Source organism: Acidaminobacter hydrogenoformans DSM 2784 (genome assembly GCF_900103005.1).
GTDB classification, from domain to species: Bacteria; Bacillota; Clostridia; order Peptostreptococcales; family Acidaminobacteraceae; genus Acidaminobacter; species Acidaminobacter hydrogenoformans.
Map to the genome: position 1 here is coordinate 1 of NZ_FMWL01000017.1, position 57,671 is coordinate 57,671.

Here is a 57,671-nt window from a genome sequence, read left to right on the forward strand (position 1 = left end):
TAGGAAGTTGACGAGATCAACGGCTGGCTTTCTGCCTTTTTGAGGCTTGGTGCTTGATATTGTGCTTAAATCCATCCTTTCGATAATTTTGCACGCCAGTCTGACCTTGCTATCTTCTGGTATTAATGTGCCCACACTAAAATTCATAGGCAGTTGCCAAAAGTGGACTTTCGGGGTATTATGATTTAGGGTTATTTGGTTCTGCATAAATCAATTATACCCTATCGGGACTGGCTCTTGGAGCCGGTCCTGATTAATTTTTTTGAACTAAAAAAGACAGATGGTCATCAAAAATTGATTTCCATCTGTCCCTTCTATTGGGGACTATTATGCAACAGCCCCTTCGTTTTTCATTTACTTTTAAATTGCTGTTTACCCTTGAAAGACCCGCTCTCTCAGCTGACCAGGTGCAATCAGCGCAATGACTGTGTAGAGCTCGAGACGACCAATCAGCATTAAGAATGACAGCAACAGTTTTGACGGCACGCTGAAGTTAGCGTAGGTCTGGGTTGGCCCAACGAAGTCAAAGCCAGGGCCTATGTTGCCTATAGTCGCGGCAACCGCACTCGCTGAACTGACCAAACCATTGCCTTCGAGGGAGATCAAAATGGTCCCCATGACAAAGGTCATAACGTAAAGCGCGAAAAAGCTCGCTATACTGACGTTAACATCCCCGGACAAAGCTTTCCCGCCAATCCGAATAGGAATCATAGCTCTCGGATGATAAATCTTGGATATCTCACGCCGGATGAGTTTGAACAAAAAAAGGATCCGGATAATTTTTATACCACCGCCTGTAGAACCTGCGCTTCCTCCCACAAACATCAGCATGAATAAAATGCTCTTGCTGAAATCCGGCCAGATATCAAAATTCGCTGTGGCATATCCCGTTGTCGTGATGATGGCATTGACTTGAAAGAAAGCATCTCTCAGAGCCAGCATTGTATTCTCATATATGCTGAATCTCAGATTCAAAGTGATCGCCACAGTGGCCAGCGCTATAATGGACAAATAAAGTCTCAGCTCTTCATTTTTGAAAATCTCGTGCCATTTGCCCTTGAACCCTTTGTAATAAAGGGAAAAGTTGATGCCGCTGAACATCATGAAAAATGCGATTACCAGATGTATATAGGTGCTGTTGAAAGCCCCTATGCTGGCATTCCTGGTGGAGAAACCGCCTGTACCAACGGTTCCAAAGGTGTGCAGCGCAGCCTCATATAAAGACATGCCACCCACTGTCAGCAGTGCCATTTCAATTAAGGTAATCACAATATAAGTCGTGTAAAGAATAATTGCCGTGTCTTTCATGCGGGGCGCAATTTTGTCTGCCGTTGGTCCAGGCGACTCCGCTTTAAATAAATGGAAAGTCCCGGAGCCCAAAGTAGGCATGAAGGCCACTGTGAAGATCAGTATGCCCATACCGCCAATCCAATGGGTTAATGAGCGCCAGAACAAGAGTCCCTTTGGCAGAATTTCAATATCTGTCACAACCGTTGCGCCAGTAGTGGTAAGACCTGATACCACTTCAAAAAACGCGTCGACAAAGCTCAACGTTCCGGACAAGACAAAGGGAAGTGCACCGAAAATGGAAAAGACAACCCAGCCAAGGGTGACAATGGACAAGCCTTCCCTTACCTTCATCTTTTGTTTTTCTACGGGCAGCCGTCCCATGACAAAGCCCGCTGAAGCTGTGATTGCCACCGTAATGACAAACGCGCGAAGGTCGCGCTCGCCAAGTCCGAGCGCGATCAGCAGCGCCGGCATCATCAGCGCCGACTCAAGAAACAGCAGTTTTCCGAGGACCTTTAGTACGATTCCATAGTTCACGGAGAAGACCTCCATCATTTGGTCGAATGAATTGCTGAAGCGCTTCCACAGACGAGTTCAGGCTGAAAATGACAAGCCGGTCTCCGGCATGGATCACCGTATCCCCATTTGGGATGATCACCTGATGATTGTGGAGAATAGCGCCTATAATGATACCTTTTGGCAGCTTCAAATCTTTGATTTTCTCATTAACACAAGCCAGACTTTCGTTGACAATGACTTCAACGACTTCTGCTTGACGTTCCAAGAGCATGGTGACAGAAACAATCAATCCACCACGGACATACTTTAAAATCTCGCTGACTGTGATGTCAATTGGATTGAGGGAAAAGTCTATGTTCAGTTTGTCGATCAGATTCACATAGCTTGATCGTGAAATTTTAGCGATCGTTTTGTCAACGCCCTCCTGCTTAGCCATAATCGCCATCAGAAGGTTCTGTTCATCAAAGCCCGTCGCGCCCACAAACGCGTCCATTTGCGCCAGAGACTCCTCTTCCAGGAGCTGAAGATCCGTACCGTCACCATGAATCACGACTGCCTCCGGCAGCTTATTACTTAAATAGTAACAGCGATCACGGTTTTGTTCGACAATCACCACATTGACGTTTTGACGGATCAAGTCATTGGCAAGGTAAAATCCAATATTTCCGCCGCCAAAAATCATGATATCCTTAACTGGCCTGACATCCAGACAAAGCTTGAAGCGTTTTACAAACTCGTTTAACCGGTGTGTTTTACCCAAAATATAGAGTAAGTCCTCAGCTTTCAAAACTGTTGAACCGTCCGGTATGAGAATGACACCCTCACGCTTGATCGCAGTGATCAGCAGGCCGTCAAAATTTTCGATATTCATTATTTTTTTCCCAATTAAGTCTGGGATTTGTCCAATCTTGATATCCATCATGGTAACCTTGCCTTTTGCGAAGTCACCTGTATGGAAGTGATAACCCTTCATCAAAAATCGCATGATCTCATGGGCTGTGGCGAGGTCCGGATTCACAATATGATCAATCCCCATGTCCTCTGTGAGATAATCCTTTTGACGAATGTATTCAGGATTCCTGATTCTGGCTATTGTGCGCCTGACACCCAGCTTTTTAGCTATTGAACAGATTATGGTATTCGCTTCATCCACACCCGTTACGGCAATCAGCATGTCATAGGTCTCTATACTCAGCTCTTTGAGCGTTGCCATGTCAAGACCGTTTCCCATAACCGCAAGGACATCCAAATGGTCCTGAACACGTTCAATGGTCTTTTGATTTGTATCGACCAAGGTAATGTCAATCTGTTCATTCATCATGGTTTCAGCAAGCCTGTACCCAAGCTTTCCGGCGCCTATGATCATGATTTTCATGAGTGCCCTCACCTTTCCATTGTATGTTCGAAGGCTGCAGAATATACAATTCTGCAGCCTGATTCATACGCTCGTTTTTCTGCTGTCTTCATAATGCTTTTAGTTCCCTTATTCTAACATAAGGCAGCTGCACATGTCCAATATTATAGGTGACTGATCTATAGGGCGAGCTCATAAATCGCTTTGATGTCTGAAACTTCCAATTTTCTATAACCTCCAAGCGCACCAAAGATTGAAGCCTTTTCTGTCATAAGATCAAGCTGATCAGATGGCAGGCCAGCCTCTTTGAAGGATTTTGGCAGTCCCATTTCAGTCAGGAAGGCCTCAAAACGGCGAATGCCTTCGTTAGCAATTTCTGCAGTGCTTCTAAAATCAGCTTCTGAGACGTCAAAGACGCGCTTGGCGAATTGGACAAATTTTTCTGGCTGTTCCTCAGAAACATATTTCATCCATGCAGGAAATATAACTGCCAAGGTCACGCCATGGGTTGTCCCGTAAAGCGCTGTGATTTCGTGCGCTATTCTATGGCTGGCCCAGTCTTCAAGTCTTCCAACCCCAAGTATGCCATTATGGGCTATGGTCCCCGCCAACATAATTTCAGCCCTCGCGTCATAATCATCCGGATTTTGGCGAAGCTTGTACGCGTTTTCAATAGTAGCCTTCATGACGCCTTCACACATATAGTCCGTCACATCCACATGGCCGGTCGTCGTAAAGTATCGCTCAAAGACATGTGAGAGAATGTCCATAACGCCGGCAAAAGTTTGATGCTCTGGTAGTGTCAAGGTAAGCTCAGGACTTAATATAGCAAATACAGGACGGATCAAGTCGGACTTCATCCCGCGTTTCAGGAGACCCTCCTCGTTGGTGACAACTGTATTGGGACTCGTTTCACTGCCAGTTGCCGGCAGTGTCAGGATAACACCCAACGGTACGCAGCTTTGAGGCTGAGCTTTTCCCATGAAAAAATCCCAAACCTCCCCGTCATATTTCACTCCAACGCTGATAGCTTTAGCGGAGTCAATGACACTGCCGCCACCCACCGCAAGGATCAAGTCCACTTGGTTTTCACGGCAAAGGGTTATCCCTTCCTTGACCAGACTAAGCTTAGGGTTTGGTTCAACGCCTCCAAGCTCAATGACTTTGACGCCCTTCTCCTTCAGAATAGAAAAAACCTGAACATAGAGGCCACTCTGCTTAATGCTTCCGCCCCCATAATGAAACATGACGGTTTTAATTTCCGGCGAGAGCTGTGCCCCCAGTCCCGCCGTGGATTCTTTTCCAAAAATTATTGAAGTCGGACTGTAGTATTTGAAATTCAACATAGCTTAAGTCGCTCCTTTTCTGCAGTCATTTGTTGAAATTTTTAAACGCTTATAGTTTAAGCTATCTTAATTTTACCACGAACTCTTTTTTTAGCAACCAGAGGTAATTATTGCTAAAACTCAAAAATCTGGTACTCATGATCAAGCAAATTTAACGTCAGCAGCTTTCCCTCAAGAGGTTCACCCTTCTTCAGTAAAACCTTCAAGGCTTCACTGACTTGAATTGACGCTACCAGCGCCGGTGTAAAGGATGGATTACCCAATTCAGTCTCAATGCCTTTATCCGCCGTTTCAGGATAAAGCTTTGAAAAAACATGGGTACCTGGCATGATTGTCGTCACTTGGCCATACCATCCTGCTATAGCACCGTGAATCAATGGGATGCCTTCAGCTTCACAAGCCCGTTCCAAAATCCTTCTCGACGAAATGTTGTCGAGGGCATCCAACACTACATCATGCCCAGTGATCAGCGCCAGTGCGTTTTCCTCTTTTAAAAAGACGGACTTTGTATGGACCACAACTTCTGAATTCACTTTCTGAATGCGGGCTTTAGCTGCTTCCGCCTTTGATTTTCCTATGAGCCCTTCTTCAGACAGTAGCTGACGGTTTAAATTTGTCTCATCAAAGACATCTCCATCAATAGCAGTGATAATGCCTATACCAAGACGCGCGAGCATTTCTATAATGTAACCTCCAAGACCTCCGCATCCGACGACACAGACACGCTTTTCTCTGATCGCGTGATTTTCATCTGGGGTTAACAAATTCATGTTTCTCTGATAACGATTCTTCATTAAAAGGTCCCCCTGCAATCGATTTCTTGATCTCAATTGTGAGCGTTACCCGCCCGCCAACATATGAATAGCCTGTACTTCGTCACCATCCTCAATAGCTGAAGTGTCATACAGCTGCGGTGGAACGTAAGTCCCATTGATTTTTACGACAATTTTCGCAAAGACATAATTTTTTTCTTTAAGCATGGACGAAACTGTCATACCTTCTGTCCATGCCATAGGCTTACCATTCACCATAATCATCCTTTATCCACCTCTTTACCCTATAAGTGTATCGATCTTTCCATACACCGTCAATCATTGAACTCGCCAGCGTCCAAACCAGACGCCCGCTTTTCCGTAATATAATGAAAAGGGGTGCTTCAAGCACCCCTTTGGTATTGACATAAACTTCGTTGACTGCTCAGATGTGTCTGCCTGAGACAAGAATGCTATCCCTGTAGAGGCGTCACGACACTGATGACCTCCGGCAGATCCATGCCAATTTCACGCAGATAGTCCACTGTAGGCACACCCTCCGCCGTCCAGCCACGGCGCTTGTACACCGCGTCTGTGAGCTTCTCGTACTGATCCAGTCTGTAGGCTCTCATGAGGGCAATCTTTTCCTCCACGGTTTTCCCTGCCGGATCCACACCCTGCAGCTCCAGCAGCTGCTTGTCATAGCGCTCTTCCCTTGACAGATATTCCTCTTTCGTCACCGGACCCATGGCTCTGTAAGGCATGGCGTCATGGACTCTGAGCCCTTTTCCCATGCGGATGTTGAAAATCCTCTGGAAGTTATAGACCCTTTCCGACTGACGGATCAGCTCATGCTTGTCTATGGACGCCCCCGTCACCCCATTGTAAAGATCCACATAGTTCTGCACGTGCTCCGGAATCTTTGCCGGTTCATCCGTCAGGCCATTGTCCGCAGGCGTCGTGTCGTTCCACGGCAGCTTACAGAGTCCCATCAGGCCAAACCAGGTCCGGAACATTGGGAAGTAGTGCAGCGCCTCCGCCTTGTCCTCAAAGGTTGGAATCTGATTGTTGACCATGTCCATGAAGATCAGCCAGGCTTCGTCGTGCTGAGGCCCCTTGTTGGTCAGACCGTAGCCGCCCTGCTGAGCCAGGGACTCCTTAGGCAGGTACTCCGAAACTTCAAGGCCCTTCTGCTCCATCCCTATATCCTCAAGGAATGCCCGATCCGCGCCAAATGCCTTCTCAAAGTATTCTTTCAGGTGTCTCACCCCAAGGCCTATGTGGTACCCAAAGCCTTCCCCTCTGGACATCTGGTGCAGCAGCTCAAGCTGGGCCATGCCGTTTCCAAAGGTAAGCTCCAGACCCCCGGTGTTCTCCCTGTTGATCAGGCCCCGCTCATAGCACTCCATGGCAAAGGCCGTTATGGTCCCAAAGGAAATGGTGTCCACTCCATAGGTGTCACAGTAGAAGTTGGCCTCCAAAATCAGCTCCGGATCAAAGATCCCGCAATTTGACCCAAGACCCGCCGCATTCTCATACTCCGGACCGTCTATGGTCACTTTGTGGCCCTTGTACGGACCTGTTTTCAGCTCGAAGTGATCCGCTGCCTTGGCGCAGGACAATGAACACCCATACCAGCACCCGTCCGGCATCCCCTGGGTCACATACTTTTCAATAAACACATTGGACGCGATTTTGTGCGTCTCCGGATGGCTTCCATACTGGTAGTTATGGGTTGGAAGCAGGTCATAGGCATCCATGACCTCTATGATGTTGGCCGTCCCAATCTGGTGCATGCGGCACTGGGTGGCGTCCAGGTCGTGGATCTGACGGTGGAGCTTGATCCCCGCCTTGTTGATCCGGCTTTGGTCCACCGGTTTATTCAGATTCCCCTTGGTTCCCCGGTAACGGATCACCACCGCCTTGATCTTCTTGTCCCTGAATACTCGGCCTATGCCGCCGCGACCGGCCTGCTTCAGCCTGGCCACCTGACGGCGCAGGTCGTAGAACGAAAAATTCAAAAGGCCTATGTTCGCGTAATTCGCCGCTGTGCCTGCGCAAATCACTGAAATGTTCTTTTTGTCTTCCTCGTCCTCAGCGTACATCTCCGTCATCTGCTCCGCCAGCACATGACCGTCCACTGCCTCAAGAGGCGCCGTCTCCACAGTGACTTTGCCGCTGTTGCCGTCTATGAAGATGATGACCTCCTGCTCTGACTTCCCGGTGATTTCCATGGCGTCAAAGCCTGAAAACTTCAGATACGGCCCAAAGTACCCCCCCACATTGGAGTCTATGGGCATGTCCGTCATGGGAGAAATCGTACAGACCAGGGATTTGCCCGAGCCCGGGTACTGGGTGATCCCGCAGATTGGCCCGCCGGCCACCACTATGGCATTTTCCGGATCGTTCCACCGGGTGGAGGGCTTGACGGCGTCCCACAGCATCCGCAGACCGTACCCCTTTCCGCCAATAAACTTTTCCCTGACCTGGGCCGGGATGTCACGCTGCTCTACCGAAGTTTTGCCCAGATTGATATGTAACGCCCTGTCTGTATAGCCCCGCTCTACCGGTGCCGGTTCATAATCGAACGCCGTGAGCAGCGTCCGCGCTTCCTTCATTGCTTTGATCTCCACTGGCTGACCTCCTGTCCTCTTTATGCAGATGATAATCCTCTGTTGCGCCGCCCACCTGACCTACTTGAAAAACGTCACCCTTTCAAGGGGCTCGACTTGAGCTTCCTTGTCAATATAGAGGGCCTCAGCCGGGCAAACGCCGGCGCAGATGCCGCAGGCCACACATTTATAAGGTTCGTGGAAGTCGTCATGCTGCATCATCACAGCTGCGTCGCAAAAGCCCACGCACATCAAACAACCTACACATTTTTTCTTGTCAATGCGGACCACGCCCTGCGCATCCCTGCGGATCGCCATGACCGGACACACATCAATGCAATCACCACACTGGTTGCACACGTGGATCTTTTTATCCTGGCCCTTTTCTGTGATCCGAATCGCGGACTTCTCACGGTCCCTGACCTTGAAATAGGCGTTTGAACACGCCATTTCACAGGCGCTGCACGCTATGCAGCGGTCTTCAATCTTTTGCAGGATTTTCAAATCCTTCACCTCCGAAAAATATAACGTGATGGGGCATAAGCAGAGTAGTAATTCTGCCTTGCCCCCTCAACATGAACTTTAATGTCCTAAAATAGTCTGAGCTCCGAGTTTTTGACTATACTACGGAAGGCTCAAAGACCAGTTTGTTATCCTTAATCCTGCTGAGCGTTAAAGTTTCAACAGGCAATGTCAGCTTTTCGCCCAATATATATTCCGACATGATGAGTCCTGTCGACGGTCCAAACATAAAACCATGTCCACTGAATCCAGCCGCCAAATAAAAGCCTTCCAAGCCATCAACCGGACCATAAATAGGTTGACGGTCCGGCGACATATTATAAAGTCCGGCCCATTGTCTCAGAACCCTTGCTTCTCTGAGAGGCGGCAAAAGCTTTGTCGCGCAAAGCGCCATTTCCTCCAGGAACTGCCAGCTGGCAGTGGTCCTTAGGTCCCTTGGCTCGTTTTCATCACCACGTCCCATAATAATGCCGCCATGGGGCACCTGCTGACAATAAATATTTAAGGAAAATGACATGACCATAGGCCCTAAAATTTCTTCAATAGGCTCTGTTACCAGAATCTGATGACGTTCAGAATAAACGGGGAGATCTATGCCCGCCATTTGGGCAATGATTTGGGAATAGCCTCCTGCTGCGTTGAGAACAACAGGTGTTGCCACATTCCCTTTATTGGTTTTAACACCTTTGATTTTCCCGTTTTCAACCTCAATTCCGGTCACCTCGGTATGCGTCATGATGGTGGCCCCAAGGCGTTTTGCAGCGTCCGCGAAAGCTTGCGTAGTATGAAAAGGATTCAAGTGACCATCTTTCTCATGAAAGGCTGCAGAAATTAAGCCCTCCGTATTGAGGTACGGCACAATTTCCTTCGCTTCTTCCAAAGTCAAGAGCTTCGAGTTAATCCCCATTCGGTTCTGCACTTCAATATTCTTGATAAACTGCTCATGCTCCCGTTCAGTGCTGGAGACCAACAAATAGCCGCCTTGTTTAAACTCAATATCGCCATCATATTTCAGTTCTTCATTTGCATTTTCGAAGAAATCACACGAGTGCTTCGAAATCATGCAGTTCAGCTCAGTCCCCCACTGCTGACGAATTCCTGCGCCACAGCGGCCAGTGGATCCACTCGCGAGATAACCTTTTTCAATGAGAAGGACATTTTTAACACCCTTTTTCGCTAGAAAATACGCAGTCGCGCAGCCTGAAATACCGCCGCCTATGATGACGACATCTGCCGTCTTCATCATTTGAGGTGCCCCCTTTCCGCTTCATCCGCAATTTCACCAAGCTTGAGGGACTTGACAGGCTGCCTGTACGTTCCCAGTGCAAGGGCATCCAGAGATTTTCCCGTCATGACTGCAATTTCCTTTAGGACTATTGGACCACAGTTTTTTGACTGACAAGGGCCCATCCCTACACGGCTGATCCGTTTGATTTCATCAAAAGTCGTGTAGCCTTTGCGGATCAATCCTCTGATTTCACCTAAGCTGACATCCGAGCATCTGCAGACTATGACGTCGTCATCTGCTTGGTTGACCTCCACGGGTTCCACTTTAATATTTCTGATTTGACGGATAAAAGGCTTTCCTACGGCGACTGAAACTACCGCCGTCCTGTCTGTTGCTTTTGTGTTGAAGACTTTGACCACTTTCACAGGTGTAATAAAATTACCTTCTCGGTCCAGACCCTTGATGACCATGCCCGGTTCAGGCATTGGGAAAAATTCATAAGGCAGTTTTACTAATGCCTCAGTTTCTGAATAAGTCATATCCACGGCCATGATCGCAAGGCCAGGACATTTGCTGATGCAAAGGCCACAGCCGTTGCAATTCTCTTCGACAACAATTGGCCTGTCATTGATATCCTCGAAAGGCTTGATACCGCCGCGATGACAAACGGTATAACATGGATTGCATGGTATTTTTTTGTAACATTCAATCACAATAATTGGCCCCTGATTCAGACGTTCTTCAGACGGAAAGACGCTGTCGATGTCCTCAGGCGTTGGTATTCCTGTATTTTCGAGCATTGCACTCAACACCTCCACTCCATTTTACAAGCAGGCTATTCAAAATCGTGAAACTGATGAAAGAGACTAAGCGGTAGTGGCTGCAGTGGCTGTTGTGGCTACAGTGGCTTCGGAGATTCCTTGTCTGATCCTTGTGCCTTCAGGACCAGCGCGAAGGGCCTCAAGCTGACTCATATAATCCTTTTTCAATGCCATAAGGCGTTCTGAATGCTTACCTGTATACTCTGCAGCAGAAAGACCTGCCAAATAACCTTCCACCATGGCACTGCTGGCCTCCTCGATGCCAGCGACGTCCCCGGCAATGAACAGTCCTTGCACAGAGGTCATCATTTCCGAATTTCGTACCGGTACATAACCGCCTAAAGCGGCAAGATATTTCATTTCACAGCCGGCTTGCCAGAGGAGTTCAGAGAGCGGTGACAGACCTACAGCAATGCACATGACATCCACGTCAAGGTCGATCTCTGTTCCCGGGATAGGCCTCCAGTGATCATCCAACTGCCAGATGGTTGCGCTTTCCAGAGAATCTTTCCCTCGCGCTTCTTTGACAGTGTACTTCGTGTAAATTGGAATGCCCAACCGTCTAATTTTTGAAGCATGAACCAGATAGCCGCCAATTTTCGGACTGCCTTCCACAATTGCCTTAACATTAATGCCTGACTGCATGAGCTGATAGCTCACAATTAAACCTATATTTCCGGCGCCCACCATGAGTACATTATCACCCGGTTTGACCCCATAGACATTCATCAGCGTCTGAACCGCACCCGCGCCATAGATGCCAGGCAAATCATTATTCGGGAACGGAATGCTCTTTTCGCTGGCGCCCGTCGCCACAACTATGGACTGCGGCGCGACTTTCAAATATGTACCTTCTTTTTCAAGTGTGACAATGCGGTCTTCATACATACCTACTACGGTTGTATTTTTCCAGACCTCTATGTTGGGGGCCTGATCTATTTTTTCAAGCAAAAGCTTGCCAATGTCTATGCCTCTTGTTGATGCGTACTGTTTTTCCGAACCAAAGAACATATGTGTCTGTTTGACAAGCTGTCCCCCAAGGGCGCCGTCTCTTTCAACCACTAAAACCTGACAACCCATTTCCGCTGCGCTGAGTGCCGCGCATAATCCGGCCGGTCCTCCACCTATGATCAGTGTTTCCACATTCTTCACAGAAGCTCACCCTTTCCTTCCTGCGTCCTGACCGTCATTCCCTCCTTGAGCATAGTCACACAAACCTTGACATTTGCTTCACCATTGACCTCCATCATGCAGGATGAGCAGTTGCCTATCGCGCAATAGAAACCTCTTGGCCGCCCGCGCTCAATACTATGACTTAACACTTTGACACCAGCGGCGTGCAGTGCCGCTGCGATCGTTTCACCCTCGAAACCTGAAACCTCTTTGCCATCAAAATTGAAATTTATTTTTTTCCCTCGATTAAAAGTTAATATTGGATGTGATTCGAGTCTGGATGACATGATGACATACCCCCTTTGGTCGAAGCCCTCATTAAAATTCAAAGCAGAAGGCATTTGTTCAAATTAATCAGCACCACACAGTTTTTCACGCCTAAAGCCAGTAGATTCTATCAGTCAGAATGACACAAGCAGGCAAAATGCCCATAATGAGCGGGTGAAGCATTATGGGCATTGCCGGCTTGAAAAAGGCTGTGCTTCAAATCTTACTCAGGCTTTGGCTTGCTTGCTTTGTAAAGCAATAATCCAAATCCCACAAAATATGACCCTGCGACGACTATCATCATAATTATGGACGTCGTTGACATATTACGCACGCTCCTCTGCAATGAACTGGACGTCTTCCTCAGCTGTGATGTCCCGGCCCGGTCCGACCTTGTCTGCCAGCCAGTTGTTGGCGAGAATAGAGCCAATAATGACAATTGCACACTGGAATATGATCGTTCCAGGTGTGAATACTTCAAACGGCGCCCACCAGTTGTCCGGATACCAGCCAATTGCCTGCCAGAACCACCAGCCTGTAATCATAACGAAGAAAACTGGGAATAGTCTGATGCAAGTCGACCACCATTTTCCAATCTGGTAATCCGACCAAGGCATATTGATGAGTTCTGTACGCGCCTTCTCTACGCCATACTTGACCATAGCGAACGCGACGAAAAGTCCGCTGACGAGGAGACCAATCCCCCAAACCCAGTCCTGGTTGTCCAGGAAGTTAAGGCTGTAGGCCGATGGTATCCCGAGAAGGAAACTCCCTACAACCACAATAAGCGTGGCTTTCTTTCTGTCGTGGCCCATATCCATAAGATTTCGAACGCCAACCTCAACCATTGGAAGAAGTGAGGACAGGGCTGCGATTGCCATTGCAAGGAAGAATATAGCTGCCGCAAAATTGCCTAATGGCATCCTCGTAAAGAGCTGAGCCAAATAAATGAAGGTGATCCCCGTGTTGCCCTGAGCGAGCGCTTCGTTAGCGAACTCGACCGTAGGCGACAGCGCGAAGATCGCAGGAAGGACTGTCATGCCCGCGATGAGTGCACCAACGTTATCTCCTACACCCATGATAAGGCAGTTGCCGGCGACATCTTCTTTTCGTTTCGTGTAAACTGCATATGTAATAATGAAACCCCAGCCTGCGCCAGTCGACCAAGCTGCCTGCGTGAAAGCTGCCAGCCAAATCTGAGGCTCAGCCAACATGTGAAGCTTAGGGCTGAACAGATATTCCAATCCTTGAGCTGCCCCAGGAAGGGTGATCGCCCTGATCATAGCCGTGATGAGCAGGAAAAACAGAGTAGGGATCATGATTTTCGAAGCTTTTTCTATACCTTTGGTGACACCTTGATAAATAATGAAGCCTGCAATGCCCATTGAAATAAAGTGGAACAAGATGGTTTGCGATGGTGTCGTCGTGAATACATTCCAGATTTCAGCAGTCTGCTCTGTTCCCATGCCTGGCTTAAAGGTGCCGGAAACCGCCAAAGTAAAGTATTTGACGCACCAGCCCATGACAACGGAGTAGTAAAATGCAATGGCCAGACAAACGACCATGATCCAGGTACCCATCCATGTATATTTCTTACCTATGAAATCTCTGAAGGCACCTACTGTGCCAAGGCCTGTCTTTCTGCCCATGACCATTTCGCCCATCAGCAGAGGAATTGCCCATACAAACAGCGCGATCGTCCATGCGATAATGAATGGTCCACCGCCGTTCGCAGCAGCGACTCGCGGAAATCTCCAGATATTACCTGTTCCGATGGCCATGCCTATCGAAGCAAGAATAAATCCCCAACGACTTCCCCATTGTTCGGTGTTTTTGCTCATTCACATTGTCCCCCTTAGATTTTTTAGTACGAAACGTCGGTCCTCCTTCCTGGCCAGATCATTTAATCTCAACGTCGCGCCGAGCAAGCGCGGCGGGCCAACCCTCAGTACTGTTATAACCGGTTTAGGTACACTTGTGACAGCAGCGTAATAACTTACAGGTCGCTTTGCTTTAATACACTGCAAGCCCTATGCCACATTTTACGTATTCACAAAAAACAATAAAAAAAAATAAAGCTCAGCATTTGGAATGCTTTTAGCTTATTTTTATAAAGAAAAACTAAATCACGCGCGACACCTTGCTGTCAGTTTTTCGACACTTTTCAAACCACTTAATCGTCAATTTCTCGTAAATTCGCTATCCTATGAGTACTTTTTTTATATTTAAGAAAAAAGCCGACACTGTCAATTTGTTGACACGTGTCGGCTTTTCGACACCCTTAGTACTTAAATCCCATACTGACTGATTTTGTAATAGAGTGTACTTCTCGGTATGTTTAAAGCTTCTGCTGCTTTCTTTTTGTTCCCGTTATGCGCTTCAAGCGCTTTTGAAATCATCTCAATCTCTTTTTGCCGAACCTTACTCTCAACTTCAGACAACGTCTCTGACGCCGTCAACACTTCCCCTGCCCTGTCTTCACAAGGCGATATCATACCCGCTTGCGTCAGAATGGACGGCAGCGACTCGGACGTCAATTGATTCGAGCGGCCCACGACCAGCATATATTCGACCACATTTCTCAGCTCGCGGATATTGCCGGGCCAGTTGTAGTTAAGAAGTGCATTGAAAACCGAATTGTCAACATGGGGCATTTTGCGGTGATTTTTTTTGCAGCCTTCTTCCAGAAAGCGGTTAAAAAGTAGTACAAGATCCTCGCGTCTCTCCCTCAGTGGTGGCAAATGGATCTCGACGACATTCAAGCGGTAAAAGAGATCCTCTCGAAAATTCCCCGCTTTGACCATTTCAGCGAGGTTCCTGTTGGTCGCACAAATGACTCTGACGTCGACGGGCGTACGGCGTTCAGCGCCAACTTTGGAGATCATGCCATCCTGAAGCACTCTGAGCAGCTTGGCTTGATGCTCCAGAGGAAGATCGCCAATTTCATCCAAAAATAGGGTGCCTTCGTTCGCAAGCTCAAAGAATCCAATCTTTCCAGTTCTCAGTGCCCCGGTAAACGCCCCGCCCACATAGCCAAAAAACTCGCTTTCAAAGAGCGCAGAAGGAATTGCACTGCAATTGACGGGGACAAACAAACCGGGTCTGCGGCTGCCCTCGTGAATAGCACGGGCAAACACCTCTTTTCCCGTACCACTTTCCCCTGTCAGCATAACGTTGGTATCTGTCGCCGCCACATGCTTAGCCAGCTCAATGCGATCCTGAACCACCGCGTTGTTCCCAAGAATACCGCCAAAAGAAAAGCTGCCCTTAGTCATTTTTTCCACTTCTTTTTTCAATAGGTCAATTTCAACATTTGCATTGACGAGTTCATTCGTCAGCTGATTGTACTCCGTTACGTCCCTCTCTGTAGCGACAACGCCAAGGTATTCCCCGTCCACGATAATGGGCAAAGCGCTGATGATGACATAATAATTTGGCTTTGGCGAGTGATACACGTTTTCTATGGGAATACCCGTCTTCATCACTGATAGGCTGAGCGCATTCGGGAAAAAATCTTCCAGCTTTTTGTAAAGTATTTCTGAGGCTTTCATATTGTAAATGCGTTCTGCGTTCTTGTTCCAGAGCAAGACGTTGCCATCCCTGTCCGTCACAGTGACTGCTTCGTGCATTTGGTGGATAACGGCCATATATTGTTTGTTGACGATTTCCAAAAAACGATAATAGCTGTCCCGCAGGTTTGCGATTCGAATAATTCCAGTGATCCTGCTGCCGTTGAGAATGGGAAGGCATCCAATATTTTGGTCTATAATCGTCTGTCTTGCATCTGTGAGCAGCATTTCCTCTGTACCGGTGACAACATTTTTCAGAGCCACGCTGGAAAGCGGCTTATCAAAGCTCACACCTTGCTGCATCAGCGCTGAAACATCCGTATACGTCAGGATGCCAAGCAGCTGCTCCCCCTCTTTAAGTGTCCGGATGACCAGGACTTCCGGAATGTCGTTCTTCAGCATCTCTTCAACAGCATAAGACAGCTTTTCACTTGGCTCCAGCTTCAACAAGTTTTCAGACATGACCCCATTGACTGTATACTTGGAAAATTGGACTTCTAGCATATCCTACTTCCTTTCGCACGATCTTGTCTGAGCCGTGACGCTTCCTTACCGTTTTATAATTTGGCCAAATACCTGAAAATACCTAAAAAATGAAACACACTGCCCGCCAACACAAAAAGATGCCAAATAGCATGGTGATACGGAATCTTTCGAACCGCGTAGAAGATTGTGCCAATGGTATAGGCGGCACCACCCGCTAAAAGCCACACCAGAAACCCTACTGGAACTGTCTGTGTCATTGGTTTGATGGCAATTACTGCGATCCACCCCATCAAAATATAAAGGGCGAGGGATATCCCTTTATATTTGTCCATCTTTTTGTAAGTCAGCGCCTTAAAGACAATGCCAGAGATTGCGATCACCCAGATGGCACTCAGGATTCCTATGCGCCAATAACCCCTCATTGCGATCAGTGTTACAGGTGTATAGGTGCCTGCTATCAATAAAAAAATAGCAGAGTGATCCAGCATTCTCATAATCTGTTTAACCTTTACTTTCCTAAAGCTGTGGTAAAGTGTTGACGCGGTATAAAGCAGAATTGAGCTTACGCCGTAGATCGCGAAACCCGTAATCGCTGCAGGACTTCTCATCCATATGCCGTAAACCAGCAAAATTGTCATGGCGACTATGCTGAATACGATCCCTATGCCATGAGAGATGCTGTTTGCGATTTCCTCTCTCAAATCATAATTTTTTTTCCTGTCTGAGGAAATCATTTTTTGTTTTTCCATTTTTACGCATCTCCTAAAACTATTAGCACATTCCGGAAATAACTGTGCAATAAAAAAAGAATTATTAACCTGAATTTTGCCAGCAGGTTTTACGTTCTTTTGCATAGATATTTCAAGAACGTTGTACTTGTCCATTACAAAATGTATTCACCAATCATTTTATTGAATCCGAGAATGTCAAAGTTGCCCTTAAATTCAAATCTTATTTTCCCAAGTCCGGAAAACCATAAGTCGAGTTCACAATCTTCACCAGGCTCACCGGCAGTTTCAACCGAAAATGCCTTAACTTTATTGTAGGGTAAGGATGTATAATCCTTCTTTTGTCCTGTGGTGCCTCGTTCCTTGATGACAATGACACGCTTCGTCGTAAAGATGACATAATCCCTGGAGAAACTAAAGGTCGCGAAGACCTCTTCGCCCTCAATCAGCATTGGAGTGACACGTTTCAACGCTGTTTTGAAATCGAATGATTCCAAAATAAATAGAACATCCCTTGAAAAGTCGATCATCCTGTCAGGCAGGCCTTTAACACTGCGCAGAATAGCGCAGACCGCGTTTGTAATCCTGCCCTTCCCTCCTCCATGACTGAATTTTGTGTTATTTTACCGAATAAATTATCCTCCAAATCGTTACAATAGTAATAATAGTCGAAGCCGCTGCAGCTTCTGACTTAAAATTATAAAGCGACCTGTTTTCATTATACTGGATTTTCAGGTGATTGACCAGTAAAGGTCAGGTCTCAAAATTATATCACTTCTTTAGGGGGGATGGGTCAAACTCAGCATCAGATTTCCAGCTATGTGACATAATCTTTATTGTTAAAAAATTAATTTATTTGTTTTTGACGAAAACAGGGTAGAATAGTAGTGTTAGGCGTTAGATACAAAAATTAAAGACAAAAATGTCAAGGAGGGTCACTATGCATAAAAAGCTCTTTATCCCTGGACCAGTGGATGTCAGGGAAGATGTTCTTCAAAAAATGGCAACCCCAATGATTGGCCACCGGTCAAAAGCAGCTTCTGCGCTTCAAAAAAGCATTTCTGAGAAGCTCCAGAAGTTGATGTACACTGAAAACACTATCCTTCTTTCCACTTCTTCCGGCAGTGGTTTGATGGAAGGCGCAGTACGTTCTTGCACCAACAAGAAGGCTGCTGTTTTCTCTGTCGGTGCTTTTGGTGACAGATGGTACGCTATGGCAGTTGCAAACGGCGTCCCCGCTGACCACTTCAAGTCTGAGCCTGGCAAACATACCTCAGCAGAAATGGTCGAAAAGGCCCTCGCGACTGGCGAATACGATCTCGTGACCGTGACTCACAATGAAACTTCTTCTGGTATTCAAAACCCTGTTGAAGAGATTGCTGAAGTCATGAAAAAGTATCCTGATGTCATCTTCTGCGTTGATGCTGTAAGCTCACTGGGTGGCGCCAAAATTGAAGTCGACAAGCTCGGCATTGATATTTGCATCACTTCCAGCCAGAAGTGCCTTGGTCTCCCTCCAGGAATCGCGCTCTGCAGCATTTCCGAAAAAGCTGTGGAGGCTGCGAAAAAGGTTGAATTCAGAGGCCTCTACCTGGATCTTCTCGCACTCTATGAGTACGTGAAAAAAAGCGACCAGTACCCTTCAACACCAACACTTTCTCACATGTACGCACTTGATTATCAGCTCGACCGCATCATGGAGGAAGGCTTCGAAAACAGATTTGCCCGTCACACAGAGATGGCAAAAGTTGTCCGCGAGTGGGCCAAGAAGCACTTTGCGCTTTATCCTGAAGAACAATATGCTTCCAACACACTTACAACAATCATCAACAATAAGGGCATCAGCGTCGCTGACCTCAACAAAAAACTCGGCGAGCGCGGCTTCGAAATTTCAAACGGCTATGGCGACCTTAAGGAAAAGACCTTCAGAATCGCACACATGGCTGACATGACTATGGATGAAGTCAAAGAGGTCCTCAAAAACATCGACGAGATCCTCGGTCTCGAATAAGCGTCAATAAGACGCTTGGATCTTGTAAAATTTCCCGAGCCATTAATTAAGATTTTGAAAAAAGAAAAACAATTAGAAAAGGAGTTTTATATGCTTAAAATTCTCGCGAATGACGGTATGGAACAATCCGCGGTTCAACATTTGACGAACCTTGGCCACGAAGTAGACACAAACAACTATGACCAGGAAACGTTAAAAACCAAACTGCGGGACTATGATGTCATAGTCATCCGTTCCGCCACAAAGCTACGCAAAGATATTATTGACGCCGTAGAAGGCTCAAAACTTAAGCTGATGATCCGCGCCGGCGTTGGCATTGACAACATTGATGTCGCCTATGCGGAGTCCAAAGGCATTGCTGTAAGAAATACGCCTAACTCGAGCAGTGCTTCCGTCGCAGAGCTTGTTATTGGCCACATGTTCAGCCTCGCACGCTTCCTCCATATCTCCAACTACACCATGAGACAAGGTGAGTGGAATAAGAAGCACTATGTCGGTACTGAAATTTGTGGTAAAACACTTGGCGTCATAGGTTTTGGAAGAATTGGACAAGAAGCAGCGAAGCGTGCTCTGGCCCTCGGCATGAAGGTGCTCTACCAGGATCTGCTTGGACCAAGACCAGGTCTTGATGAGTATCACTACGCTGACTTTGAAACCATTCTTGAACATGCCGACTACATTACGCTCCACATTCCAGCGACCGCGGACAATAAGCCGCTTCTGGACGCAGCAGCCTTTGCGAAAATGAGAGATGGCGTCTATGTCATCAACACCTCCCGCGGCGGCCTGATTGATCCAGACGCGCTTTTGGAAGCCCTGGATTCTGGTAAAGTCGCAGGCGCGGGTCTGGATGTCTTCATAGAAGAGCCGCTTAAAGACGAGCGCCTTATGAAGCATCCTAAAATTTCCATGACGCCGCACGTGGGCGCCTCTACTGAAGAAGCTCAGCTTCGAATTGGCGCTGAAGTCTGCGACGTTATTGAAAAATTCTTTGCGTAAGAACGGGACGATATCCAAAATTAGGAGGTAAATAATGGCAATTGTAAAACCCTTTAAAGCAATCCGGCCGGCGGCTGAACTCGTAGAGAAAGTTGCTTGTCTGCCGTATGATGTTATGAATACTGAAGAAGCTCGGGAAATGGCAAAAGGCAATCCACATTCCTTCCTGCACGTCGTCCGCTCTGAAATCGATCTCGCTGCAGATCAAGATCCATATGCGGATCTCGTTTATCAGACGGCAAGAAAGAATCTGGATGCTTTCGTTGAAAAAGGTTACATGAATGAAGAAGCGGCACCGCTTTTCTACATCTACAGGCAATTGATGAACGGTCGCGTTCAGACTGGTATTGTCGGATGTACTTCCATTGACGATTACCTGAATGACATCATCAAGAAGCACGAGTTCACCCGCCCTGTCAAGGAAGTAGACCGGATTCAGAACTTCAGCTTTTGCGAAGCTCACACTGAGCCGGTATTTTTAACTTACCGCAACCGTAAATCACTGAACACCATCATGAATGACTGGATCAAGTTCCATATGCCAGTTTACAACTTTACGACTGATGACGGCATCACGCATATCTTCTGGCCAATTGATGACCTCAACCTTGTCAGTGAAATTGAAAAGGAATTCGCAGACATTGATTTCCTTTATATTGCAGATGGTCATCACCGTTCTGCCTCCTCTGTCAAGGTTGGACTTAAAAAGCGCGAAGAGAATCCGGGATACGACGGCAGCGAGGAATTCAATTACTTTATGGCTGTTATCTTCCCGGATGATGATCTCTTCATAATGGATTACAACCGCGTGTTGACAGATCTGAACGGACACAGCGAAGCGGACTTCCTCACGAAAGTTGCGGAAAAGTTTGAAGTCAATGACGCACCTGTTGGTTCGCCATATAAGCCAATGGCGAAGCATACTTTCGGGATGCTTCTTGACGGAAAATGGTATGTCCTGAAAGCTAAGGACGGCATCTATGACGAAAAGGATCCTGTAGATCGCCTGGACGTCTCCATTCTCCAAAAGAATCTGCTTGAGCCGCTTCTCGGAATCCAAGATCCAAGAACGGACAAGCGCATTGACTTTGTCGGGGGCATTCGCGGACTTGAAGAACTCGAAAGACGCTGTGCGACAGACATGAAGATCGCATTTTCCATGTACCCAACAACAATGGATGATCTGCTCGACATCGCTGATGCCGGAGAGGTTATGCCGCCAAAATCAACTTGGTTTGAACCAAAATTGAGAAGCGGACTTTTCGTCCACAGCTTCAAGTAATACTTTTAAATAAAGAAAGTGGGAAGAGGTTCCTTTTAAAGGTATCCTCTCCCCACTTTTTTTATGCGCCACTCATGCTTTTTCTCAGGTGATCTCTGCAATCCCACAGCTTTTGAGACAAGTCTACATAATAACTATGCGGATTCTCAAATCTCAGAACTTCCTCCCACAGCGTACTGATCTGCGCTTTACAGAAGGCTTGAATCTCATGTAAAGACGGCGATTCATAGACTAAGACACCTTTGTTGAAAATAGGGATCAATAGCGGCTTCGCTGTGAAATTTTCAATAGTCTTTTGTTTCCAGGTCTGCTCAGGATCAAAAATAGTATACGAACCAGAATCATCTACTACCTCGTCTTTGTGTGTGATCAAATCTGAAATCGCTTTGCCGGTCGTGCGGTCAAACAACCGCCATACCTGCTTGAAGCCCGGTATTGTGGTTTTTGAAATATTTTCACTGAGCTTCATCTTTGGAATCCAGACGTCATCCTTCTTGATCGCTGAAAGCTTATAGACACCTCCAAAAACCGGCTCTGATTTCGAGGTAATCAAGCGTTCACCTACTCCAAAAGTGTCCACCATGGCGCCTTGAATGATAATGTCCCTGATAATATATTCATCCAATGAATTTGAGGCTACTATTTTGCAGTCTTGAAAGCCTGCTTCATCCAGCATTTTGCGGGATTCCTTTGACAAATAGGTGATATCGCCACTGTCTATGCGAATCCCTTTTGGTCTGAACCCCCTGGGTATGACTACTTCATTAAATACTTTGATGGCATTAGGCACACCAGATTTCAAAACATTGTAAGTATCCACAAGCAAGGTACAACTGTCTGGATAGACCTCCGCGTAGGTTTTAAAAGCTTCGTACTCCGAGTCAAACATCTGTACCCAGCTGTGAGCCATAGTTCCCATAGCGGGGATGCCAAAAGTCTGTTCGACAACTGTACAAGAGGTGCCAATACATCCGCCTATAAAGGCTGCCCTTGCGCCCAAAACTGCACCATCATAGCCATGTGCACGTCTGGATCCAAATTCCATTACGGACCTTCCGAGAGCCGCTCTGACGATCCTGTTAGCCTTGGTGGCAATCAAGCACTGATGATTTAAGGTTAATAAAACGACCGTCTCTATCAGCTGCGCTTGGATGACCGGTCCCGTCACAACAAATATTGGCTCATTCGGAAATATTGGTGTGCCTTCAGGCATTGCCCATACATCACAGGAAAACTTGAAATTTTCAAGATAATTATAGAATTGTTCGTCAAAATCTGCCTTCTGTCTCAGAAAATCAATGTCCTCTTTTTCAAATTTCAAATCTCTGAGATACCGAATGATCTGATCCAGTCCCGCCATGATGGCAAACCCGCCATCATCCGGCACTTTCCTGAAAAACATATCAAAGCAAACAATTTGATCCATTTTTCCCGACAGCATATAACCATTTCCCATAGTTAACTCATAGAAATCCGTCAACATAGCCAGTTTATCGACTTTCAAGCTGCAGCCTCCCCCTGGCACAATTTAACAATTGCGCCTTAATGATGTTATAAACGACACCTTATAAGCATTTTACCTATTTTTCCAACTTCGGTCAATTGACCTCTGTCTTTTCTGCTTCCGAAGCTTCTTCTCCAGCTTGAACGTTTGTTTCTGATGCTGACTTTGAAGATCCGTTCTTCTTTCTCGGTCTGCCCGGCCGTCGCTTTTTCTTTTCAACAGGCTTGTCTGTCTCTGCAGCAACCTCTGGATTCCCCACGTTCTCCGCCCCAACCTCAGCCGCTTGTTCTTCTGCAGGCAATTTTGGCTCTGCCGCATTCTCTTCTGCGTCAGCTTTATGCTTCTCTTCCGCCGGCTTTTTCCTGCGTCCGCGTGGTTTCTTCTTCACCTCTGCTGTTGCTTTTTCGGTTTCAACCACTTCGGATTGGTCGCTTTCCTTTGGTAACACAGCTGGACTTGGCGCTTCTAACACAGCCTCTGGCGTTAAATCTGCCTGTAGATCAGCAGTATCTGGTGCCTCATCACACGCAGTCTCTATGACAGGCAGCGTCTTCTGATACTGCTTGTGAAGTGCCTTGAGCTTGCTGTAAATCTGATGGTTGCCTCTTTTCCCAAAAGACTTTGCCAAACGGTCGTGCAAGATTGCCAGAGTATGTGCTTCCCTGAAAATCCTGTCAATTTTCGAAAGTTCAGCCTCCGTCAATTTTAAACCTTCAAGACTCTTTATGACAGACTCAGCGTATTCCCACTCAGGACTATTGTGCGTCTCCTTTAAGCTTTCCTCACAGTTTTCAATAAGCTGGCCAATCTTTGCTATAGTTTCGAATTGAGAAATTTCAACGCCCCGCTTTGAAAAAACAGTCACGACGTTTTCATAACCACGGTCCTTACTGATGATCACAAACCGCGGCGCCAGTTTCTCATTTGCTTGCCGGCCTATCTGATAGCCTACTTCAGCGATCAGCTGAAAATCGAGATTGTTTTTCCCGGTGCCTATGGTGTGAATGATATTCAGTTCGCAATTCTTGCGAAGCAAGGTATCAAGTACAACCAAACTTATTTTATGAGAAACGCTGCTGATGAAAATAGTGACAGCATCTCCAACCCCCAAGGCTTCGACGCCTTCAAAGCCAGACTCGTGAACATTTTCATAGTCAATAAAACAATGTGTTTTTCTTTTTTCTCGGTTCATACCTTTCAGCGCTCCTAATTCTATGGTTTATGACGGTTCAGAAGGATGGCCATCAGAACGCGTCTTCCTCCGTCTGTATAAATAGAGTGCGGCGGCGAGGATTATGAGCAGGACCACGACTATCGGCAAAAAAAAGATCATCATGAAGGCCATGCCATAGGAAGGTTTGATAATATTGAGTCCCAAAACCGCCAGACTGGCAACAACAAGTGCAACCGCTGCTTTTTTTCTCCTGCGCATCATGAGGGCTACTGCAAAACCCACTGCAGCAAGAGGCCAGGTCCACTGGAACAATATTGCTCTGGAATTTAGACCCAGCAGAAGCTGATCTTTGTCGATCAAACTCAAGTAAAAATCCTCGCTGCTTATGACATAATCCTTCAATAAGTAACGACCGCCGCCCGCGGACTCCAGCGGCAAGTTGGCATCAGCCTCCCAGTTTTCAGGCACTTTAAGTTCCAGGTCAAGTACGGCGTCCCCATCAAAGAAACTGGCTGGTGACAGCGCATAAAACAAGGTCCTGTACGGCGTGAAATAATCCGAGTCGTTGAGATAGCCACTCACTGCTTCATAAGCCACCTCGACTTCTGTCGTTTCCCGAGGGCCTAATGTCAGAACCCATTCGGTAATTCTTGCCGGGCTTCCCGTATCGCCATAGTAGGTTATTTGATCCTCGAGTGGCTTATTATACGGCGTCTCAAAAGTTGGGGAAGGATCGAAATGCCAATTGGTCAACTGATATTTTTCAGCGGGTATATCAACAAAAGGAAGTGTTTCCCCAGCTTGGGATACTTTAAAGCTCTGAGCTTCATAGTTGCCGCTCATGAACCAAAGGTTCAAGGTCTTATTTTCTTCAGCTGGATTTTCAAAGGTGTACAGTACTGTTATCGCAGCACTCAGCGTCACAGGATTCCATTCCATTGTGATGGTTTCACGAATCAGCTCAACCCCTGGATTTTCCTGGAATACCACTTGGCTACGGTCAGGAAGAATTCGGGGTGCTGCGCTATTCGCGAATACAGAGCCAGGCGCTGATGAAACAGTCAGTTGAAAACTCACCATAGCCACAAGCAACGCTAAGCACCTCACCCAAATAGGGCTTGTGCCTGGCTTTAGAAACACACGCAAGGAATTCACTCTCCTTTGTAAGGCAAACTTCAAGAAAAATCCAAAACTAAACTTTAACCTCTACTTTGTTGTTTTTGAAAAACGTAGCTTGTCATAGAGACGGATCCCATGACGCACGCCTCGTTAAAAACCGTCAGCTCGTCGTCCTCCCTGCTCGCGCCAAGGACGTAGAGCAACGGATCGTAATGTTCACGGGTTTCAAATGCCAATTCAGCACATGGCCCCGCCATTTTGTGGTTCAACACCGCATCCAACTGCCCCTCTTCAATATGACTTCGAATGTAACCATCAAATTCATAGGCCCAATCAAAGCCATTTGGCATGTCCATACGAACGCGCCTGAGATTATGGACGACATTGCCACTGCCCAGGATCATAACCCCTTCATCTCTGAGGCGGGACAAAGCGCGCCCTATTTTAAGGTGATTTTCCGGGGCTGTATTTGCATCTATGCTGAGCTGAAGCACTGGAATGTCACGCTCAGGATACATGACATGAAGCACTGACCAAGTCCCGTGATCCAGTCCCCAGCTGTTGTCTTCCACAACCGGAACTGGAATCATTTTCCTTATTTTATCGCTGGTATCAGGGGCGCCTGGCGCGTCATAGACAATTTGATAAAGCGCTGCCGGAAATCCATACATGTCATGAATCGTTCTGGGCGCTGGCTCGCTGCTGATTCTAGTGCCCCGGGTATACCAATGCGCGGAAACAGAAAGTATGACAGTGGGACGCGGCAAGGTTCCGGCTATATGGCGCCAGCCTTTTGTAAATGCGTTGTCTTCTATTGCATTCATAGGCGATCCGTGGCCTATGAATAATGCGGGCATTCTCACTTTTTCCTGCCTCCCTTGTGTTTCGCTGCATCTGACTTCGTTGCCCCAGGGGCTGATAGCTGCCCATGCCTGAGCTCGGCAATTTCTTCCTTAGTCAGCGGGCGCCATTGTCCAACGCGTAGGTCCCCAAGGCGCAGCGACATGATTCGGGTGCGTTTCAGCTTGATCACCTCGTAACCCATGGCTTCACACATCCTCCTAATCTGCCGGTTCAGTCCCTGAGACAAAACTATACGAAAGCCATATTCAGAGACCCTGACAACTTTGCAGGGCTTTGTTTTGGTATGCTGTTTTCTGACAGGATTGTAAATCCTAATCCCGTTAGACATGGCTTTAACAAACTCCGGTGTCACAGGACGATTGACTTGAACAAGATACTCTTTTTCATGGGCATTTTCTTCCCTGAGCACCTCATTAACGATCCCGCCGTCATTGGTTAAGATGATCAGCCCTTCTGAATCTTTGTCCAATCTCCCCACCGGAAAGATCCTGTAAGGGTGATTGACAAAATCAATAATGTTTCCTTTGATATGTCTCTCAGTAGTACACGTGATCCCCACTGGTTTATTCAGGGCTATATAGACGTTTGGAACGCGTTTCTTGATATGCCGGCCTTCTACCTCAACGTGGTCTTCTTCGCTTACCTGTGTGCCCACGCCGGCAAGCACGCCGTTGACTTTCACTTTTCCTTCAAGGATAAGGCGGTCGGCTTCCCTTCTGGAGCATATTCCCGTACTGCTGATAAAAACATTTAGTCTCATTTAAAGTCACTCCATACCTACGAAAGCTTTTCAGCAAATCCTATGAATGATTCCCAAAAGGTTGCTTTTATACGTTTTTATTTCTAAAATAGAATAAGGCGTCAATTAGAGCATTCCCCGGACATTGATCTTCTGGTATTGATCTTCTCCCGAACTTATAGAAAGAGGTCGTTCAATTGCCCAAATATTCAAACACGCTAAAATTTTCCTGCGAAACGAGATCTGCTTCATGAATAAATTCCTGCTTTCCATCAGCATTATCTTTTTAGGTCTTTTAACGGGCCAAATCGCAAAACGTCTGCTTCTAAACAAAACAGCCGGGTGGGAGGACGCCAAAGCTTCACACTATCTTGCACACGCTGAAACCACTGTCAAAAAGATGCAGCTGTTTGCAATGTTTGGTTTAAACCCCATAGTGACCTTTGGTGCTTTCTGGGTCGTCCGGCTGGACGACCTTCGCTATGCCGCGCTTCCGCTTATTGGCGCTGCCGCCATCATTTCTGGAGGTGGCCTCGCTTATGTGGTCTCAAGAGTTATGGGCCACTCAAAATATCAAACCGGCGCATTCTTTTGTTCTGGCGCGTTCTCAAACCTCGGAAGCTTTGGAAGTCTCTTTTGCTTTATCTTTCTGGGAGAAGCCAGCTACGCCTTAGCCTCAATGTATCGTTTGCTGGAGGAATTCCTTTATCTGTTGGTTGGCTATCCAATCGCTAAGCTGCACGGTAAAGCTTCTGAGAAAGACCATGAGCAATCACCACTCCTGCGCATTCTGAAGGATCCCGTATTTCAGATTTATATCACCAGTATCTCAGCCGGTCTGATCCTGAACTTTTCCGGCATGCATCGCCCAGCGTTTTTTTCACCCATGAGCGCAGCTATCATTCCATTTTCGTCCTTTTTGTTAGTGACTTCTATAGGCTACCGGTTAAAATTCAGTGCTGTCAGACTTTATCTTAAAGAATGTATCGCGATTTCAGGCGTAAAATTTGCCGCCGTTCCGGCAATTGCAATGATCCTTTCCTTCGCCATAGGGCTGAATGACCTACAGGATGGACTGGTCGTGAAAGTCATCCTGATTATGTCTTCCATGCCGCCAGCCTTTCATTCTCTGATTCCTCCACAGCTTTATGGACTGGATGCAGATATGGCAAATTCCATCTGGCTTTTTTGTACTGGAATGCTGATTTTGGTGCTGCCTGTTCTCTACTTCCTTCAAGGCCTGATTTAAGAAATAGTGAAGCTATCCGTTACAGAGATACGGTGCAGCCAACCAAGCTTTGCTGCAAGACAACTAAAGTCATTGCAAGGAATGAGACCGCTTATGACAAGCGGTCTCATTTAATTTTCATCTATTGGCGCTTGACCAAAGTCTTTGAACCCCTGTAGCTCAGCAGAAACAGTCTCTATTTCTGTTTACATCCCTCAGAAAGGTACTTCGAAATTTCTGCAGCGAGATGGCTGTGAACTTCAGCGAGCGCTTCACGCAGATCATCCCCTTGCAGGTTTCGAAATGCGAGATAGGCTTCCTGAGCGTCATCCAAGTCACTCAACGCGCCCGCAAACCCTGTTGCCATCTCCTTGCCCGCCTTATCCATAAGCGCTTTGGAAACCGCCACGTCATGAAGAGCACCAGCCAGCGTCTGATAAGCTTCAAGAACTTTTAATAACGCATGTGGCTCTTGTTCTACAAGGCCGCTCGATGCCCTAAGCACATACCTTATTTTTTTGACGGCAATCCGGCTCCTATGAACTGAACCCTCATCCTCAAAATCGCACCTTCCAAAGTCACTTAACCAGCGGTCCATGAGACGGTGTAATCGCTTCATCACAAAGACGTCGAGAGGTGCTTTCGCGCTGGCCTTCTTAAGCTTCGCCTTTTTCATGACCAGAAAGCATTCTTCGAGCGGCTTAATCCAACCATTTCCAAGTTCACGTAAAGCGTTGTCCCCTGCCCATTGTTCCAGATAAACCTTCCGTGCAGCTGCCCAATTCAGATGTTTGTCATCCTTCTCACCCTGGCTGCCGCCTTTGTTGCTTTGTGGAATGAGCTGAGACGTATAGACCTTCAAAGCCTCCAGCTCAACCGCGTGTTCCCTGGCAGTTTCAAAGATGTGCAGGACTTCCGTCAAATGATTCTGGATCCTTCGATAATCCTTGGCTTTGATCAGAGGCTTAAAAAGATACTGAATCGCTTTGATCTGCCTTATATAAACTCTGATGTCATGAACCAGCACCTGATCCAACATGCGGTCCTGATGAAGCGCAACCCAAGCACTTGCCTGTGACACGGCCCTCAAGTACCCTTGGCGGATTGTACCATCCTTGGATGAGAGCATCAAAGGATGGCCAGCGTTTTTCAAAGTTAAAGACTTAAGCTCATCTATGACTTTAGAGGCACGCAGGCCCCACGAAGGCTTCAGAAGGACTGGATCACCCTCAAGGAAGCGGTGAAAGACATCTGCATCTTTTAGAAGCTCATCATATGGCCCGTGATCTTTACCTTTGGAAGAATGATGCCGGACAGCGCTGACAACGCATGAATGCAACTCTTTTGGCAGCAGCTTGTTTTCATTAAGAAAGGCAGCGACAGACACAGCCCCGGTTTCAGCGTGATGCACCAGGCTGCCATTTGGCCTTAGTCGGCCTGCATCATGCAGCAAACCAATGATCTCTGCTATTTGTGGATCCAATCCACGGCCAGGAGCCAATAAGGCCATCAACGACGCTACTGTGCGAACATGAAAAAGCTCTTCCGCAATAGTCTGCAGACAGATTGGATTCCTCTTGTGCCAGCCCTCGAAAACCCAGTTTTCAATCACTTGCGTTAAACATGAATTCTCGCCTGTGAAAGCCGCGTCTTTCATAACATCATCCCTTAAATTATGGGCTTCAGCGATACCTCGATGGTACAAACTGAATCTTTCTCACCAGCCAGGTAATCCCTTGGAGTGGTACATCTGGCGCCACTTGGTTGCCCTCCTGCGCCTTAATAAACGCTTCAAAGAGCGCTTTCTTTTCCGGATGCTTCTGCATAAGCTCCTCCGCGCGACCTCGAATAAGCTCTTTCTGCGCTTCATTGAAGGCAAAAAGCGCTTTGCCTTCCGTAACAATAGTTGCTACGACCTCCAGCCCCTCTGCCCTGAAAAGCGCCAGCCACTCTTCGTAAGTTAAATAAGGTGCTTCCAACACCTCAGGCGGAAACTCAGGGATCTCGTCAATGGATTTCTTAGCCGAACCGCACTTAGAACCTGCGACTTCTGACATCTTCAGCGTTTCAACGCCTGCTGCATTATTTTCTTCGTTGATTTTATAAGCATCATTGATCAACAAATAACCGCTTTCTTTGATGACATGCCGAATCATTCGGATTGTCTCTGCTGGCGTTCCCAAAACGTCCATAATGGCATCCAGAATCGCGACGTCGTAATTTCTTTCAGTCAGAACCGCTTCATTTATGTCACCAACGGCAAATTCACAGAGTGCTTCGACATCGTTTGCCTGTGCATGTTTTTCGGCCGCGTCTATAAACTCTGGGATAATATCAATGCCCTTGACATGACAGCCCAATGTGCGGGCAAGATAAACCGGCGCCGCGCCTTTCGCGCACCCCATATCGATCATCTGAAGTTTGTGCGGAGATGGCAAATACGCCTCAATCAATGCTCTCATGTCCTCCGGCGATGAACCAAGGTCCCATATATCCACCAGCAGCTCCGGCAAATATGGAATAAGTTCCGGCGTCTGAGCGGTCAGCGACTTGGCCAGTTTTTCTGCGACTTCATCCTTGTAGGTTTTCTGATACATTGCCATCACCTCCTCAAATTGTTGGTAATCCTATAATAAGTTTTCCATTAGAAAACATAATTCACCGTACCTTCACGACGGTCCATAGCCTTTGGCAATGGGCCTTCCGGATAACCAATAGACAAAGCTGAGCAAACGACATTTCCCTTGGGAACCCCAAGCGCACTCATAGCTTCCCTTACCTCAGGCTCCTCCCTCAGACGCGTCAAAACATGGACCCAGCAGCTCCCCAAACCCAGGGCATGCGCAGCCAGCATCATATTCCCTGCTGCGAGCGCAGCGTCAGAAACCGGAGACAAAGAAATTGAATTCGCAGCGTTGCTGATAATTACCAGCACTGGCGCGCCATAAAAATAATTAAAATCTGAAAGAGCGCCCATTTTCTTCAGATAGGGGTCCTCTGATCTGTTCAGCGCATTATAAACAGTCTCTTCCAGCGCCTCAAGCTTCTCTCGGTTCTGGATTACACTGAAGTGCCAGCTTTGAGCATTCATACCACTTGGAGCATATTGACCTGCTTCAATGATCTGACTCAGGATTTCTTGCCGAACAGGCGCCTCCGAATATTTTCTGATGCTCCTTCGGTTTAAAATTGCTTCAATGACAGTGTTCATTCCATATTTCCTCCCCGACGTTTGAGCCAGCAAATGGTTTCGCAATGACCAGTATGTGGAAACATATCAACACCCGTCACTTTGACAGGCTGATATCCTGATTGAGACATTACAGACAGATTTTCCACAAGCGTTTTTGGATTGCAAGAGATATATAGTATTTCAGGTGCCCCAAAGGCGATTATTTTTTCAAGAGCTTTTGGAGCAATTCCCATCCGAGGTGGGTCCACCACTATGACATCAGGTTTATGGCCTTCATAATGATCCAATATTTCGAGCACATCCCCAACGCGGAATTCACAGCGGGACAACTGATTCTCCGCGGCATTCGCGATAGCTGCTTCAACAGCGTCCGCAACAATTTCGACGCCCACGACACGTTCTGCACGCTGAGCTAATAGCTGAGCTATTGTTCCCGTTCCACTGAATAAGTCGAAAACATATTTACCCTGAATATCCTCCAACCCATCAAACGCGGTTTGATACAAGCGCTCGGCACCTAAAGTGTTGGTTTGGAAAAATGAATATAAGGAAACTCGAAATTTCAAACCCAAGATCTCATCAAAATAATGGTCCCGTCCAAACAAAACAACCGGCTCTCCGTTAACCGCATCCGCTTTGCCGGGGTTTTCAACGTACAGAATTCCAACGATCTCATCTTGAAGCTCCAGCCCGAGCAGCACATCAACAAACACTTTCAAGTCCTCTGGTCTTGCGCCCACAGCAGACAGGGCAACTAAAATTTCTCCTGTTTTCTCACCCTTGCGTACGACGAGGTGCCTTAACACGCCCTCGTGGCTAAACTTACTGTAATGATCCACCCCAAGTCTCTTAAAGAGATTTAGCGCAGCCTCCAGAATATCCGTAAAGTCGCTGTCACAAATCTGACATTGATTCGTCGTTATGACAGAGCCAAATTGACCTTTCTTGTGAAGTCCAAGATTGGTTTCTCCCCCTTTGACTGCATTTCCAAAAGTGAATTCCATCTTGTTCCTATAAGCCAGCCGTTTTGGACTTGGAAGGACTCCGGTGAAGTCAATGCTTTCAAAAACCTCTGGGGAGAGCGACGCTTCAAGAAGTCCTCCTATCCAGTCCTTTTTCATTTCAACCTGAGTGTCATAGGGCAGCGTCTGAAGCGAACACCCGCCACATTCGCCATAATGACTGCAGAATGATGCTTTTTCAACTTCTGACTTTTCGAGGACACTCAAAAGCTTTCCTTCTGCGTGAAGTTTTCTGTTGCGCGAAATTCTAACTTCAACCTTTTGACCTTTCAAAGCACCTTTTACATAAACAGGCTTTTGATCAATGTATCCAATACCCTCCTGCAGATTTTCCATTTCTTCAATTGTCAAATTAACGATTTGATTTTTCTTCATGCTTAAGCCCTTTCATAGCATCGATTCTTCGAAGCTGTCTGAGTTACTTACTCTACATTATAACGCAAAACCCGCCATCAGAACAGCACCTGCAGCGGGCTCTTTGCGCATGAAGCAGAGCGCCCTCAAAAGCCTCCTATTCTGAATGGGCAATCCTGCTGGCAGCTGCGGCTGCGATCGCGGCTGCCAAATCATCCATAAAAGTATGGACACGGGTGCCTTTCATCTCGTCCAACTCTTTAATAATGCCTATTTTTTCTTTATCCAAATAACCATAATTGGTAAGTCCTATAGTTCCATACAGATTAGATATTGACAGTGGCAGGATCTCGTCAATCCCATATAACGGTTCATCTGATTCAACGATCTGCTGAAGGGGCTCAGGCAGAAGTCTTTTCTCAGCGAGCTCGTCCAGTGCAACCCCTGTAATAATCGCATGCGCGACTTCCCTTTTGTTCAGCACGGCATCAACACTCTCTATGCAGTCGTCCAAGGTCAGATCATCATTATATTTTTTTTGAAGATGCATGACTAATATTGCAATATCTTCAAGTTTTACGCCACGCCTGATCAATGTGTCCTTTGCGACAGTATAGAGTGCCTCCATTGAAATTCTTGACATATTTCCACCTTTACCTCTCTTTTAGCTTTCACTTCAGGTTATTTATGCTTTCTTAAACTGAGCTTGCTGCAATTCCGCCTCAAGCTCGCTCTTGATTTTCATCAGTTCTTCTCTATGACTGTCTGAGACTTCTGGATAACGAAGCTCCATTTCATCAAATGCTTCAAGTATTATTTGAGAAATGATCAAACGCGCATTCTTTTTATCATCCGCCGGTATAATGAACCAAGGCGCATTTTTTTTGCTGGTCGACGCCAGGCAGTCTTCATAAGCCTTCATGTAGTCATTCCAATATTTCCGTTCTTCAATATCTCCAAGACTCATCTTCCAGTTCTTTTCAGGCTCTTCAATCCTGTCCAGAAATCTTTGCGCCTGTTCTTCCGGTGAAACGTGAAGGAAAAACTTTATAACCCTTGTCCCATTTCTGACGAGATGTCTTTCAAAATCAACTATGGACTCATATCTTTTATCCCATAAGCCATGTCCATTCTCAATTTCTTTTGGCAGTTTTTGTGGCACTAAAATTTCCGGATGCACCTTAGCCACCAGCACCTCTTCGTAATAAGATCGGTTAAAAATTCCAATTCTACCGCGTTCAGGCAATCGACATGTGGTCCGCCATAAGAAATCGTGGTCCAGCTCCTCCGCACTGGGCTGTTTAAAGCTGAAAACCTGACAGCCTTGAGGGTTGATTCCGGACATGACGTGTTTAATCGCGCCATCTTTTCCCGCCGCATCCATGGCTTGAAAAATTAAAAGGAGCGAATATCTGTCATGAGCATAAAACATATTTTGATCTTCCGTCATATTTTTTTTATATGCTTTCAGCTGCTCTTTATAATCTTTTTTTGAGTCATAAAAAGCCTTGACTTTAGTTGGCCAATCCTTAAGTTGAATCTTTTGACCTTCTTCGACTAGAAAATTCGTTGTTTCAATTTTCACTCTGGTCCCTCCTCATTTACTCCAGTTGAACCCTCTACAGAGCTTCTCTTCATGTTTACCCAGTCATTAGGCCGTTTAGTCAACAAATGGATCGTCCAACGAAATTGATGCGACTGTTCATGAAGACCGAAAAAGCCTTCCACCTGAAAAGAGGTGGAAGGCTAAGGTCTATGCTTAATAAACTGTGGGAGTCGAATCAGACATTGACACCAATTTGATTTGAAACCGCTTCTTCTGCAGCTTTTTCCATAAGTCTTGTCTTGTTGACAACAAACCGATCAAGCTTACCGTGTCCTATAACGCCTTCTTCGTCAAAAGCTTCCATCTCAAGTTGAATATAATTGCTTTCCTGATTGACTACAGAAACTTTGATTGTCACCGTTTCGCCAAGGACAGTAGGTTTTTCGTGTGTGATTGACAGCGACTTGCCCACGGAAACATAGCCTTCTGGAAGCCGGCTGTCAACCAGCCTCGTTGCTGCCTCTATCATCAGTGCTACGAGACTAGGGGTTGCCAGCAATGTGTCAAGGGCACCTGAACCATAATGTACAGCAGTATCATCCTCTGTGACAATTTTTTGGATAGTGAGAAATTCTCCAGGTTCAAATACAGGAACATTGATCATATTAATACCTCCTCTTTCGACTCCTATTGTATAGATAACCAAAAGTAGAGTTCTTACACATTTTTTCAATTTTGAAATTTAGAGTTTACTTAATATTTTGTATTTACATAATCATCAATCAGTGATTTTTTTGCATCTTCAGCAAAACAGCCCTGAAGTGTCAGCTTTCGCTGAATTCTAACATCCATGGAATGTAGAATAGCCAGAGGTCGATCCGTAAAAACTATTTCAAAAAGCTTTCCCGTCAAACGTTCAGAGCGCATTTCCAAATAATAAGCTTCAACATTTTTGTATGAGACAATTTCCAGAAGTGCCAAAGTTGCCTGGTCTTTCAAAAGATAATGCTCATCCATCTTCTTTTCATAAGCTTTAATTTCAGCATAAGTCGCTGTATAGCTTTCATCCATAAGCATTTTGTAATATTTTGCATAAGTATTATGATATTGATAATTCATCATGCCTTCTTCAAATGTTTTTATAGGTAGCCTGAAGGGCTTAAGCGCCCTTACTTCAAAATAGTCATGGCACTGCTCCAAGTAAAATCTCTTGGTAATCTCTCCTGATGCCAATCTTCGAATCAGCAATGTCCTATGCGTAAAAAAGCTTTCAAGAAAGTCAGCAACAGTGCTGTTGTTATGTTCATTTGTGCTTCTCATTAAATCTCCTTGTTATTCTGATTCAAGGCAAAGTGGGACGAATTTTCTATAATCCGCCGAGACCAGTTGATATTCAACACCATTCAAGCATCCTGACAGCCCTGCCTTAAAGCCAAACTCAGTATGCAGATGACCGAAGACAACTTTTTCAACACCGTAGCGCTCAAAGAGCTCTGTAAAGCCGCTCGGTTCCAGTTTTTCATTTGTAGGCGCATAATGCATGACACCAATTAATTTTCTGTAGCCATCCAGTTTCGCCTGTTTTAAGCTGTTTTCCAATCTGAGGAGCTCTCTCTGATAAACGACATCATCTTTTGCTGTAAAGCCACTGCTTCCCGGGCAAAGCCAGCCTCTTGTGCCACAAATGGCGCTCTCCGAATAAACCTGATAGTTATTATATAGAAATTTAAAATTAGGCCAGCGTGCCTGCATTTTTTTTAGAGAAGCCCACCAGTAATCATGGTTTCCCTTTAACACAATCTTTTGTCCCGGCAAACGATCCAGGAACGCAAAATCCTCATCCGCCTCTTCGAGACGCATTGCCCACGAAATATCCCCTGCCAAAATAATGACATCCTCAGGCTTGACTGTACTCGTCCAGTTTGTTTTAATTTTTTCTACATAATCCGTCCACGCACCACCAAAAACATCCATAGGTTTTTCTACAGACAAACTTAAGTGCGTGTCTCCAATGGCATAAAGCGCCACAAAATCACCCCGTGACATTCAATTAATTTGCAGGGCGAATTGAAAGCGTTGCTAAACATTCGACGTCCCCGCTGCATGATCACGATCAGCATTTTCAAACATTTTGTATCGCGGAAGTGTCAGTTTAATTTCGTGCAACAGCTCTTCAAGTTCTTGTTCACTGCTATTTTCCCATAATAGGTCAAATCTTTCCTGAAATTCGAAGGCCTCTGCTTTTCTTCCAAGCGAGATCAGGACTTCCAAATTCTCCATGATATCGCTGACCAAATTTGATTTTTGCTCAAACATGAGCTGAGCACGTATAATTTCATTGCGGATATCACTCATTTCAAGATCGAGCATTGAAGCCGCATCTGCCGTCTTTTTCAATCTCTCTTTGATATCCAAAGGCAGCTTGTCCTGATACTTGTAGTTTAGAGAATGTTCAATTGTCGCCCAAAAATTCATGGCCAGAGTCCTGATTTGGAGCTCCGCCAGTACTTCCTTTGTTCCAAAAGCGGTTTGCACCGGATATCTGATAATAATATGATAGCTTTTGTAGCCGCTGTCTTTTGGATTTCCAATATAATCCTTTTCATAAACAATACTCAGATCTTTGCCGTCTCTTGCACGAATCAAATCAACGACTTTATAGATGTCGTCAATAAATTGACACATAACCCTGATCCCTGCTATGTCTTCCATTTCATCAATATTTTCCTCTGGTATGTTGTAACGCTTACATTTCTCAAGAATACTTGAAATGCGTTTGACCCTGCCTGTAATAAACTCGATAGGCGAATACTCGTTCATATCCCGGTATTCTTTTCTGATGGCTTTAAATTTAACCTTGAGCTCTTCAACGGCTTGCTCATAAGGGATCATGACTTGTTTCCATTCTCTTACTTTATGTTCCATGGTGACACCTCCTGAATGCAATATCAGCTTCCAAGACCAATCTGCAAAAGAAATTCTTTTGTTTCTGACAGATTGTTCAACAGCAGATCCGGCGCATGCAGCCGCAGCTCCGCTTCTGAACAGCTGCCTGTTGCCACAGCCACAGTCATTGCACCAGCCGCTTTACCACTTTCTATATCCAGCGGTGTGTCTCCAATGACTATTGTATTGGAACCTCTATGCTCATGTCCAAAACGGTGCTTGGCCTGTTCGATAACGTGCTGAATCAACTGAGGCCTGTTGTCATGATGATCTCCATAGCCACCCAGAATAAACCGGTCATGAAGTCCGACGGCTCTTAATTTTTCGTAAGCCCCAATTTCACAGTTCCCAGTACCAACAGCGCACAAGATATCCTTTCGCGAGGATACCTCATCTAAAAGCGCTTCTACGCCAGCATAGACCATTACGTTTGGATTAATTTTTAGATTCTTCTTCAAATAATGACCATATAAGCTGAAAAAGACGGCCTCATCCTCCAGTGTCACCTTGTGGATGCTTAGGGAAGACCTGAGGATTGCCCTGTCAAGACAACCCGCCATATTAACTTTTTCAAAGCCATTTTCAATATTAAAAACTTCATAAAAAGCATCATTCATTGACTTTCTGCCGCTTCCGCCGCAAGACATCAGCGTGCCGTCAATGTCGAAAATCAACAGATGACTCATCAGGACGCACCTCCACCAGAAATCACACCCATAATATTATACACTATCCTGGCGAGAACAAGAACACATTAAAATATCATCTGTGCTCATATAAACCAGGGAGGCAGTAATTCCATTACCGCTCTCCCTGGTCTAACTTCAAAACCAATTTTCAGTTCATTATTTATCCGTTATGGCGTTTCACCTGCATCAGGCGTTCCAGCTTCTTCAGTCGCCGTCCCTTCACTGCTTCTTTGTGTCTCGAGTTGCTGAATTAATCTTTGAATTTCTGCGAGTGAACGAGACAGCTCATCATAGACGGATTTAACGCGATCCAGCACAGCCTCCAAATTGTCGCCCTCAAGGCTTGGCTGATCACTCTCTGAAGGCAGTTCACCAGGCAACGCGCTTTCCGGACCAAATATTCGCTCAAGCGCCATCTCCAGCGTCTGCTCCATAACAACCTTATCCCTGTAACCTACAATAACACGCTTGGTTTCAGGCAAACTGTTCACATTATCAGCCTGTATAAAAATTGGCTCAATGTACAACAAAGAATTGTTGACAGGCACAACGATAACATTTCCCCGAAGCACGTTAGACCCCTCTTGACCCCATAACGTAAACTGAGGCGAAATTGTGGAATCCTGGTCTATTCTCGACTCAATCATCATTGGTCCATCAATGGTCTTGTCCTTAGGGAAACGATAGACATAGAGTTTTCCATAGTTCTCACCGTCATTGCGAGCAACCAAAAGACTTGTCATGTTTGCCTTTTCTCTAGGCGTATATGGCAAAATCAGAGCGAACTCTTCTTTCTGTTCTTCCGGCAGCTTGAACATGACATAATTGGACTTGGCTTCTTGAATCTGATCCAAATATTTTTCATTCGCGATATCCCAGGCATCTTCACCATTATAAAAGACAACAGGATTTGTGATGTGATACAGCCTGTAGACCTCCGCCTGGAGATCGAAGAGATCTCGAGGATATTTGATATGTGCCTTAAGGCCATCTGGAAACTCACTTACAGGTTTGAATAAATCTTTATAGATCTTCTGATAAGTTTTAACCATAGGGTCATTTTCATCATAAACATAATAGTCAATTGTCCCTTCATAGGCATCTACAACAATTTTAACAGAATTTCTCACATAATTGACAATGTACCCTTTGAAACCATAACGCTGAGAATAAGGAAAATCCGCAGTCGCTGTATAGGCATCCACGATCCAATAGAGCTTCCCATCCTCCTGGTTCATGACCAAATACGGATCATGCTCATAGACTAAGAATGGCGCAATTTTAGCCGCGCGGTCTATGACATCACGGGTGTGATGAATTTTGCTCTCACTGGTTATATTATCTGAAAACAGCAGCCTCATACTGCGCTGTGTCACCGCGTAGAGTAACCTGTTCAAACCTTTCAGTGAAATGCCATCTTTACCCTGATACCTGGTTTCAGTGTTATCCGAGCCGCTCGGATAATCGAATTCATCTTCATCCGTCCCCGTTATAATGTACTGATCTGTCATCAGGCCAAAATAGATTTCCGGCCTGAGGAGTTTTAAATCTGTCTCTGTCGTTGGCGGAATGTTCTTCACCATCAACTTTGGCTGGCCTTCTGGAGTAACTTCATTGACAGGCGCAACGACAACACCGTAGCCATGAGTGTATTTGAGATGCAAATTGATCCACGTTTTCGCCTTCTCTGTCAGTTTGTCAACGTTCAGCTCTCTTGGCGCTAAAAATATTTGCCTGTATTGACCGTCTATAGTATAGCGGTCCATGCTGATGTTGCTGAATTGATAATAAAGCCTCAGGCTCTGCAGCTGATTGAAGGTTTGAAGAAGCGGTGTCTCGTCATTGATGCGTATATTCCTGATCGTGGCTTCGTTATCCTTTAAATCCTGTGCTGTTAACTCTTGATCAACTGGAAACTCCCTGGACTCTACGTTATCCAGTTGAAAACTTTTTTGAGTAAAAGCTATATTGTATTCAATATAGGGCTGTTCTTTTGAAATTTCATCTGGCTCAACAATCAACCTCTGAACACCAAAGGCAATGACAGAGGTCAGCAGTCCAATAAAGACAATCGCGGCGGGACCCGCAAGTATCAAACGCCTTTTTTCTTTGATTAACCCAACAAAAAATAGAACTGCGGATATAAACGACGTAATCGCCAACGCAATATAACCTTTCAGTGTTACGGCAACATCCGTGTAACTCGCGCCAAACGCGGCCCCCCTTGGAGAGTAAACGAGATCATAGGTCATGATTAAAAAAAACAACCCAAGCAGGACGAAGAAGATTGCACCTAAAGTCGCGATCCGTTTGACTGCATTTCGCAGAATATCCTTTTTAAAAAAGCCGATGACGTTTGGAATCCCTACAGTACGATCCAAGTAGTAAACAGTTCCTTCAGAAGGTGGATATTTTTTGAATACCAAAGAATAAAATACAAGGGTTGCAATTATGATGACCAGCGTAATAAAAATGCCAAGACTCATCAAATTTTCCATTAAAGGTTTGGAAAAAATATAAAAGGCTGCATCATTGTTAAAAATAGGGTCTGACACGCCAAATTCGGTTCTGTTCAGGAAGAACAACACCTTCAGCCAAAGCTCATTCGTAGCCACCCAGGATAAAAATAGCCCCAATCCTGTTGATGCCAAAACCAAAGCTGTTCTTGATTTTGCCGTCTCTGGCTTCGAAATGAAAATCTGACCCAGTTTTATATATTTTTCGAATATTTTCAGGAAGTAAAGAGAAAGGGCAACTGCCAAAGCTATGGATAAAGGAATCCACATAATCATTTTTGTTTTAATTTCTACGAAAAAGGTCTGGGTATAGCCCAGCATTTTAAACCATTGATAGTTAGCAATAAATCCGAGAATCTGATCACTTGAAATAAAGAGCAGCAGCAATGCAGCTATTAAGGGGGGCACAATTTTATTTAGCTCTTTCTTCATAAGACTCACCTCGCTTCTTGACTTCACTCCGTTGATACCCCGAAAATGGCTTTTTCACACAACGGTATAAGCAACTGCACGAAAAAGAAGGCCTGACTAAAAGTCAGGCCCCCACCAAAATTATTTATAGTCCATAATACATTTTACAAATTACATAGCCGGTATAAGGATTACTTGACCTGGAAGAATAAGATTCGGATTGCTGAGCTTGTTGTACTCAGCCAACTTTTGCCAGGTCGTGTTGTGCTTCAGTGCAATATGGGAAAGCGTATCCCCTGAAACAACCGTATAGGCTGTTGCCTGACCTTCTGGAACTGGAACTGGAGTTGGAGCTGCAGGCTCTGCAGGTACTGGCGTCGTTGGAGTCTCAATTGCTGGTCCGTCATAGACCTTAATTCTGCCGTCCACTGCTGCGCTGCCCACACCGACCTCTTTAATGTATTTGACCAACGCTTCATCCAGAGCCATGAATAAACCAGCTTCCGGATAAGTCTTGAACATTTGATAGTCATCACCACCAGCAGCCATGAAGTCGTTTGTGGCGACCAAATAACTCTTGGCAGGATCAATGGCCTTGCCGTCGATCATTGCAGTCACAACCCGCTTACCTACTTCTTTTGACGGGTCAAACTGAACTCTTATGCCCGCAAGATGCGGAAACGCACCCATTTGGTTAGGATAGTCCGTCAAGCCGTGCTCTATAGCTTTTAGCAGGTCTTCTCCTGTGATCGATTTCGTGACAATATAATTTCCAAATGGCAATACTGTTGAAACTTCACCAACGGTTATATCCCCAACGTCAATAGAAGCCCTTATGCCACCGCCGTTTGTAATGGCTACGTCTGCCCCTGTAACGTGCAGCATGGCTTGGGTAATCAGGTTCCCCAGATTTGTTTCGCCTGTTCGAACGAGCTCACGGGCCCCTATAAGTTCAACTGAGGTCGATCCTACCACCACTGAAGTTACGACATCCTGTTCACCTTTCAATTCTGTGATCAGATTTTTAACCGTTTCATCTTCTGCGAGATCTGCTACCGAAGCAGCTGGAATAAGATAAGGCTTAACTGCCGCAATTTCTCCGCCACTCCAAGTGATGTCGATTCTTCCAAGACTTTCATTATATCCGCCGGTTTGAACAATTGTCACGCCATTGTTGACAATACCTGTTGAAAAACGCGTATGACTGTGCCCGCCAATGATTAAATCAACACCGGGAACCTGATAAGCAATCATTCTGTCAGTAAATTCTGAAGCTGGTTCAAGACCAAGATGGGAAAGCACAACAATGAGATCCGCTTTGCCCTCAAGTTCAGCGACCATTGCTTTTGCCGTCTCTATTGGATTTTCGATTTTAAGTCCTTTGGTATTGTCAGGATGGGATTTGTAATAAGTCTCTGGAGTAGCAAGTCCAAAGACACCCACTTTAACCCCACCTACTTCTTTGATGACATACCGTTCAACGAACGGTGTACCATCCTCGTTGATGACATTAGCTGCGAGGAATGGATAGTTGGCCATCTCTTCAAGCTGAAGCACTCTTTCTTTGCCATAGTTAAAGTCATGGTTGCCTAAAGTCATGGCATCATAACCAACCGCATTATAAATATCTACAATACTTTCCCCTTTGACCAGCGTAGCAATAGTCTGGCCATGGGTAGCGTCTCCTGCGTCCAGCAGCAGAACATTAGGATTTAATGCTTTCTCCTGATTGACAAGTTTTGCGATCTTTGCGTAACCGACAACGGACGCGCTGGATTCTACCCTTGCGTGAGCGTCATTGGTGTGAAAAATTGTAATTTCGACAGTGTCATCCTCTGCCGCGAAGCCAAACCCCATCATTGAAAAAACGAGGACCAGCATCAACAGCATACTCATTTTGCGTTTCATTCAGTACCCTCCTTTTGATCAGACAGTCTAAATAACCGGCATCCTATTCATACCACTTTTTAGGAGCGCAAAACACCGCACTGACTTTAATTAATACTGGAACTTATATTTCAGACTCGGGTTCACAATATCAAAAGGCACTAAAAAGAGCCCTCCTCATTGAGAGCTCTTCATTAAAATTATATTGAAGCTGATATGGCCAAATCCTGATCCACTTGGATTTCCAGCGGTACAATTTCAATAATTAAGTCCCTGTTCAGTTTATTCTCCAGACGATGGATCATATTCTGCTGCTTCGTTGATTCAAGGGATTCGCCCATGACAATTATATCAACCTGTTCTTTATACGCGAACTTTGTCAAAGCGCTTTCTATGTCCATATCCTTTATCACTGACAATGTAGCGTCATAAGCCTTTGATATATCAAAGAGATATTCCAGCGCATCAGCTTCCTTCAGCTTTCCAAAATAACGCCAATTCTCTTTTACAACATGAACGACCAGCAATTCATCCTGGGCCTTACAGAGTTCCGCCCCGCGCTTGATGAGACGTTCGCATGATTTCTGCTGAGTGACGCAGACCATGATTTTTCTTCTGTTTACCATATCTAACCCCTTCCAATAGATGTCTGTCAATCTGAATAACGGGACATTCAGCCATTTCGAGAGCTGTAACCTTATTGATTTACAGTCATTTTTTTCTTTGTACGAATTCTTATACTTATTATATCAAACTTTTCTCTATGCCACTCGTGTTTTAATTATTATTTAATCTGTTTAATTTTTCTGAAACTTATTGTCTATGGGTTCCAATTATTTAGACACCTTTGAAATAATGTACTTCAGTTCCCTTTAGCTCAGTTTTAGCATATAATATTGTAAAACGCTGAGGCATTGCCTCTAAGCGTGCCACAGAAAGGAATGGGAATACCATGAATACCTATATTAAAGTGATCGGACTTACTGGCAGCCATTTTGTAAAAGAGTTTGTAAAAATAAGGCATCACGACAATAAAGTCAGAGAAATCAGCGAAGATACCGTGGCAAAAAAATTTAAAAGTGGAAATACAAAAATAATCGTTCATTTCGAAGAAGATGGGCGCGAGATTGAGATCGATGATTTCAGTGATCCGGAGATCATTCGCAAATTTCTGGGAAAAGCCTTTTTGTAGTACATCAGACCTGCTTTTCAATGAAGTCACAGCATTAACTACATGACCATGATATCCTAATTGACAAGCACAAAAAAACCGCCCCTTTTGACATTTAAGATCAGTCTTAAGGGGCGGTTCAACCGTTTTTGGGATTTCAGCTGAGCTGAATCAAAGCCGGGTGTATTCGTTTTTAACTAAGCTTTAATGTATTTCTTTAACGCCTCAGGGATTTCATCTTCTTCACAGGTGATAGTCGCGACAACTTTGACATTGTTGACCTCCGCGAATGCTTCAATGCGCTGTACATTTTCATAGATATCCTGTTCAGTGCCCTTCATTGTCTTTTTGATCCCATCAATATAAAGATTTTCAAGATCATAGTCACTCGCCATCAAGCCACAAACAAAGCCAAAAAACTCCTCCGCAGTCTTGAGTGGCAATTCGATTGTGCTGATGTAACGGACATTGTGCGGCAGATCGTACATGTGGCTTTTGTCAGCATCAATAAAGATACTGCTTCCGTTTGAGCTCTTTGCCCTTTCATTGGCCATCTCAATCAGCGTCTTTGTCTTCCCGCTGCCACGATTGCCTGCGATTAGTGAGAACATGTCAATCTCCTCCTCTGGGTTTAGCTGAATTTGAAGATAGTTACTTAGTCGTTAGTATACCCATAATATTCGATTTACCTTCATAGATGTCCTTCATGAACGAAAAAAAATTTTCAGACAATTCCATTCGTCTTCTTCATGAACTTATTCCTCAGGATCATCCAGATAAGATTTTCGAAGCTGTCCGCAGGCTGCGTTTATGTCGCTCCCCAGTTCCCGCCGAATAGTCGTTTCAATGCCGGCGCGTTTCAAAACCTCTGCGAATTTTCTTACAGCAGCGTCTCCGGCAGCTTTATAGCCGCGCTCTGCCACTGGATTGATTGGGATCAGATTTACGTGACACAGCTTGCCTTTCAGCGCTTTTGCCAGTTTTTGCGCTTCCATCTCATGATCGTTTTCTCCCCGAATCAGAGCATATTCATAGGTAATCCTGCGACCTGTTTCATTGGCATAAGCATCACAAGCTTTGATGACTTCGCTGACGGGATACTTTTTGTTGACAGGCATAAGTTCTGACCTGACAGCATTCTCCGCGCTATGCAGGGACACTGCGAGCGTGATCTGATAATGCTTCTTTGCCAGTGCTTCTATGCCAGGCACTATGCCGCAGGTTGATAATGTGATATGGCGCTGCCCAAGCTTCAGTCCTTCCTCAGAGCTTGCGAGCTCAATAAACTTCGTAACTTCTTCAAAATTGTCAAGCGGCTCTCCGCTGCCCATCAAGACGACGCTGGAAACCCTCGTTCCTCCCAAGTTCTGGATTTCAAGCAACTGTCCCAGCATTTCTCCGGCAGTGAGGTTTCGAACCATGCCATCCAAAGTTGAAGCACAAAAAGTGCACCCCATACGGCAGCCGACTTGTGTTGACAGACAGGCTGACACACCGTGGCGGTAGACCATTCTGACAGATTCAATAACATTGCCGTCATTCAGCCTGAACAGGTATTTAGTCGTTTGGTCATTCCCAGAGGTGAGCGCTTCAACACATCTAACGTTGTCCAGCAAAGTTTTCTCCTGAAGCTTCTCTTTAAACGCACCGGAAAGATCCGTCATTTCATCAAAGGTTTTCACGCCTTTGTGCACCCAGGCATAAAGCTGCTTCCCCCTGAATTTCTTTTCCCCAAGCTGCTCTGTTAGCTGGATCATCTCGGTGAGGGACATGCTTCTCAATTCAGGCTTCACTATTGGCAACCTTGAGTTCTTTATATCCATTTTTCCACCCCCTATCACCGCCGATGGTTACGCTTCCATCAACGCACCCAAATCCTTTACTCTGCCTTTTCCCTTCAAATAATTCAGCCATTTTACGGTCGAAGTATTCATGATCAGCGCCTCTGGAACCCCAACCTCTTTAAAAAGTTTGGCGGCATAGTCAAACTTTCCAAGATCAAAGGCAATATGGCAATCGCTGGAAGCGATCATTCTTACATTGTGAAGGGCCGCGAGTTCTGCAATCTGATAGCAGTTATCTTTACTGCCCTTTCTTCCCAAATTTGTGAAAGAAGAATTGTTGATCTCAATGACCTTACCTGTGGCGGCAGCAGCCTCTATAACAGCTTTACGATCGATTTGCCAGCGGGGGTTACCCGTGTGTGCCAGGATGTCGACATACGGATTTTGCATGACTTTGATGAGGGTCTCAGTATTTTGGGACTCAGACCCAGGCTCCAGACAAACGTCATGGAAGCCCGCAATAACATAATCCAGCCGCTTCAGGAACCGCTCCTCAAGATCGATCCCTCCTGAATAGTCTATGATGTTGAGCTCTGCGCCTCTCAGGACAGTAACACCCTTGTAAGTCCGGGGGATTACCTGTTGATTGCCATGGTGGAAAGGATGAGGTCCACCGGGCATGGCAGGCCCATGGTCAGAAAATCCAATAAGCTCGAGTCCCTTCTCGACTGCCGCTTCCATGTACTCTTTGACAGTAGAATATGCATGTCCGCTGGCATAAGTATGGACATGACAATCTAAAACCAGCTTCATATCTATCTTCCTTTCTTAATAACCTCTTCTGACGTCGACTACATTGAGGAGCGGATCGCCAGCGGCAAGGCGCTTCAGATTTTCGAGGATGAGGGCTAAGCGTCTGTCATTTCTCATTTCAGAAATCCAGGAATTATGCGGTGTAATGTGGACACGTTCAATATCCCACAGAGGATGGGTTTCCGGAAGCGGTTCTTGTTCGAATACGTCGATATGGACACTTCTCAGGCGGCCTTGCGACAGCGCCTGAATCAGCGCCGCTTCGTCAAGAACCGCCCCCCTTGAAACGTTGATCAATATGGCATCTGGTTTCATACGCTCCAGGAATGCTTGATCCACAAAGCGCTCTGTTTGCGGTGTCTGAGGCAAAGCAATGACTATTGCGTCGCAGCGGGCCGCCAACTCAAGCTTGTCCGTGGCACTGACAACATAATCAAACGCCTCGTGAGGTGTACCATGGGTATTAAGACCAATACGCGTCGCTTCAAAACCGCTTAAGCGAACAGCAGCTTCTTGGGCAATAGTCCCTGTCCCAAGAAAGCCTATTGTCTTTCCCACCATTTCGAGTACATCTGTAGTGATCTTCCAGGTCTTCTTTTTCTTCTGAAGCTCAAACCAGCTGCTGTTCTTGAGGCCGCTGAGTATATTCCAGACAATCCACTCCCCCATGGGCTTTGAATAACCACCCCGGTTATTTGTCACCACAATTTCACGGGCGAGGACTTGTTCAGCAGGAAGCTGGTCTATACCAATGGAGGAAAGAAGAATATGCTTCAGCGCAGGCATTTTGTCCAGATGAATGGACTTAAACGGATTATAGCACACCAGCACCTCAATATCACTGAGATCATGACTTTGGTCATTAAGCTCTGATTCTTTAATGAAGACGACTTCATGTCCTAAAGCGCGCATTTTCGCCGCAGCCTCTGGACCATAATCATAGGTGATTAAAAGCTTCATAGAGTCAACCACCATCCTTTCAAAGGTTTTTTATCATTATATCACGGTCACAGCGCTGACGACTTCCTATTTTATGGCGCCTGTAGCAGAGCTGTAAATTTGCAGGAACGCCCTCACCACCGTGGGATCATAAAGGCGTCCGCTCATTTCGTTAAAATGTGTAAGGACTTCAGGCATAGGCCACGGCCTTTTGTAAACGCGCTCAGAGCTCAAAGCGTCATAGACATCCGCTACAGCCACAATACGGCCGTATAAATGGATTCCGGCTCCTGCCAAGCCGTCTGGATAACCAGAACCGTCCCAGCGCTCATGGTGCTGCCTTGCGATCAGCGCGCCGGTCTTAAAAATTGGGGAAATAGAGGGCATAAGATAGGCCCATCCCCTGACGGAATGAGTCTGCATGATGTGCCTTTCCGCAAAGGTCAGCGGCCCTGGCTTATTCAGGATCTCGTCAGGCACTTCATGCTTGCCAACATCATGATAAGCTGAAGCCTTACGGATCAAATCCACCTCCCAGGCAGGAAGTCCTAAAGCCTTTGCGATCCCGGATGCGCAGGCCGACACTTTGGCAATATGCGCATGGGTTTCTTTGGAATAAAGTACGGCATCCAAGCGGGCAGAAACAACACTTTCCATGATCTCTGCCTCACAGCCGCATGCCTGTGCTTCCCGAACCATCTCAGGCAGCGTAATTAAATCGAAGCTATTAATAAAGTTGACACTCAAATGAATCACTCCATTTCTCGGAATGTCACCATCATATAAACTTTTACATTATTTGTCAATTTCACTCCTCACAAATACATGGTTATTACCTTGTGAAAAAAAAAGCAGGAACTGGACATCATTGGCTTTTAAATGCCGTTAACGCCCCATTCCTGCAGCTATTAAATTTAAGTGTTCTAATGCGCGATAAGCTCGATTAAAAGTTCCCCCGACTTAACACTTTGAGCTAAAGCAACGTTGATCTTCGCGACTTTCCCATCCACCGGAGACGTCACAGAAGTTTCCATTTTCATGGCTTCAACCACCGCTACGGTCTGACCTGCTTTGACTGTTTCCCCTTCCTTAACCAGGAGTTTGGTCACAGTGCCTGGAATTGAGGAGCCTATCTCGAAGGGATTGGAGGGATCCGCCATTGAAGAGTACGACTCTGTCACCGTCATCTTGCTTGTTTTGTCCTTGATTTCGATTTCCCTGCGGTTGCCATTGATTTCGAAGTCGACAGTTCGGTTTCCGGTTTCATCCAGCTTTCCAATTTCAATGAGTTTGATGACCATGGTCTTACCGTATTCAAGTTCGACTTCGCAGGTTTCACCTTCCGACAAGCCATGGAAAAAGACATCGCTGCCCATTCTGGTAAAATCACCATTCTTGGCAACCCAGTCCAGATAGTCCTCGAAAACCTTAGGATAAAGCGCATAGCTGATAATCTCAGCCTGAGAAAACTCACGCTTATACTTGGTTTCCAGCATTGCCTTGATTCCGTCAAGGTCCTCTGGCTCGAGCAGTTCACCCGGTCTGCAGGTAATAGGCTTTATGTCCTTCAGTACCAGCTTTTGAAGTTTTTCCGGGAACCCGCCCTGCGGCTGGCCCATCATCCCCTCAAAGTATGAGACGACAGAATCCGGGAAAGCCATGTCCTTGGCTTTCTCATAGATATTCTCGGCTGTGAGCTCATTTTGGATCATAAAGATTGCCATGTCACCCACCGCTTTTGAAGACGGCGTTACCTTGACTATGTCACCAAACATGTCATTGACCGTGCGGAACATTTCCTTTACTTCTGTGAACCGGTGTCCAAGTCCAAAGCTTTCGACCTGTGGCTTCAGATTTGAGTACTGACCACCTGGAATTTCATAACGGTAAATTTCAGTACTCGCTGCCTTGAGATCTGATTCGAATTGAGAATAAACCGGTCTGACGGATGCCCAATAGTCACTGAGCAACTGGATTGAGCTCAAGTTGATGCCAGTGTCGCGTTCGGTATTCTCAAGCGCTGCGACAATGGAATTCAGCGCAGGCTGGCTGGTGACGCCTGACATACTGTTGAAAGCCGTATCGACAATGTCCGCACCAGCTTCAGCTGCCATTAGCATAGACGCGACACCATTGCCTGTCGTGTCGTGCGTGTGTACATGAACAGGGATAGAAATTTCCTCTTTCAATGCTTTGACGAGTTTAAAGGATGCGTAAGGCTTGAGAAGGGCAGACATGTCCTTGATGGCAAGGATGTGCGCACCCATGCGTTCGAGCTCTTTAGCCATATCGACATAATACCGAAGCGAATACTTGTCCCTGGAGGAATCGAGGATGTCGCCGGTATAGCAGATAGTCGCCTCGGCTATTTTCCCAGTCTTGATGACTTCGTCAATAGCGACTTCCATGCCCTTGATCCAGTTCAGGGAGTCAAAAATTCTGAAGACGTCAATGCCTTTGGCGGCTGAGACCTGAATCAGTTCGCGAATGACATTGTCCGGATAGTTCTTGTAGCCCACGCCGTTGGCACCGCGCAGAAGCATCTGAAACAGAATGTTCGGGATGCGGTCTCGCAGAATTTCAAGGCGCTCCCATGGCGATTCTTTCAGGAAGCGGTAGGCGACGTCGAAGGTCGCGCCGCCCCACATCTCGAGTGAGAAAAGGTCCTCGGCTAAATGAGAGGTCGCTTTGGCAATACGGGTCATATCCCGGGTGCGGACTCGGGTTGCCATGAGGGATTGGTGGGCGTCGCGCATGGTTGTATCTGTGAGAAGGAGCTTCTTTTGGTCGTGGATCCAGGATACGAGACCATCGGCACCACGCTGATCCAAAATTTGTTTTGTGCCTTGGAGGATCCGCTTCTCGTACTTAGGTACCAGCGGCACGTCGAACTCACGCTTGAAGCCTTTGGTCTCATTGACGACCTTTTCGCCAATATAATTGAGGACTCTCAGCTCAATATCCTTCTTGACATGGATATCAAAGAGCTCCTTGTTCTTGAGGATGAAGTTCGTATCACAGGCGCCGCGCTTGAAGGTATCGTGGTTGAGGACATTGATCAGGAACGCTGCGTTCGTCTTCACGCCACGAATGGTAATTTCTCGGATAGAACGGATCTGCTTGCGGATCGCGTCGTCAAAGGTTCTTCCCCACGTGGTGGATTTCACAAGAAGGCTGTCATAATATGGACTGATGATAGCGCCGGTGAAGCCGCTGCCGCCATCCAGACGTACGCCAAAGCCGCCGCCAGTTCTGTAGACATCCATTTTGCCTGTATCTGGCGCAAAATTATGCGCTGGGTCTTCTGTCGTGATCCTGCACTGAATTGAATAGCCGCGAATTTGGACCGCATCTTGGGACGGCAGATTGATTTCCACAGAACCCAGCGGATAACCCTCCGCAACCTTAATCTGAGCTTGAACAATATCAACGCCCGTAACCATTTCCGTCACAGTATGCTCCACTTGAATTCTCGGGTTCATTTCAATGAAGTAATGCTTCCCGTCCTGATCCACCAGGAACTCACACGTGCCAGCGTTTTTGTAGGATACGGCCGAAGCTATCTTGATAGCGTCCTGACAGATTTCAAGCCGCTTCTCTTCCGTAAGGGAGAAGGCAGGCGTGTATTCAATCAGCTTCTGATGGCGCCGTTGAATTGAACAATCGCGCTCATACAGATGCACAATATTTCCATAGCCATCCCCAAGAATCTGGACTTCAATATGCTTTGGATCCTCAAGGTATTTTTCTATAAAGACGTCTTCGACGCCAAAAGCCTTCCTCGCTTCGTTGCGTGCAGAATGAAGTTCTTCGAGGAGCTTGGCTTCTTCCCTGACAATTCGCATCCCCCTGCCGCCGCCGCCAGCTGCAGCTTTGAGCATGATAGGATAGCCTGCGGCATTTGCGAAATGGAGCGCTTCTTCATCCGAACGGATTGGTTTTTCACTGCCCGGAATGACCGGAACACCCGCAGAAACAGCGACGTTCTTAGAGTTGATTTTATCGCCAACTCTGTCCATCATTTCTGGCGTCGGTCCAATAAAGGTGATCCCTGCCTCATCACATTTCTTGGCAAATTCCGGGTTCTCCGAAAGGAAACCATAGCCTGGATGGATTGCGTCAACGCCTTTCTTGACAGCGAGTTTAATAATTTCGTCAATATCCAGATACGCTTCAATTGGACCTTTGTTCTTGCCTATCAGATAAGATTCATCTGCTTTCAGTCGGAACAAGGCATTTTTGTCTTCGTTGGAATAAATAGCCACTGTTCGGATTCCGAGCTCATTGCATGCCCTGAAAATCCGGATGGCTATTTCGCCGCGGTTGGCTACGAGTACCCGCTTAAACTTTTTGATCATCATTTTCACCTGTCCTGTCTTAAAATTGTATATTAATTTATATTTATGTATACTCCCTTGAGATGTTCCTATCAATATATCAGCATAAAATAAAGTTTTCAACCCTATTTGCTTATTTTTATAAAATTTTTAAGTAATTTTTTTTAATAAAAAAAGGAGCGTGCGTTTATAGAGCGACATTTGTCCGTTCTACACGCACACTCCTTATTCACTGTTCCAACCCGTTAGGCAGTGGCGGCCTGATGCCTAAAATTCAAGCCCATTCTGCTTGTGCGCTGCTTTAACCGCGTTATGCATGAGCATTGCGATTGTTGTCGTTCCAACACCACCCGGAACCGGTGTGATCATTGAAACCTTGTCCTTCACATCCTCAAAGTCAACATCCCCAACGATCTTTCCATCCTCGCTATGGATCCCGACGTCGATTACAATCGCGCCGTCGCCAACCATATTTGCCTTCACAAACTTTTTCTTGCCGATGGCTGCGATCAAGACATCCGCTTTGGAAGTCACCTCAGCGAGATCCTTGGTCTTGGAATGACAAATCGTTACCGTCGCATTCTTTCTGAGCATCAGCATTGCAGCCGGTTTACCGACAATATTGCTGCGGCCGAGGACCACAACATTTTTGCCCGTGAAATCGAGCTCTTCAATTTCTGTCATTTTATAAATACCATATGGCGTGCATGGCACGAACCCATCCTCGCCAATGGACAAGTTGCCTACATTCATAGGATGAAAACCGTCTACATCCTTCAGTGGGTCTATGGTTTCTATGACACGTTTCTCATCTATGCCTTTCGGAAGCGGCATTTGAACAATCAATCCGTGAACAGACTTATCCCCGTTGATTTCACGAATCTTCTCCAGAAGCTCTGCTTCTGTAATCGTTGCCGGAAGCGCCACAACTTCAGAAGCAACGCCATATTTTTGAGAAGATCTCGCGATCATACCTACATAAGCCATAGCCGCGTCATCCTCACCAATGATGATGACATCCAGCTTTGGTTCAATGGATTTGCTTTTAAGAAATTCTACTTTTGCCAATATTTCCTTTTTAACCGCTTCAGCTGTCTTTTTCCCTTCGAGCAAGCGCATTTCAAAATAACCTCCTGTCGTGTTAATAGGTTTATAGAAAGAAAGCAAAACAGAGCAGTCTTACAGCACTGATCTGTTTTGCTTATCGGTTTGTTTCTTAAGCTCAGGCTAGCCTTTGAGCGAATCCTTGTAAGTGAGGATCAGGTCACGCGCAGCCTTGGCTTCATTGATTCTCTTAACAGGTGTATTGTGTGGTGCTTCCTTGAGAAGCTCAGGTGACTCAATGGCTTCATGAGCTATCTTGATCATAGCATCGCAAAACTCGTCGAGGGTTTCCTTGCTCTCAGTTTCCGTTGGCTCGACCATAATTGCTTCGTGGACGATCAGTGGGAAGTAAATGGTTGGCGGATGATACCCATAATCAAGCAAACGCTTGGCAACGTCCAGCGTGCTGACAACCATGCCATTTTCCTTGACACCCGCAAGAACGAACTCATGCTTGCAAAGTCTGTCCATTGGAAGGTCAAAGTCCTTCTTCAAGCGGTGCATCATGTAGTTTGCGTTGAGGACAGCCGTTTCACTGACTTCCTTGATGCCCTCGCGACCCATAGTCTTGATATAGGTATAAGCGCGAAGAAGGATGCCATAGTTGCCATAGAAACCTTTAATTTTACCAATGGAAAGCGGACGGTCATAATCCATGAAATACTTGCCGTCTTTTAAGCTGACTACCGGCTTTGGAAGGAATGGCTCGAGGAATTTCTTGACGCCTACAGGGCCTGCGCCAGGACCGCCGCCGCCGTGAGGCGTGGAGAACGTTTTATGCAGGTTGTAGTGCATAACGTCAAAGCCCATGTCGCCAGGGCGAGTTTTGCCCATAATGGCATTCATGTTGGCGCCGTCATAGTAGAGGAGACCGCCGGCTTCGTGAACGAGCTCCGCGATTTCCTTGATGCTTTTCTCGAAAAGGCCAAGGGTGCTCGGGTTTGTCAGCATGAAGCCGGCAACCTCGTCACTCAGTGCTGCTTTTAAAGCTTCCACGTTGACGGAGCCATCTGCTTCAGACGCGATCTCAACAATATCAAAGCCTGCTACTGCAGCAGTCGCAGGGTTTGTGCCGTGAGCTGAGTCAGGAACAATGATCTTGGTTCTCTTGAAATCATTGTTGTGCTGATGATAAGCCTTGATCAGGAACAGGCCAAGGAGCTCACCGTGAGCGCCGGCAGCAGGCTGGAGGGTAACGCTGTCCATACCTGCAATTTCAGCCAGCATGTCAGAAAGCTCATGCATCATGCGCAGCGTGCCTTGGAGCGTTGAATCCGGCTGATATGGGTGCAGTCTTGACATACCTGGTACAGAAGCTGCATCTTCATTAATTTTAGGGTTATATTTCATAGTACAGGAGCCAAGTGGATAGAAACCTGTGTCCACACCGTAGTTCTTGTTGGAAAGACCAGTGTAATGCCTTACGACATCCACTTCACACAGCTCAGGAAGCTGTGCGTCTTCTTTTCTGAGAAGCTCAGGCGCAATAGCAGATGACAGCTCCACGGATGGAACACCCGTGGCAGGCAGCGAATATGCCTTACGGCCTTCTTTGGAAACTTCGAAAAGCAGTTTTTCATAAACTCTCATCTACATCACCTCCAGCATTGAGCAAAGTCGATCGATTTCCGCCTTGCTCCGCATTTCGGTCACGCAGAAGAGATGGCCGCCCTCGATCCCATAATCCTCAGCAAGGGAAAATCCACCAAGGAAGCCGTTGTCGATCAGATATTGGTCAATTTTCTCAAAAGGAACATCACTGACCAAGGCGAACTCTTTGAAGAAGCCTTTGCCTTCAAAAGCAGGCTTGAATTTGCCAGTTGCGATCAGCTTGTCATAAGTGTACTGCGCTTTGTCAAAGCACTGCTTTGCAACTTCCTTCAAGCCCTCTTTACCCATGGTCGCCATGTAAATGGAGCCCATAAGAACGTTGAGGCCTTGGTTGGAACAAATGTTGGAAGTCGCTTTGTATCTGCGGATATGCTGCTCACGCGCCTGAAGTGTCAATACAAAAGCACGCTTGCCGTCCAAGTCTTCGGATTGGCCAACGATTCTGCCTGGAATTTTCCGGACGTGCTCGGAGCGCGTCGCGAGGAATCCGAGGTAAGGACCGCCAAAGTTGATGACGTTGCCGAGACCCTGGCCTTCGCCAATAACGATGTCAGCGCCGTAATTGCCCGGCGTTTCGAGAACTGCCAGTGAAATTGGATCTACATAGGCAATGAAGATTGACTTTGTTTCTTTAGCCACTGCACCAAGGGCGTGCATATCTTCTACCATCCCCAGGAAGTTAGGGCTTTGAATGATAACGCCGGCGCAATTTGGACACATAGCTGCTCTAAGCGTCTCAGGGTTGGTTTTGCCGTTCTCGAGCTCAACTTCAACCATTTCGAAGTCTCTGAAGTGGAAGTACGTCTTCATGACGCTTCTCGCTTCAGGATTCAATCCCTTTGAAACGACAATTTTCTTTTTGCGCTTGATGGTTGCCGCCATGATAGCCGCTTCGACCGCAGCCGTAGGGCCGTCATACATGGACGCGTTTGAAGCATCCATACCGGTGAGTTCACACAGCATGGACTGGTACTCAAAGATAACCTGAAGTGTGCCTTGGCTGATCTCAGGCTGATACGGCGTGTAAGCCGTAAAAAATTCCGAACGGCCAGCCAAATGCTTGATCGTTGTAGGAATGTAGTGATCATATGCGCCCGCGCCTCTAAAGCAAACGAGCTGGTCAATGGATTTGTTCAGGCAGGAAAGCTGCTGAAGCTGATTCATCATTTCGATTTCTGAATATCCTGGTTCAAGATTCAATTCACCATTGAAGCGCAGGTTTTCCGGAATATCAAAAAACAGCGACTCCATGGACGGCGCACCGATCACCTTGAGCATATCCTGGCGATCTTGCTCCGTGTTGGCAATGAATTTATGCATGTCCAACCTCCTATGATTAATTTCACAAGTTGCGTTACTATGGCTGATGCTTCATTAATTTAAAAAGCGTGTTCCTTTGGCAATAGACAAGCGGACACGAATCCCGAAGAATTCGTGTCGCTTTTTACTCGCTTAAACAACGCGGTTTAATTCGTTATCAGCGATTATTCAGCGATAAACGCTTCGTAAGCTTCAGCGCTCATCAAGCCTTCAAGCTCAGAAGCGTCGCTGAGTTCAATTTCAAAAATCCAGCTCTCGTAAGGATCTGAGTTAATTGCCTCAGGACCGTCAGCCAGCTCTTCGTTGACAGCTGTAACGACGCCGGAAACAGGAGAGTAAGAGTCAGAAGCCGCCTTAACGGATTCAATAACGCCGAAAACATCACCTGCGCTGAGCTCTGCGCCCACTTCTGGAAGCTCAAGGTAAACAATGTCGCCCAACTGATGAGCCGCATGGTCAGTAACGCCGAGTTTAGCCTTGTTGCCTTCTACCTTTACCCACTCATGGTCTTCAGAATAGTACAGTCCTTTTACAACATTCATCAAAAATCCCTCCGTTTAATATGTTTTTTATTTTTTATATTGCTTAGTGTAGAAACGCTTGCTGACAACTTTTGCTTTGGCAGCTTTGCCGCGGATGAGAACATCCACTTCAGTGCCCATCTCTGAGTATTTTGCGTCGATTAATGCATTCGCTATGGTTCTGCCAAGGGTTGGAGACGTATAGCCTGTTGCGATATGTCCAATCACTTCGCCATTGACAGCGACTTCATAGCCGTGGCGCGGAACGCCTCTGTCAACCATTTCAAGACCTACAGTTTTGCGCGCTAAGCCTTCTGCCTTCTGCTTGACAAGAACATCACTTCCAATAAAAGGTGTGTCCAGCTTGACAAAGAATCCTACGCCTGCCTCAAGCGGGCTGATGTTGTCGTCGAATTCATTGCCATAGAGCGGAAGTCCAGCTTCAAAACGGAGTGTGTCGCGGCAGCCGAGACCAGCAGGTTTGACGCCGAGGTCCTGGCCTTCTTTAAGCATTGCTTCCCAAATGACAGGTGCAGCTTCATGGGACATATAGACTTCGAAACCGTCTTCGCCTGTATAGCCGGTTCTCGACACTATAGTATCATATCCGCAGACTTTGACGCCATCCTTAAAATAGAAGAATTCAATACTGTTAAGATCTGTGTCTGTCAAACGTTGAAGGAGCGCCTGAGCATTTGGTCCCTGGATGGCAATTTCACTCATGCCGTCTGACAAATTGACGAGCTCAACATCAAAGCCTTCCGCTTGCTTCTGCATCCATGCAAAGTCTTTGTCGACATTGGAAGCATTGATGACGAGAAAATAATGTTCTTCTGAGTACTTGTAGTTGAGGAGATCATCCACGACGCCGCCATTTTCATTACACATCATGGCATAAGCAATTTGATTAGGATTTAGCAGTGATACGTTGTTGGTAACGAGGTTGTTGACAAATTTCTCAGCGTCTTTTCCTTTAACAGAAACTTCACCCATGTGTGAAACATCAAAAATACCTACTTTTTTTCTGACTGCTTCGTGCTCTGCTACGAGGCCTTCGTACTGTATTGGCATCTCCCAGCCTGCAAACTCGACGATTTTTCCGCCTGCCTTTAGATGCGATTCATACAGCGAGGTTCTCTTAAGCTCTGACATTTTTGCATCCCTCCCATTAATCGTGGACTGACTCATTTTTACCCAATTTTTCCTTCTGTAACACATGCCCTGTTGCCTTTTTTTGTTAAGTAATTGACAATAAAAAAGAACACAACAACAGGTTTCGCCCGTGCTGCGTTCTCTGTTGATTTGCCTGAGAGCTTTACTCCTTCGGCGCCGCCCAATACGGCTTTTCAGAGACCTATCCTGAAGCCTTCCTTTTGCCTGAGAGTTTTTGACATCATTTGGCGAACGATATCATTGCTCCTTCGGCTACCCCTGCGGCATCTGCCGCGGTGTGATCTCAGACTTCAATCATCTAGAAATATTCAGCTTTTTGAATTGTGACTGGTTTTTAAAGCTCATATAGACTATACCTCAACTTAGTCAATTCCACAACTATAATTTATCTTTTCACATACAATTCTGTCAATTCTCTACAAACACAGCGTTTCCATGTCTTTGTTCGTCAACCCAACCTGAACGCCGCTCCCCGCCAGCTTGACGATCCTCTCTTTTAACGCTATTATGATTCCATTCACTTAACTGAAAGGAGACTTTGTTTTGTTGATTTTGATAAATGACAACAACAATCCCTATTTCAATTTAGCCTCTGAAGAATATATTCTGAACACTTATCGTGAAGATTGCTTTATGCTGTGGCGCAACCGCCCTTCTATTATCGTGGGAAAAAATCAAAACACCATGGCAGAAATCAACGTAGATTATGTTAAGGCGCACCAGATCCCAGTCGTTCGGCGTCTATCC

51 protein-coding genes and 1 riboswitch (1 of these 52 running past the window's edge) are annotated in these 57,671 nt (G+C 46.1%); of the genes, 6 read left to right on the plus strand and 45 right to left on the minus strand.

The features are described 5' to 3' along the window. Nucleotides 1–372: 372 nt before the first annotated feature. The 15 genes from BLP63_RS12950 to BLP63_RS13020 form a co-directional block, all read right to left on the minus strand. A complete protein-coding gene (locus BLP63_RS12950) occupies nt 373–1,827 on the minus strand; it encodes a TrkH family potassium uptake protein (RefSeq protein WP_092592274.1) in 1,455 nt (484 codons plus the stop codon). Then, nucleotides 1,778–3,184 carry a Trk system potassium transporter TrkA gene (trkA, locus tag BLP63_RS12955; protein ID WP_092592276.1) on the minus strand — a complete coding sequence of 469 codons (1,407 nt, stop codon included), beginning with the start codon at nt 3,182–3,184 and terminating at the stop codon, nt 1,778–1,780. Before trkA ends, BLP63_RS12950 begins: the two co-directional genes overlap by 50 nt. Before the next feature lie 158 nt (nt 3,185–3,342). Next, a complete protein-coding gene (locus tag BLP63_RS12960) occupies nt 3,343–4,509 on the minus strand; it encodes an iron-containing alcohol dehydrogenase (protein ID WP_092592278.1) in 1,167 nt (388 codons plus the stop codon). A gap of 113 nt (nt 4,510–4,622) precedes the next feature. Next, nucleotides 4,623–5,303, minus strand: a complete 681-nt coding sequence (locus tag BLP63_RS12965) for a HesA/MoeB/ThiF family protein (RefSeq protein WP_092592280.1) — start codon at nt 5,301–5,303, stop codon at nt 4,623–4,625. Nucleotides 5,304–5,348: 45 nt separating this feature from the next. Then, nucleotides 5,349–5,546 (minus strand): sulfur carrier protein ThiS, encoded by a 198-nt coding sequence (gene thiS / locus BLP63_RS12970; protein WP_092592282.1) that lies wholly within the window; start codon nt 5,544–5,546, stop codon nt 5,349–5,351. Nucleotides 5,547–5,734: 188 nt separating this feature from the next. Beyond that, complete coding sequence (locus tag BLP63_RS12975; RefSeq protein ID WP_207646474.1) at nt 5,735–7,894, minus strand: aldehyde ferredoxin oxidoreductase family protein; 2,160 nt, start codon at nt 7,892–7,894, stop codon at nt 5,735–5,737. A gap of 60 nt (nt 7,895–7,954) precedes the next feature. After that, nucleotides 7,955–8,377, minus strand: coding sequence for a 4Fe-4S binding protein (locus BLP63_RS12980; RefSeq protein ID WP_139159834.1), 423 nt, complete (start codon nt 8,375–8,377; stop codon nt 7,955–7,957). A 115-nt stretch (nt 8,378–8,492) separates the two neighbouring features. Next, a complete protein-coding gene (locus BLP63_RS12985; protein WP_092592284.1) occupies nt 8,493–9,641 on the minus strand; it encodes an NAD(P)/FAD-dependent oxidoreductase in 1,149 nt (382 codons plus the stop codon). Then, a complete protein-coding gene (locus BLP63_RS17110; RefSeq protein WP_242870915.1) occupies nt 9,638–10,423 on the minus strand; it encodes a (2Fe-2S)-binding protein in 786 nt (261 codons plus the stop codon). The genes BLP63_RS12985 and BLP63_RS17110 overlap by 4 nt, the downstream gene beginning before the upstream one ends. A 66-nt stretch (nt 10,424–10,489) precedes the next feature. Beyond that, the gene (locus BLP63_RS12995) at nt 10,490–11,596 is read right to left on the minus strand and encodes an NAD(P)/FAD-dependent oxidoreductase (RefSeq protein ID WP_092592286.1); all 1,107 of its coding nucleotides are present in this window, start codon (nt 11,594–11,596) and stop codon (nt 10,490–10,492) included. Further along, nucleotides 11,593–11,904 (minus strand): (2Fe-2S)-binding protein, encoded by a 312-nt coding sequence (locus BLP63_RS13000; RefSeq protein ID WP_092592288.1) that lies wholly within the window; start codon nt 11,902–11,904, stop codon nt 11,593–11,595. Before BLP63_RS13000 ends, BLP63_RS12995 begins: the two co-directional genes overlap by 4 nt. 306 nt (nt 11,905–12,210) lie before the next feature. Continuing rightward, entirely contained in the window at nt 12,211–13,725 is a 1,515-nt protein-coding gene (locus BLP63_RS13005; protein WP_092592290.1) for a sodium-dependent transporter, read from the minus strand. Nucleotides 13,726–14,172: 447 nt separating this feature from the next. Next, complete coding sequence (locus BLP63_RS13010; protein WP_092592292.1) at nt 14,173–15,957, minus strand: sigma 54-interacting transcriptional regulator; 1,785 nt, start codon at nt 15,955–15,957, stop codon at nt 14,173–14,175. Between the two features lie 53 nt (nt 15,958–16,010). Then, nucleotides 16,011–16,688 (minus strand): PAQR family membrane homeostasis protein TrhA, encoded by a 678-nt coding sequence (trhA, locus tag BLP63_RS13015; RefSeq protein WP_242870913.1) that lies wholly within the window; start codon nt 16,686–16,688, stop codon nt 16,011–16,013. A gap of 134 nt (nt 16,689–16,822) precedes the next feature. After that, complete coding sequence (locus BLP63_RS13020; protein ID WP_242870914.1) at nt 16,823–17,164, minus strand: PH domain-containing protein; 342 nt, start codon at nt 17,162–17,164, stop codon at nt 16,823–16,825. Nucleotides 17,165–17,607: 443 nt separating this feature from the next. On the opposite strand from BLP63_RS13020, the gene BLP63_RS13025 reads away from it, so the two are divergent. The 3 genes from BLP63_RS13025 (at nt 17,608) to BLP63_RS13035 (ending at nt 20,959) form a co-directional block, all read left to right on the plus strand. Then, complete coding sequence (locus BLP63_RS13025; RefSeq protein WP_092592296.1) at nt 17,608–18,678, plus strand: pyridoxal-phosphate-dependent aminotransferase family protein; 1,071 nt, start codon at nt 17,608–17,610, stop codon at nt 18,676–18,678. Nucleotides 18,679–18,768: 90 nt separating this feature from the next. Then, the gene (locus tag BLP63_RS13030; protein WP_092592298.1) at nt 18,769–19,677 is read left to right on the plus strand and encodes a D-2-hydroxyacid dehydrogenase; all 909 of its coding nucleotides are present in this window, start codon (nt 18,769–18,771) and stop codon (nt 19,675–19,677) included. A 34-nt stretch (nt 19,678–19,711) separates the two neighbouring features. Then, nucleotides 19,712–20,959 (plus strand): DUF1015 domain-containing protein, encoded by a 1,248-nt coding sequence (locus BLP63_RS13035; RefSeq protein WP_092592300.1) that lies wholly within the window; start codon nt 19,712–19,714, stop codon nt 20,957–20,959. A gap of 61 nt (nt 20,960–21,020) precedes the next feature. On the opposite strand, the gene BLP63_RS13040 is transcribed toward BLP63_RS13035, so the two are convergent. From BLP63_RS13040 to BLP63_RS13060, 5 genes are all read right to left on the minus strand, one after another. Further along, entirely contained in the window at nt 21,021–22,463 is a 1,443-nt protein-coding gene (locus tag BLP63_RS13040) for a nicotinate phosphoribosyltransferase (RefSeq protein WP_330387162.1), read from the minus strand. Between the two features lie 94 nt (nt 22,464–22,557). After that, the gene (locus BLP63_RS13045) at nt 22,558–23,655 is read right to left on the minus strand and encodes a PIN domain-containing protein (RefSeq protein ID WP_092592302.1); all 1,098 of its coding nucleotides are present in this window, start codon (nt 23,653–23,655) and stop codon (nt 22,558–22,560) included. A gap of 27 nt (nt 23,656–23,682) precedes the next feature. Beyond that, nucleotides 23,683–24,783, minus strand: coding sequence for a hypothetical protein (locus BLP63_RS13050; protein WP_139159835.1), 1,101 nt, complete (start codon nt 24,781–24,783; stop codon nt 23,683–23,685). A 53-nt stretch (nt 24,784–24,836) separates the two neighbouring features. Continuing rightward, a complete protein-coding gene (gene ygiD, locus BLP63_RS13055) occupies nt 24,837–25,613 on the minus strand; it encodes a 4,5-DOPA-extradiol-dioxygenase (RefSeq protein ID WP_092592405.1) in 777 nt (258 codons plus the stop codon). 2 nt (nt 25,614–25,615) lie between these two features. Continuing rightward, on the minus strand, nt 25,616–26,380 hold the full coding sequence (locus BLP63_RS13060) for a pseudouridine synthase (RefSeq protein WP_092592306.1): 765 nt from the start codon (nt 26,378–26,380) through the stop codon (nt 25,616–25,618). Nucleotides 26,381–26,609: 229 nt separating this feature from the next. On the opposite strand from BLP63_RS13060, the gene BLP63_RS13065 reads away from it, so the two are divergent. Next, nucleotides 26,610–27,608, plus strand: coding sequence for an AEC family transporter (locus BLP63_RS13065; protein ID WP_092592308.1), 999 nt, complete (start codon nt 26,610–26,612; stop codon nt 27,606–27,608). Between the two features lie 175 nt (nt 27,609–27,783). Here the strand turns inward: BLP63_RS13065 and BLP63_RS13070 are convergent, their stop codons facing one another. The 14 genes from BLP63_RS13070 to BLP63_RS13135 form a co-directional block, all read right to left on the minus strand. Next, nucleotides 27,784–29,244 carry a CHAD domain-containing protein gene (locus BLP63_RS13070; protein ID WP_092592310.1) on the minus strand — a complete coding sequence of 487 codons (1,461 nt, stop codon included), beginning with the start codon at nt 29,242–29,244 and terminating at the stop codon, nt 27,784–27,786. 25 nt (nt 29,245–29,269) lie between these two features. Continuing rightward, nucleotides 29,270–30,184, minus strand: coding sequence for a class I SAM-dependent methyltransferase (locus tag BLP63_RS13075; protein ID WP_170829453.1), 915 nt, complete (start codon nt 30,182–30,184; stop codon nt 29,270–29,272). Between the two features lie 47 nt (nt 30,185–30,231). Further along, on the minus strand, nt 30,232–30,798 hold the full coding sequence (locus BLP63_RS13080; protein ID WP_092592314.1) for a nitroreductase family protein: 567 nt from the start codon (nt 30,796–30,798) through the stop codon (nt 30,232–30,234). After that, complete coding sequence (gene rlmD, locus BLP63_RS13085) at nt 30,795–32,177, minus strand: 23S rRNA (uracil(1939)-C(5))-methyltransferase RlmD (protein WP_092592316.1); 1,383 nt, start codon at nt 32,175–32,177, stop codon at nt 30,795–30,797. The genes BLP63_RS13080 and rlmD overlap by 4 nt, the downstream gene beginning before the upstream one ends. Before the next feature lie 136 nt (nt 32,178–32,313). Then, nucleotides 32,314–32,799 carry a phosphatidylglycerophosphatase A family protein gene (locus BLP63_RS13090; protein ID WP_092592318.1) on the minus strand — a complete coding sequence of 162 codons (486 nt, stop codon included), beginning with the start codon at nt 32,797–32,799 and terminating at the stop codon, nt 32,314–32,316. A gap of 42 nt (nt 32,800–32,841) precedes the next feature. Next, nucleotides 32,842–33,741: an ADP-polyphosphate phosphotransferase gene (locus BLP63_RS13095; RefSeq protein ID WP_092592319.1), complete on the minus strand. Its 900-nt coding sequence runs from the start codon at nt 33,739–33,741 to the stop codon at nt 32,842–32,844. 196 nt (nt 33,742–33,937) lie between these two features. Next, the gene (locus BLP63_RS13100; protein ID WP_092592321.1) at nt 33,938–34,366 is read right to left on the minus strand and encodes a thioesterase family protein; all 429 of its coding nucleotides are present in this window, start codon (nt 34,364–34,366) and stop codon (nt 33,938–33,940) included. Between the two features lie 89 nt (nt 34,367–34,455). Then, a complete protein-coding gene (locus BLP63_RS13105) occupies nt 34,456–35,022 on the minus strand; it encodes a DUF6648 family protein (protein ID WP_092592323.1) in 567 nt (188 codons plus the stop codon). A 12-nt stretch (nt 35,023–35,034) separates the two neighbouring features. Beyond that, the gene (locus tag BLP63_RS13110; protein ID WP_092592325.1) at nt 35,035–35,730 is read right to left on the minus strand and encodes a metallophosphoesterase; all 696 of its coding nucleotides are present in this window, start codon (nt 35,728–35,730) and stop codon (nt 35,035–35,037) included. Between the two features lie 51 nt (nt 35,731–35,781). Next, a complete protein-coding gene (locus BLP63_RS13115) occupies nt 35,782–36,627 on the minus strand; it encodes a GTP pyrophosphokinase (protein ID WP_092592327.1) in 846 nt (281 codons plus the stop codon). A 23-nt stretch (nt 36,628–36,650) separates the two neighbouring features. Beyond that, nucleotides 36,651–37,334 (minus strand): HAD family hydrolase, encoded by a 684-nt coding sequence (locus BLP63_RS13120; protein ID WP_092592329.1) that lies wholly within the window; start codon nt 37,332–37,334, stop codon nt 36,651–36,653. A gap of 170 nt (nt 37,335–37,504) precedes the next feature. Further along, complete coding sequence (locus tag BLP63_RS13125; RefSeq protein WP_092592331.1) at nt 37,505–40,285, minus strand: UPF0182 family membrane protein; 2,781 nt, start codon at nt 40,283–40,285, stop codon at nt 37,505–37,507. Between the two features lie 150 nt (nt 40,286–40,435). Then, nucleotides 40,436–42,172, minus strand: coding sequence for a 5'-nucleotidase C-terminal domain-containing protein (locus BLP63_RS13130; protein ID WP_092592333.1), 1,737 nt, complete (start codon nt 42,170–42,172; stop codon nt 40,436–40,438). Nucleotides 42,173–42,351: 179 nt separating this feature from the next. Further along, nucleotides 42,352–42,777: a universal stress protein gene (locus BLP63_RS13135; RefSeq protein WP_092592335.1), complete on the minus strand. Its 426-nt coding sequence runs from the start codon at nt 42,775–42,777 to the stop codon at nt 42,352–42,354. A 326-nt stretch (nt 42,778–43,103) separates the two neighbouring features. On the opposite strand from BLP63_RS13135, the gene BLP63_RS13140 reads away from it, so the two are divergent. Beyond that, nucleotides 43,104–43,343: a hypothetical protein gene (locus BLP63_RS13140; RefSeq protein WP_092592337.1), complete on the plus strand. Its 240-nt coding sequence runs from the start codon at nt 43,104–43,106 to the stop codon at nt 43,341–43,343. Nucleotides 43,344–43,519: 176 nt separating this feature from the next. On the opposite strand, the gene BLP63_RS13145 is transcribed toward BLP63_RS13140, so the two are convergent. The 11 genes from BLP63_RS13145 to gcvT all read right to left on the minus strand — a co-directional run bounded on the left by BLP63_RS13145 (nt 43,520) and on the right by gcvT (nt 56,903). Continuing rightward, on the minus strand, nt 43,520–43,933 hold the full coding sequence (locus BLP63_RS13145; protein ID WP_092592339.1) for an ATP-binding protein: 414 nt from the start codon (nt 43,931–43,933) through the stop codon (nt 43,520–43,522). A 144-nt stretch (nt 43,934–44,077) separates the two neighbouring features. Beyond that, complete coding sequence (rlmN, locus tag BLP63_RS13150) at nt 44,078–45,145, minus strand: 23S rRNA (adenine(2503)-C(2))-methyltransferase RlmN (RefSeq protein WP_092592341.1); 1,068 nt, start codon at nt 45,143–45,145, stop codon at nt 44,078–44,080. Between the two features lie 27 nt (nt 45,146–45,172). After that, on the minus strand, nt 45,173–45,919 hold the full coding sequence (locus tag BLP63_RS13155) for a phosphatase (protein WP_092592343.1): 747 nt from the start codon (nt 45,917–45,919) through the stop codon (nt 45,173–45,175). A 15-nt stretch (nt 45,920–45,934) separates the two neighbouring features. Next, entirely contained in the window at nt 45,935–46,879 is a 945-nt protein-coding gene (locus BLP63_RS13160) for an NAD(P)-dependent oxidoreductase (protein WP_092592345.1), read from the minus strand. Nucleotides 46,880–46,945: 66 nt separating this feature from the next. Beyond that, on the minus strand, nt 46,946–47,605 hold the full coding sequence (locus BLP63_RS13165) for an HD-GYP domain-containing protein (protein WP_092592347.1): 660 nt from the start codon (nt 47,603–47,605) through the stop codon (nt 46,946–46,948). A 176-nt stretch (nt 47,606–47,781) separates the two neighbouring features. After that, nucleotides 47,782–51,219, minus strand: a complete 3,438-nt coding sequence (locus BLP63_RS13170) for a pyruvate carboxylase (protein ID WP_330387163.1) — start codon at nt 51,217–51,219, stop codon at nt 47,782–47,784. A 243-nt stretch (nt 51,220–51,462) separates the two neighbouring features. Next, complete coding sequence (locus tag BLP63_RS13175; RefSeq protein ID WP_092592351.1) at nt 51,463–52,314, minus strand: bifunctional 5,10-methylenetetrahydrofolate dehydrogenase/5,10-methenyltetrahydrofolate cyclohydrolase; 852 nt, start codon at nt 52,312–52,314, stop codon at nt 51,463–51,465. A gap of 108 nt (nt 52,315–52,422) precedes the next feature. After that, a complete protein-coding gene (gene gcvPB / locus BLP63_RS13180; RefSeq protein WP_092592353.1) occupies nt 52,423–53,889 on the minus strand; it encodes an aminomethyl-transferring glycine dehydrogenase subunit GcvPB in 1,467 nt (488 codons plus the stop codon). Then, a complete protein-coding gene (gene gcvPA / locus BLP63_RS13185; RefSeq protein WP_092592355.1) occupies nt 53,890–55,230 on the minus strand; it encodes an aminomethyl-transferring glycine dehydrogenase subunit GcvPA in 1,341 nt (446 codons plus the stop codon). A gap of 164 nt (nt 55,231–55,394) precedes the next feature. Continuing rightward, nucleotides 55,395–55,772, minus strand: coding sequence for a glycine cleavage system protein GcvH (gene gcvH, locus BLP63_RS13190; protein WP_092592357.1), 378 nt, complete (start codon nt 55,770–55,772; stop codon nt 55,395–55,397). Between the two features lie 27 nt (nt 55,773–55,799). Continuing rightward, nucleotides 55,800–56,903, minus strand: coding sequence for a glycine cleavage system aminomethyltransferase GcvT (gene gcvT, locus BLP63_RS13195; RefSeq protein ID WP_092592359.1), 1,104 nt, complete (start codon nt 56,901–56,903; stop codon nt 55,800–55,802). A gap of 203 nt (nt 56,904–57,106) precedes the next feature. Continuing rightward, a riboswitch (glycine riboswitch) is annotated at nt 57,107–57,222 on the minus strand. A 245-nt stretch (nt 57,223–57,467) separates the two neighbouring features. Here gcvT and BLP63_RS13200 point away from each other — a divergent pair. Continuing rightward, a protein-coding gene (locus BLP63_RS13200; RefSeq protein ID WP_092592361.1) for a lipoate--protein ligase crosses the window boundary here: on the plus strand, nt 57,468–57,671 show its start. It continues 789 nt past the right edge of the window; only the first 204 of its 993 coding nucleotides appear in the window; its start codon is at nt 57,468–57,470; the stop codon falls past the right edge of the window.

Coding starts and splice junctions, on each gene's coding strand:
- trkA (WP_092592276.1), bottom strand. CDS start 3,184: ATGAAAATCATGATCATAGGCGCCGGAAAGCTTGGGTACAGGCTTGCT.
- BLP63_RS12960 (WP_092592278.1), bottom strand. CDS start 4,509: ATGTTGAATTTCAAATACTACAGTCCGACTTCAATAATTTTTGGAAAA.
- BLP63_RS12965 (WP_092592280.1), bottom strand. CDS start 5,303: ATGAAGAATCGTTATCAGAGAAACATGAATTTGTTAACCCCAGATGAA.
- thiS (WP_092592282.1), bottom strand. CDS start 5,546: ATGATTATGGTGAATGGTAAGCCTATGGCATGGACAGAAGGTATGACA.
- BLP63_RS12985 (WP_092592284.1), bottom strand. CDS start 9,641: ATGATGAAGACGGCAGATGTCGTCATCATAGGCGGCGGTATTTCAGGC.
- BLP63_RS17110 (WP_242870915.1), bottom strand. CDS start 10,423: ATGCTCGAAAATACAGGAATACCAACGCCTGAGGACATCGACAGCGTC.
- BLP63_RS13000 (WP_092592288.1), bottom strand. CDS start 11,904: ATGTCATCCAGACTCGAATCACATCCAATATTAACTTTTAATCGAGGG.
- BLP63_RS13005 (WP_092592290.1), bottom strand. CDS start 13,725: ATGAGCAAAAACACCGAACAATGGGGAAGTCGTTGGGGATTTATTCTT.
- BLP63_RS13010 (WP_092592292.1), bottom strand. CDS start 15,957: ATGCTAGAAGTCCAATTTTCCAAGTATACAGTCAATGGGGTCATGTCT.
- trhA (WP_242870913.1), bottom strand. CDS start 16,688: ATGGAAAAACAAAAAATGATTTCCTCAGACAGGAAAAAAAATTATGAT.
- BLP63_RS13025 (WP_092592296.1), top strand. CDS start 17,608: ATGCATAAAAAGCTCTTTATCCCTGGACCAGTGGATGTCAGGGAAGAT.
- BLP63_RS13030 (WP_092592298.1), top strand. CDS start 18,769: ATGCTTAAAATTCTCGCGAATGACGGTATGGAACAATCCGCGGTTCAA.
- BLP63_RS13035 (WP_092592300.1), top strand. CDS start 19,712: ATGGCAATTGTAAAACCCTTTAAAGCAATCCGGCCGGCGGCTGAACTC.
- BLP63_RS13045 (WP_092592302.1), bottom strand. CDS start 23,655: ATGAACCGAGAAAAAAGAAAAACACATTGTTTTATTGACTATGAAAAT.
- ygiD (WP_092592405.1), bottom strand. CDS start 25,613: ATGCCCGCATTATTCATAGGCCACGGATCGCCTATGAATGCAATAGAA.
- BLP63_RS13060 (WP_092592306.1), bottom strand. CDS start 26,380: ATGAGACTAAATGTTTTTATCAGCAGTACGGGAATATGCTCCAGAAGG.
- BLP63_RS13065 (WP_092592308.1), top strand. CDS start 26,610: ATGAATAAATTCCTGCTTTCCATCAGCATTATCTTTTTAGGTCTTTTA.
- BLP63_RS13070 (WP_092592310.1), bottom strand. CDS start 29,244: ATGAAAGACGCGGCTTTCACAGGCGAGAATTCATGTTTAACGCAAGTG.
- BLP63_RS13075 (WP_170829453.1), bottom strand. CDS start 30,184: ATGTATCAGAAAACCTACAAGGATGAAGTCGCAGAAAAACTGGCCAAG.
- BLP63_RS13080 (WP_092592314.1), bottom strand. CDS start 30,798: ATGAACACTGTCATTGAAGCAATTTTAAACCGAAGGAGCATCAGAAAA.
- rlmD (WP_092592316.1), bottom strand. CDS start 32,177: ATGAAGAAAAATCAAATCGTTAATTTGACAATTGAAGAAATGGAAAAT.
- BLP63_RS13090 (WP_092592318.1), bottom strand. CDS start 32,799: ATGTCAAGAATTTCAATGGAGGCACTCTATACTGTCGCAAAGGACACA.
- BLP63_RS13100 (WP_092592321.1), bottom strand. CDS start 34,366: ATGATCAATGTTCCTGTATTTGAACCTGGAGAATTTCTCACTATCCAA.
- BLP63_RS13105 (WP_092592323.1), bottom strand. CDS start 35,022: ATGAGAAGCACAAATGAACATAACAACAGCACTGTTGCTGACTTTCTT.
- BLP63_RS13115 (WP_092592327.1), bottom strand. CDS start 36,627: ATGGAACATAAAGTAAGAGAATGGAAACAAGTCATGATCCCTTATGAG.
- BLP63_RS13120 (WP_092592329.1), bottom strand. CDS start 37,334: ATGAGTCATCTGTTGATTTTCGACATTGACGGCACGCTGATGTCTTGC.
- BLP63_RS13125 (WP_092592331.1), bottom strand. CDS start 40,285: ATGAAGAAAGAGCTAAATAAAATTGTGCCCCCCTTAATAGCTGCATTG.
- BLP63_RS13130 (WP_092592333.1), bottom strand. CDS start 42,172: ATGAAACGCAAAATGAGTATGCTGTTGATGCTGGTCCTCGTTTTTTCA.
- BLP63_RS13135 (WP_092592335.1), bottom strand. CDS start 42,777: ATGGTAAACAGAAGAAAAATCATGGTCTGCGTCACTCAGCAGAAATCA.
- BLP63_RS13140 (WP_092592337.1), top strand. CDS start 43,104: ATGAATACCTATATTAAAGTGATCGGACTTACTGGCAGCCATTTTGTA.
- BLP63_RS13145 (WP_092592339.1), bottom strand. CDS start 43,933: ATGTTCTCACTAATCGCAGGCAATCGTGGCAGCGGGAAGACAAAGACG.
- rlmN (WP_092592341.1), bottom strand. CDS start 45,145: ATGGATATAAAGAACTCAAGGTTGCCAATAGTGAAGCCTGAATTGAGA.
- BLP63_RS13155 (WP_092592343.1), bottom strand. CDS start 45,919: ATGAAGCTGGTTTTAGATTGTCATGTCCATACTTATGCCAGCGGACAT.
- BLP63_RS13160 (WP_092592345.1), bottom strand. CDS start 46,879: ATGAAGCTTTTAATCACCTATGATTATGGTCCAGAGGCTGCGGCGAAA.
- BLP63_RS13170 (WP_330387163.1), bottom strand. CDS start 51,219: ATGATGATCAAAAAGTTTAAGCGGGTACTCGTAGCCAACCGCGGCGAA.
- BLP63_RS13175 (WP_092592351.1), bottom strand. CDS start 52,314: ATGCGCTTGCTCGAAGGGAAAAAGACAGCTGAAGCGGTTAAAAAGGAA.
- gcvPB (WP_092592353.1), bottom strand. CDS start 53,889: ATGAGAGTTTATGAAAAACTGCTTTTCGAAGTTTCCAAAGAAGGCCGT.
- gcvPA (WP_092592355.1), bottom strand. CDS start 55,230: ATGCATAAATTCATTGCCAACACGGAGCAAGATCGCCAGGATATGCTC.
- gcvH (WP_092592357.1), bottom strand. CDS start 55,772: ATGAATGTTGTAAAAGGACTGTACTATTCTGAAGACCATGAGTGGGTA.
- gcvT (WP_092592359.1), bottom strand. CDS start 56,903: ATGTCAGAGCTTAAGAGAACCTCGCTGTATGAATCGCATCTAAAGGCA.